At 70.1% G+C, this 54,158-nt stretch carries 25 protein-coding genes and 2 pseudogenes; 22 read left to right on the top strand and 5 right to left on the bottom strand.

Annotation, left to right across the window (positions count from 1 at the left end; translation table 11 throughout):
• Together EBH09_RS04705 and EBH09_RS04700 are read right to left on the bottom strand one after the other, a co-directional pair.
• Window positions 1–106: LacI family DNA-binding transcriptional regulator (locus EBH09_RS04705; protein WP_153182607.1), on the bottom strand; the 106-nt coding region annotated here is incomplete at its 3' end.
• A gap of 85 nt (window positions 107–191) precedes the next feature.
• Window positions 192–1,097: an endonuclease/exonuclease/phosphatase family protein gene (locus tag EBH09_RS04700; protein WP_121745707.1), complete on the bottom strand. Its 906-nt coding sequence runs from the start codon at window positions 1,095–1,097 to the stop codon at window positions 192–194.
• A 351-nt stretch (window positions 1,098–1,448) separates the two neighbouring features.
• Between EBH09_RS04700 and EBH09_RS04695 the strand changes: the two genes are divergently transcribed.
• A complete protein-coding gene (locus tag EBH09_RS04695; RefSeq protein ID WP_121745706.1) occupies window positions 1,449–3,170 on the top strand; it encodes a carbohydrate-binding module family 20 domain-containing protein in 1,722 nt (573 codons plus the stop codon).
• Window positions 3,171–3,360: 190 nt separating this feature from the next.
• Here EBH09_RS04695 and EBH09_RS04690 read toward each other — a convergent pair whose 3' ends face one another.
• The gene (locus EBH09_RS04690) at window positions 3,361–4,827 is read right to left on the bottom strand and encodes a non-reducing end alpha-L-arabinofuranosidase family hydrolase (RefSeq protein WP_121745705.1); all 1,467 of its coding nucleotides are present in this window, start codon (window positions 4,825–4,827) and stop codon (window positions 3,361–3,363) included.
• 740 nt (window positions 4,828–5,567) lie between these two features.
• Here EBH09_RS04690 and EBH09_RS04685 point away from each other — a divergent pair.
• The 3 genes from EBH09_RS04685 (at window position 5,568) to EBH09_RS04675 (ending at window position 11,510) form a co-directional block, all read left to right on the top strand.
• Window positions 5,568–6,998 carry an endo-1,4-beta-xylanase gene (locus EBH09_RS04685; protein WP_121745704.1) on the top strand — a complete coding sequence of 477 codons (1,431 nt, stop codon included), beginning with the start codon at window positions 5,568–5,570 and terminating at the stop codon, window positions 6,996–6,998.
• A gap of 309 nt (window positions 6,999–7,307) precedes the next feature.
• On the top strand, window positions 7,308–9,197 hold the full coding sequence (locus EBH09_RS04680) for a DUF2075 domain-containing protein (protein ID WP_121745703.1): 1,890 nt from the start codon (window positions 7,308–7,310) through the stop codon (window positions 9,195–9,197).
• A gap of 198 nt (window positions 9,198–9,395) precedes the next feature.
• Window positions 9,396–11,510 (top strand): DUF2075 domain-containing protein, encoded by a 2,115-nt coding sequence (locus tag EBH09_RS04675; protein WP_238697220.1) that lies wholly within the window; start codon window positions 9,396–9,398, stop codon window positions 11,508–11,510.
• Between the two features lie 53 nt (window positions 11,511–11,563).
• Here the strand turns inward: EBH09_RS04675 and EBH09_RS38580 are convergent, their stop codons facing one another.
• On the bottom strand, window positions 11,564–11,692 hold the full coding sequence (locus EBH09_RS38580) for a DUF6408 family protein (protein ID WP_237552294.1): 129 nt from the start codon (window positions 11,690–11,692) through the stop codon (window positions 11,564–11,566).
• Between the two features lie 472 nt (window positions 11,693–12,164).
• Between EBH09_RS38580 and drmC the strand changes: the two are divergent.
• From drmC to EBH09_RS04590, 15 genes and pseudogenes are all read left to right on the top strand, one after another.
• Window positions 12,165–12,737 (top strand): annotated as a pseudogene (gene drmC, locus EBH09_RS04670) (DISARM system phospholipase D-like protein DrmC); the annotation flags it as partial.
• Between the two features lie 632 nt (window positions 12,738–13,369).
• Complete coding sequence (locus EBH09_RS04665) at window positions 13,370–13,732, top strand: hypothetical protein (RefSeq protein ID WP_121745701.1); 363 nt, start codon at window positions 13,370–13,372, stop codon at window positions 13,730–13,732.
• Window positions 13,729–14,388 (top strand): nucleotidyl transferase AbiEii/AbiGii toxin family protein, encoded by a 660-nt coding sequence (locus tag EBH09_RS04660; RefSeq protein WP_121745700.1) that lies wholly within the window; start codon window positions 13,729–13,731, stop codon window positions 14,386–14,388. Before EBH09_RS04665 ends, EBH09_RS04660 begins: the two co-directional genes overlap by 4 nt.
• A 673-nt stretch (window positions 14,389–15,061) precedes the next feature.
• Window positions 15,062–21,046, top strand: a complete 5,985-nt coding sequence (locus EBH09_RS04655; RefSeq protein ID WP_153182585.1) for a DEAD/DEAH box helicase — start codon at window positions 15,062–15,064, stop codon at window positions 21,044–21,046.
• Window positions 21,047–21,051: 5 nt separating this feature from the next.
• Window positions 21,052–23,382, top strand: a complete 2,331-nt coding sequence (locus tag EBH09_RS04650; RefSeq protein ID WP_238697219.1) for a hypothetical protein — start codon at window positions 21,052–21,054, stop codon at window positions 23,380–23,382.
• A gap of 87 nt (window positions 23,383–23,469) precedes the next feature.
• On the top strand, window positions 23,470–25,257 hold the full coding sequence (locus EBH09_RS04645) for a hypothetical protein (RefSeq protein WP_121745698.1): 1,788 nt from the start codon (window positions 23,470–23,472) through the stop codon (window positions 25,255–25,257).
• On the top strand, window positions 25,211–29,458 hold the full coding sequence (locus EBH09_RS04640) for a hypothetical protein (protein WP_121745697.1): 4,248 nt from the start codon (window positions 25,211–25,213) through the stop codon (window positions 29,456–29,458). The genes EBH09_RS04645 and EBH09_RS04640 overlap by 47 nt, the downstream gene beginning before the upstream one ends.
• An 804-nt stretch (window positions 29,459–30,262) precedes the next feature.
• Window positions 30,263–30,700: pseudogene (locus EBH09_RS04635) on the top strand (nucleotidyltransferase family protein); the annotation flags it as partial.
• 761 nt (window positions 30,701–31,461) lie between these two features.
• Window positions 31,462–32,214 carry an alpha/beta fold hydrolase gene (locus EBH09_RS04620; protein ID WP_121745695.1) on the top strand — a complete coding sequence of 251 codons (753 nt, stop codon included), beginning with the start codon at window positions 31,462–31,464 and terminating at the stop codon, window positions 32,212–32,214.
• A gap of 205 nt (window positions 32,215–32,419) precedes the next feature.
• On the top strand, window positions 32,420–32,959 hold the full coding sequence (locus EBH09_RS04615; protein ID WP_121745694.1) for a nucleoside 2-deoxyribosyltransferase: 540 nt from the start codon (window positions 32,420–32,422) through the stop codon (window positions 32,957–32,959).
• A gap of 82 nt (window positions 32,960–33,041) precedes the next feature.
• A complete protein-coding gene (locus EBH09_RS04610; protein ID WP_121745693.1) occupies window positions 33,042–33,935 on the top strand; it encodes a dihydroorotate dehydrogenase in 894 nt (297 codons plus the stop codon).
• Entirely contained in the window at window positions 33,932–34,762 is an 831-nt protein-coding gene (locus tag EBH09_RS04605) for a creatininase family protein (RefSeq protein WP_121745692.1), read from the top strand. The genes EBH09_RS04610 and EBH09_RS04605 overlap by 4 nt, the downstream gene beginning before the upstream one ends.
• A 109-nt stretch (window positions 34,763–34,871) precedes the next feature.
• On the top strand, window positions 34,872–37,340 hold the full coding sequence (locus EBH09_RS04600) for a penicillin acylase family protein (RefSeq protein ID WP_121745691.1): 2,469 nt from the start codon (window positions 34,872–34,874) through the stop codon (window positions 37,338–37,340).
• A gap of 185 nt (window positions 37,341–37,525) precedes the next feature.
• Window positions 37,526–37,954 carry a VOC family protein gene (locus EBH09_RS04595; protein ID WP_238697183.1) on the top strand — a complete coding sequence of 143 codons (429 nt, stop codon included), beginning with the start codon at window positions 37,526–37,528 and terminating at the stop codon, window positions 37,952–37,954.
• Window positions 37,955–37,956: 2 nt separating this feature from the next.
• Entirely contained in the window at window positions 37,957–38,766 is an 810-nt protein-coding gene (locus tag EBH09_RS04590; RefSeq protein WP_238697182.1) for an alpha/beta fold hydrolase, read from the top strand.
• On the opposite strand, the gene EBH09_RS04585 is transcribed toward EBH09_RS04590, so the two are convergent.
• A complete protein-coding gene (locus EBH09_RS04585; protein WP_121745689.1) occupies window positions 38,717–39,967 on the bottom strand; it encodes a cytochrome P450 in 1,251 nt (416 codons plus the stop codon). The genes EBH09_RS04590 and EBH09_RS04585 overlap by 50 nt on opposite strands.
• Window positions 39,968–40,175: 208 nt before the next feature.
• Between EBH09_RS04585 and EBH09_RS04580 the strand changes: the two genes are divergently transcribed.
• The 3 genes from EBH09_RS04580 to EBH09_RS04570 form a co-directional block, all read left to right on the top strand.
• The gene (locus tag EBH09_RS04580) at window positions 40,176–46,589 is read left to right on the top strand and encodes a non-ribosomal peptide synthetase (protein WP_121745688.1); all 6,414 of its coding nucleotides are present in this window, start codon (window positions 40,176–40,178) and stop codon (window positions 46,587–46,589) included.
• Complete coding sequence (locus EBH09_RS04575) at window positions 46,586–49,903, top strand: non-ribosomal peptide synthetase (RefSeq protein WP_121745687.1); 3,318 nt, start codon at window positions 46,586–46,588, stop codon at window positions 49,901–49,903. Before EBH09_RS04580 ends, EBH09_RS04575 begins: the two co-directional genes overlap by 4 nt.
• Window positions 49,900–54,158 (top strand): beta-ketoacyl synthase N-terminal-like domain-containing protein (locus tag EBH09_RS04570; protein ID WP_121745686.1); only part of this gene is annotated, 4,259 nt, incomplete at its 3' end. The genes EBH09_RS04575 and EBH09_RS04570, both read left to right, overlap by 4 nt.

Raw genomic sequence — 54,158 nt, 5'->3', positions numbered from 1 at the left:
TCTGCCGGGTCGCCTCGGAAACACCCGGCTTGCCATTGAGCACCCGGCTGACCGTGGCCTCGCTGACCCCAACCTTTTTGGCCACCTGGGCAAGTCGTCGCGTCACAGCGAAAGGCTAACGCAAGCACCGTAAGCGGCTTGCTCTCCAGGCGTATTGGAGGACGTGCGTGGAATGTGAGGCATGTGCCTCTTCAGTCCATCCTGACCTGGGCGACGACCGGAAGGTGATCGCTTCCGGTGGCGGGGAGGGTGCGGATGTGGCCGACGGTCGCGGAGCGGGCCATGACCTGGTCGATCCGGGCCACCGGGAAGGCGGCGGGGAAGCTGAGGGCGACGCCCCGCTCGGCCACGTTCAGGTGCGTCGTCAGCGGATCCAGCGCTCGGTCGTCGACCGTGCCGTTGAGGTCGCCCAGCAGGAGGACCCGGCTCAGCCGCTCGGCCGCGACGGCGTCCCCCAGCAGGCCGGCGCTCTCGTCCCGCCAGGACGAGGCGAGGCCGCTCACCCCGACGCGGACCGAGGGCAGGTGCGCGACGTACACGGCGATCTCACCGTGCGGCGTGCGCACCGAGGACCGCAGTCCGCGGTTCCAGTCCTCCGTGATGCCCCGAGGCTTGATGTCGAGTGGCCGGGCACCGGTGAGCGGATGCTTCGACCAGAGTCCGACCGTGCCCTGGACCGTCCGGTACGGGTAGTCCGGGGCGAGGGTCCTCTCGTACACGTCGAGTGCCGGCGGCACCAGCTCCTGGAGCGCGATGAGGTCGGGCCCGGCGTCGGTCAGCGCACGCGCCGTGCCCGCGGGGTCGGTGTTCTCGTCGCTGACGTTGTGCTGCACCACGACCAGGTCGGCGGCGCCGGGCTCCGGCGCGGGCAGGAGCAGGCCGCCGAAGAGATACGTCCAGGCCGCCAGCGGCAGGAGCAGCGCCACCAGCGCGACGGCCGAACGGCGCAGCAGCGCGAGGAGGAGCAGCGCCACGATCACCAGGCCGAGCCACGGCAGGAACGATTCGAGCAGACTGCCCAGCCCGCCCACCGCGTTGGGAACCACCCCGTGGAGCATCAGCAGGGCAGCCGTCAGCACGGCCGCCCCGGCGGTCACTCGCCCCCGCGCCCAGGCGGACCTGGCCCGCGCTTCCGTTCGTTCGACCATCGTTCCCGTCCACTCGTCCTCGCTCGTCAGGACGCCGTACCAGGTGGATCGGGTTCCAGTGGGGTGAGGCGCGAATGCCCCCCTGCTGCAAGAGGATGCGGAAGATTGCGGAAATGACGCCACGTCACGTCCCGGAGTCGGCCTCGTCCGAAGGCTTGACCGGTACCGAACAGTGCCTTTACGGTCACGTCCGCAACACCTTGCAGTCATCTTGCAGCAACGTATTGCAAGAGTGTGCCGACTCCCCAGTCAGCCATTGATCGGCATCCAGGACACCCGCATCCTCACACGGGAGACTCCATGCACGGGAGCACCAGCAGAGCGCGAAGAGGCACCGCCGCAGCGCTCGCACTCACCGCCGGCCTGGCCGGTGGCCTCCTCACCACCGCGGTACCGGCGCAGGCTTCGCCGCCCGGCGACAAGGACGTCACCGCGGTGATGTTCGAATGGAAGTTCAGCTCGGTCGCCAAGGCGTGCACCGACACCCTCGGCCCGGCCGGCTACGGCTTCGTCCAGGTCTCCCCGCCGCAGGAGCACATCCAGGGCGGACAGTGGTGGACCTCCTACCAGCCGGTCAGCTACAGGATCGCGGGCCGCCTCGGCGACCGCGGACAGTTCAAGAGCATGGTTGACACGTGTCACGCGGCGGGTGTGAAGGTCGTCGCCGACTCGGTCATCAACCACATGTCGGCCGGTGACGGCACCGGAACCGGCGGCTCGTCCTACACCAAGTACAACTATCCGGGCAACTACTCGGCGCCCGACTTCGACAACTGCACCTCGCAGATCAACGACTACCGCGACCGCTTCAACGTCCAGGAGTGCGAACTGGTCGGGCTCGCGGACCTGGACACCGGCGAGGACTACGTCCGGGGCAGGATCGCCGGCTACCTCAACGACCTGCTGTCGCTCGGCGTCGACGGCTTCCGGATCGACGCGGCCAAGCACATGGCCGCCGCCGACCTGGCCGACATCAAGTCCCGCCTCAGCGACCCGAACGTGTACTGGAAGCACGAGGCCATCCACGGCGCCGGCGAGGCGGTGTCCCCGACCGAGTACCTCGGCAGCGGTGACGTCCAGGAGTTCCGCTACGGACGCGACCTCAAGCGCGTCTTCCGCAGCGAGAACCTCGCGTACCTGAAGAACTTCGGCGAAGCCTGGGGCCACCTGCCCTCGGACAAGTCCAACGTCTTCGTCGCCAACCACGACACCGAACGCAACGGCGAGACCCTCAGCTACCAGGACGGCGCCGACTACACCCTGGCCCACGTCTTCATGCTGGCCTGGCCGTACGGCAACCCCGACGTCCACTCCGGCTACGAGTTCACCGACCGCGACGCGGGCCCGCCGAACGGCGGCCAGGTGAACGCCTGCTACAGCGACGGCTGGAAGTGCCAGCACGCCTGGCGCGAGATCTCCTCCATGGTCGGTTTCCGCAACGCCGCCCGCGGCCAGTCGGTGACCGACTGGTGGGACAACGGCGGCGACCGGATCGCCTTCGGGCGCGGCTCCAGGGCGTACGTCGCCATCAACCACGAGGGCTCCTCGCTGACCCGCACGTTCCAGACGTCGCTGCCCGCCGGTGACTACTGCGACGTCCAGTCCGGCAAGGGCGTCACCGTCGACGGTTCCGGCCGGTTCACCGCCACCCTCGGCGCCCACACGGCCGTGGCCCTGCACGTCGACGCCCGGAACTGTGACGGTGGCACCGCTCCCGATCCCGACCCGGTGACCTCCGGCGTGTCCTTCGCCGCCAACGCCTCCACCGTCCCGGGCCAGAACATCTACGTGACCGGCGACAGGCCGGAACTGGGCGACTGGAACCCGGGCGGCTCCCTCAAGCTCGACCCGGCCGCCTATCCGGTGTGGAAGCTGGACGTGGCGCTCCCCGAGGGCACGTCCTTCGAGTACAAGTACATCCGCAAGGACGAGGCAGGAAACGTGACCTGGGAGAGCGGCGCCAACCGCACCGCGACCGTCACCTCCACCAGGGTCACTCTCAACGACACCTGGCGCGGCTGACGCCGCCTGCGCGCCGTGTGGCCGCCCCCGCCTCCTTCACCGGGGACGGCCACGTCCGCAGTACCCAGCCCTCGGCGCGCTGTCGGAACCGGTCGGGGCTCGCCCTGCGCCCTCCCCGTGGCGAGCGGGCCCGGCCTGCCACCGGGCCCGCCACGCCGGCTCCCCTCGGAGCCGGATGCGCGTCCTGCCGTCAGCGCCGCAGGGTCAGCAGACCCGGACGGTAGGGCAGGAGGCCGTAGTCACCGCCGGAGTTGGGGCTGCGGCCCTGGTAGAGCAACTGCAGATTGCAGGGATCGACGGTCATGGTCTGATCGGGGCTGGTGCGGATCAGTTCGCCGTGGCTGATGTCGTTCGTCCAGGTGGCGCCACTGTTGGCCTTGCCGGCGAAGGGGTTGCTCTCGGTCGCGGCCTGAGGTGTCCAGGAGCCGTTCAGGCTGGTGGCTGTGAACGAGCGGAAGTAGCGGCCCTGTGAGCCGATCGCCTCGACGATCATGAGGTAGCGGTTCTGGCCCTGCAGTTTGTAGACCTGCGGGGCTTCGAACAGGTTGTTCGTCGTATCGCTCATGATCACCGTCGAGGTCGAGCCGAAGCTGCCCGGGAAGTTCCCGATCGGCATGGTGGCCCGGTAGATCTTGCCGTTGTCGCCGGCGAAGAACAGGTACATGTTCGTGCCGTCACCGATGAGTGTCTGGTCGATGGGGCCCGTTCCGGAGCCGGAGATGCTTCCGGAGAAGAGCACCTGCTCGGACGACCAGCCGTTCGGGTTGGTGGGGTCGCTCGACGTCCGGTAGGAGAAGGCGGTCCCGCCCCACTGGTAGGCGAGCACCCAGATGTTCTTCGGCGCGAAGTAGAAGAGCGTGGGCGCGACTGTGGAGGCCGACATCGTGTTCTGGCTCGTCGAGGCCATCTCCGACCAGTTGGTGAACGGGCCGAAGTTCATCGAACCCCACCTCGTCCCCGTGTCGTGCGTGGTGGCGTAGACGAGTTGTCTGCCGTTGTAGGGGGCGACGGTGAAGTCCTTGAGCGAGACCCACCCCTGCTTGGGCTGCGCCAGCGCGCCCGACGACGTCCAGCGGTAGGCCGACGGGAGAGCACACGAGCCAGGGGTGTCGGCGCCGACCTTGACGAGCTGCCATTGCTGGTTGCTGCCGCCCCAGTCGTCGTACTGGACGATGTTCGCGTTGTCGGCGGTGGAGGCGCCCTGTACTTCGAGGGCCTTGTTGCTGTGGCGCGAGACGAGCCTCACGTAGCCGTCCGAGCTGTCGGCCAGCCGCCACTGCTGGTTGGTGCCGTTCAGGTCGGTCCACTGGACGATCGAGCCGCCGTTCGCGGTGGACCAGTTGTGGACGTCCAGTACCTTGCCCGAGTGGCGGGACTTGATGCGGTAGTAGCCGTCTCCGGAATCGACGAACTGCCACTGCTGCTGGCTCTGCTCGTTCCTGGTCCACTGGGTGATGCGGGCGCCGTCGCCGGTCGCCAAGTTGTAGACGTCCAGGGCCTTGCCGCTGTTGCGGTTGACCAGCACGTACGAGGCGTTGGGGTCTATGGTCGCGGCCTCGGCGGGCTGGGCACCGAGGAAGGCGGCCACCAGCAGAAGGGGCGTAAGGACGCCGAATAAGCGTCTTGGGCGGACCGGGGACAGGTGGCGAAGCCACATCGGAGGGCCTCCTTGGAAGGCGGGGTGGGGCGCCGCCGATGACCCGCGGAGCGGCAGCCAAGCCGGGCACAGAGTGATTCGAAAGTTTCGGGGCGATTTCGGGTCTGTGACGCCACAAGCTAGAAAGGTCGGGTCCTCCGGTCAAGGTCTGTCGCCGATCTGTCCGCAAACAGCTCCTCGTTCGGAGTGGGACAAGCGCTCGCGTCGACTGCAGACCGCCAGGTAGCTCGAAGGTGATTCGGGATGTGGCGCGCCGGCCGGGCATCCCGCCTGCCCTGGCAGGGCTCCTCGAAAGTTTCGGTACCCAGGCGGAAATTTTTCCGCCGCAAGAGGATTGACGAGTCACCGTCAACCCTCAATCATCTGTCTGGTAACCCGACCGGATGCCGAGATGTCGAACAATGCGGGTCCTGGGTGGACTGTGCCGTATGGAGAGCCGCGCACAGCCGCCCGACCGATCCGCGTGCCGAACCCCCTGCGCCAACCCCGCATTTCGTCCCGGTGAGGCTCGCACCGACACATCCTGACACTCCGTGCAGTCGGAGAGGGATGCGACGCCGCGTGACGGCCTCCCGGCTGAGCCGCGATGGAGTACACCCGTGCCTGTGTCGAAAGACCGCTGCCACCCGGCGTACGTCACTCGGCGGCCGGCCGGACCCGTCCGTGCCGATTGAGATCCTCCCGGATCCCATGACCGCGGTGTCCGGTGATCCCGTTATTCCTGCCTTGGAGGCACAGCCATGGGCTCATATGCCCTTCCCGGACCCGTTGTCCGGCGCAAAGTCCGCGTTCTGCTGCTGGCGTTGGTCGCCGGCGTCCTGGGTGTGGTCGCCGCACTGGTCGCGCCGCCGCCCGCTCAGGCCGCCGAGAGCACGCTCGGTGCCGCGGCGGCGCAGAGCGACCGCTACTTCGGCGTCGCCATCGCCGCGAACAGGCTGAGCGACTCGACGTACGCGACGATCGCGGACCGTGAGTTCAACTCGGTGACGGCTGAGAACGAGATGAAGATCGACGCCACCGAACCGCAGCGGGGCCAGTTCGACTTCACGGCCGCAGACCGCGTCTACAACTGGGCGGTGCAGAACGGCAAGGAGGTGCGCGGCCACACCCTGGCGTGGCACTCCCAGCAGCCCGGCTGGATGCAGAGCCTCAGCGGCGGCGCGCTGCGCCAGGCGATGATCGACCACATCAACGGCGTGATGAGCCACTACAAGGGCAAGATCACGCAGTGGGACGTCGTGAACGAGGCTTTCGCCGACGGAAGTTCGGGAGCCCGGCGAGACTCCAACCTGCAGCGCACCGGCAACGACTGGATCGAGGTCGCCTTCCGCGCCGCGCGCGCCGCCGACCCGTCCGCCAAGCTCTGCTACAACGACTACAACGTCGAGAACTGGACCTGGGCCAAGACTCAGGCCATGTATGCCATGGTCCGGGACTTCAAGCAGCGCGGTGTGCCGATCGACTGCGTCGGCTTCCAGTCGCACTTCAACAGTGGCAGCCCCTACAACAGCAACTTCCGTACCACCCTGCAGAACTTCGCCGCCCTCGGCGTCGACGTGGCCGTCACCGAACTCGACATCCAGGGTGCCTCCGCCTCGACCTACGCCAACGTGGTCAACGACTGCCTGGCCGTCTCGCGCTGCCTCGGCGTCACCGTCTGGGGTGTGCGCGACAGCGACTCCTGGCGATCGGAGCACACGCCGCTGCTGTTCAACAACGACGGCAGCAAGAAGCCCGCCTACACCGCCGTCCTCAACGCACTCAACGGCGGCTCCACCACACCGCCCGCGGACGGCGGAACGATCAAGGGCGTCGGTTCGGGCCGGTGCCTGGACATACCCGGCAGCAGCACCACCGACGGCACCCAGGTCCAGCTGTGGGACTGCCACGACGGCACCAACCAGCAGTGGACGTACACCGACGCCGGTGAGCTCAGGGCCTACGGCGACAAGTGCCTGGACGCCGCCGGCACCGGCAACGGCGCCAAGGTGCAGATCTACAGCTGTTGGGGCGGCGACAACCAGAAGTGGCGCCTGGACTCCGACGGATCGATCGTCGGCGTCCAGTCCGGCCTCTGCCTCGACGCCGTCGGGGGCGCCACCGCCAACGGCACCCTGCTCCAGCTCTACTCCTGCTCGAACGGCGACAACCAGCGCTGGACCCGGGCCTGACCAGTCCTGCGCGAACGCATCGCTGGTGATCGAGAGGGTCGCCGCCGTGGCGGCGACCCTCTCGCACGGCACGGCACGGCACGGCACGGGAACTCGGTGACGTGGACGGTCAAAGGGTGAGTCGTAGCGGTGAGCCGTCGAGGAGCGGTCGCACGGGTCCCTGCCGGGGAGTCCACCAGCGCCGGCAGGGCACAAGGTAATCTCGCAGGAATCGTCAAAGCGGCCCGACGGGCTTCCGTTCCACATTGGTGGAGTTAAAGGACACGCCCCCACCCGCACGAGTCACTTCGTGCTGCCTGGGGGAAGTTCTTGCTGTTCCGCGCGTCCGCGAAAACGGTCGCCGTCATGGCGCTCGACGGTTCGCTGTTCCTGCACCTCACCGACCAGTTCGTTCACATGCACGGCTACCAGCCCAGCACCTCGGAGGCCCGCTCCTGGGAGCGCAGCATTCCCGTCCTGGCCGCCGCGCTCAACGACGCGGGCCTGGGCGACGTGGAGGTGATGCTGGAGTACGCCCTCCCGCTGAACAGCAAGCGCGCCGACGTCGTCCTCGCAGGCGTGCATCCCTCCACAGGGGAACCCTCGTACGTCCTGGTGGAGCTGAAGCAGTGGAGCGAGGTGCTGCCCCACGAGGACGATCCCACGCTGTGCCACGTCGAGCCCTACGCCTACCCTGTCCTCAACCCCATCGAGCAGGTGCGTCGCTACTGCGACTACTTGGTCAACTTCAACGGAGCGGTGGCCGAGCACGGACACCGGGTCAGCGGAGTGGCGTTCCTGCACAACGCCACCGAGTTCGACGTGGCCGGTCTGCGGGAGATTGAGCGCCACGGTCGCGGACTGCTGTTCACAGGGCAGCGCCGAGGTGAGTTCCTCGACCATCTCCGTTCGAAGTTGAGCGACCGGCATACCGGTGCCCGGGCGGCGGACGAACTGCTCTCGGGTGCCACGGTGCCGTCGAAGCAGCTCATGTCGGTTGCGGCCGAGGAGGTCCGCGAACGCCAGCAGTTCGTGCTGCTCGACGAACAGCAGGTCGCCTACCGCATGGTGCTCAACGCGGTGCAGAAGGCCAAGCGGGCTGACCGCAAGGAGATCGTCGTCGTCACCGGCGGCCCGGGCACGGGCAAGAGCGTGATCGCACTCCAATTGCTCGGTGAGCTGTACCGGCGGGGAATTACGGCCCTGCACGCCACCGGTTCCCAGTCGTTCACCAAGACGATGAGGAAGGTCGCCGGATCCCGCAAGCGTGAGGTGCAGGACCTGTTCAAGTACTTCAACAGCTTCATGACCACCGAGAAGAACAGCCTGGACGTCCTGATCTGCGACGAGGCCCACCGCATCCGGGAGACCTCGGCGAACCGCTACACCCGTGCCGAGCATCGGACCGGCAAGGCCCAGATCGACGAACTCATCGACGTCGCCCACGTGCCCGTCTTCCTTCTCGACGAGCACCAGGTGGTGCGGCCGGGTGAGCTGGGCACTGTGGCCGACATCAAGGCGGCAGCGGCCAAGCGGGACATCCCCTGCCACGTCGTCCCCCTGGAGAGCCAGTTCCGCTGCGGTGGCAGCGACGCCTTCCTGCGCTGGGTCGTCAGGCTCCTCGGCCTCGAGCCCGGCGGTCCGGTCGTCTGGGAGCCCGATGACCGCATGCAACTGCTGGTCGCCGAAAGCCCGCAGGAGATGGAGGCGTTCCTCGAAGCCCGGCGGGCGGAGGGGTACGGCGCACGCGTGTCCGCCGGCTACTGCTGGCGCTGGTCCCCAGAGCCCAAGCCTGGCGCGCCGCTCGCGCTGGATGTAGTCATCGGCGACTGGGCACGCCCCTGGAATCTGCGGGGCGACCGCTCGGTCTCGGGCGCACCTCCGGCCGCGTTGTGGGCAACCGACCCGGCGGGCTTCGAACAGGTCGGCTGTGTCTACACCGCCCAGGGCTTCGAGTACGACTGGTCCGGCGTCATCATCGGCCCCGACCTGCTGTGGCGTGGAAGCCGCTGGATCACGGACCGCACCGCATCCAAGGACCCGGTGTTCAAGAAGTCCACCGCGGACGACGACGTGGACCGTCTGATCCGCAACACCTACAAGGTGCTGCTGACCCGGGGAATGGTTGGCACGATCGTTTACTCCACGGACCCGGAGACGCGGGAAAGGCTCAGGGAGCTGGCGGGCGGTCGGCTGGATCAGCGAGCTTCCTCGGTGTGAGGGGGTACGTCTTCGCCACGGGGCACAGGATCCGGCCATGATGGCTACGCTTCGCGTCGACCACGGCTTTGTCGCCGTGCGCAGAACGGCCGGCTCCCTAAGATCACGGGTACCGATTGCGGCCCGACGGGCTTCCTCACGAGGACATGCCCCCACCCGCACGAGCCACTCGTGCCCTGGGGGACCCACCTCGTGTCCATGCTCCTGCTGCGGCTCGCAGCACGGGATCTGCTGACCTTGAATTCACGGCGGCGTATGGTGCCGCACCTGGCCGCCAGATGGCGGCACTTCCGAGGCGCCGACGCCTCGCTGTCGGAACGATCCGCGTGGGCCGACAGCCTCGTGCACCTCGCGGAGGACTTGGTCGCCGCTGGGCGCGGAAACGTGGAGATGATCGTCGAGTGCGCCGCCACCCTCGACGAGGCCGACCGCCCCGGCGCCCCCAGGCTCATCGACGTGGTCCTCGTGGGCCAGCACCCCGCCGAGAGGCGGTTGTCCGTTCAACTGGTCGAGCTGAAGCGCTGGTCGATGGTGACCCGGGTGGAGCGTGCCACCGCGGAACTGGTCCACGTACCGGGGATGGGCAGGAAGAAGCACCCAGCCCTGCAGTTACGCGAGTACTACGAGGCGTTCACCGGCGGCAGGGGAGCACTGCATGGACTGGACTTCGAATGCGGAGGGTTCGCCTATCTGCACAACGCCACCGACGCCTCCGTCCGGCCACTGGTCGATGTGGATGCTCCGACCGGCGCCTACGCAGCTGTCTACACGAACGACCGGCGCGCGCAGCTGATCTCCGACCTCCGCAAGCACTTCGCCGAAGAAGGGGGCGCCTCCGAGGCCGAGATACTGCTGCAGAACATGGGCTTACGCAACACGCCCCTCCTCGACGCAATGATCCACTCCCACGGCGAGGACACGGTATTCAACCTGCGCGGCCGGCAGAAGAAGGTCGCCGACCAGATCCTGGACACCGCGGCCAAGGTTCTCCCGGACCCGCAGTGCCCCGCCCTCCTGCCCGACGAGCGACGTGTCATCTTCCTGGTGACCGGCGGTGCGGGTACCGGGAAGAGCGCCATCGGCCTCCAGATCAAGGCGGAGCTCGAGGCGGGCGGCCGCACGGTCAAGTACGCCAGCGGCAGCAGAGCCTTCAATGGCGCGATCCAGGAGCATGTCGGCTACGGCGACCGGGAGTTCAGGGAGAGCTTCACCTACTTCAGCAACTTCGTCACCCCTCCGGACCCGCCCCTTGACGTGCTGATCTGCGACGAGGCGCACCGCCTGCGGGACCGCTCGACCAACCGCTTCTGGAAACCCGAAAACCAGGGCACCAAGCCCCAGGTCGACGAGTTGCTCGACGCGTCCCGCCTGACCGTGTTCTTCCTCGACGAAGGACAGACCGTACGACCGCATGAGGTCGGCACCGTTGAATTGATCAGGGACGCGGCACAACGGCACAGTGCCACTCTTCTGGAGTACGAGCTCCGGGAACAGTTCCGCTGTGGCGGCAGTGACGCCTACATCCGCTGGGTGCGGGCCGTGCTCGGGGTGACGGACGAGGAGCCGGAACAGTGGACGCCGGACGGCCTGATGCACGTCGAGGTGGCGGACAGCCCGGAGGAACTCGAACGGATCATCCGTACCGAGGCGATCGCCGGAGCGTCCGCCCGTCTCGTCGCGGGCTATTGCTGGCCGTGGACGAAGCCCATCGGCAAGGAGAGGCGGCTGGAGGCCGACGTGCGGATCGGGGACTGGCACAGGCCCTGGAACGCGGACAGCGACGCCTTCTGTAAGAACGGGGCACCACCGTGCAGGATCTGGTCGGTGCACGAGAACGGGCTCGGCCAGATCGGCTGCGTGTACACCGCCCAGGGCCTTGAGTGGGACTGGTGCGGCGTGATCATGGGTGACGACATGGTCCGGCGGGGCGACCGGTGGGTGTACCGCCGTGGCAAGGAGCGAAAGGACCCGGACTCGGGCCTCAGGCGCGTCGCCGTTCCGGGCTCGTTCGACCCCAAGGTGAAGGCCGGCAGCGTCGACGACGAGGAGTTCGCGCGGCTGGTCCGCCACGCCTACCACGTGCTGATGACCCGGGCGAGCCGGGCGACGGTGCTGTACTCCACGGACGAGGAGACCCGCACCTACCTGAAGGGCATGGTCGGCGAGGTCCAGATCCACGGTCTTCGCCCCACGTGGGAGAACCTGCCGGAGGAAGCACGCGTACCGCACCCGCCCCGGCCGCGCCGGGGGCGGAACTCCCGCAGGAGGCGGCAGAGCACGGGCCCACACTCGCCCGACCTCTATCTGTTCTGACGCGCACCGCCTGTGTGGGAGTGGCGGGCTCTCCGGGCCCGCCACAAGCCCGCTCAGAAGAGCAGACGCGCTGCCGCCACCAGGGCCGTCACCACGACCTGGGTGACGACACCCGCGGCGACGTCGACCAGGATCTCGCGAAGCCGGTGACGACGTGCAGGCTTGTACTCAACGGGGTTCATGGATGTCCACTCCTTGACGTGACCTGGAATGGCGGGACCGCCCTTCCGGGCATCCGCAGTCACGCCGCGTGCTACACGCAGCGGAAACCACTCGTCAGTCACGGCCGGGAACCGACCTCCGAAACACCGCCGACGTACCCTCCGGGAAGGTGCGCAGCAGGGGCAACGGTAGTGGATCACTGATCCGCACTCACGCTTTTCAGCCACCGCTGGGATGCGGTTGGCGAGCGGTCCCCGGCTGTGTCACGACTCCTTGTCGTCGTCCCCCGCGTCGCTGATGAGCGGAACGAGGAGCGGGTGGACCCTGAAGCCGGAGGCAGGGCCCGGACCGTTCCTGTACTCAGCGGTGAGGACGGGCACTGCCGAGTCCCGAATCAACCCCTGCTCCTGGAGGTTGCGACTGATCCGCGTGATCGGCTTGGTGAAGCCCTTCAGAGTGCGGCCGTCGTCGTAGCCGCAGTCGGTACCTCCCTCCGAGGCGGCTGCCTACGTGCGAGGCTATGTCGCCGCCCGGCGGAAAGCCCGGGACATCGTCCAGGTCCGCACCGTGTGGAGCGGCCCCTCGACACCGGCGGTGCCGGTGCGGGCCACCGCTCAGGTACTGGTCGAGGTCATCAATGAGGCGCAGCGCGAGCTGCTGGCGATGACGTACGCGGCTCGTCCGTATCCGGCCCTGACCAGGGCCCTCACCGAGGCTGCGGGCAGGGGAGTCCAGACGCATGTCGTGGTCGAGACCCTGGCCGGCGCAGGCGGCCTGCTCTCGGGGAGGGAACCGGCTGAAGCGTTCGCCTCCGTACCCGGACTGCTGCTGTGGGTCTGGGCACGGGACTCGGCCGAACGGGGCCGCTCACGCCAGCACGCCAAGCTTGCGGTCGCAGACCGCCGCACTCTTCTGCTCGGCAGCGCCAACCTGACCGAGTCCGCCGCGCGGCGCAACATCGAGGCGGGTGTCCTGGTGACCGGCGGTGAAGCACCGCGACGCACGGCAGAACACATCGTCGAGATGCAGCGTCTCGGCATACTCAAGGCCTTTCCCGCCACATGAAGCAGTCGGCTGACCACGCGGCCGTGCACGCCGACGATGCCGCAACAGCCCGCTTCGCACGGAAGCCCAGGTTGGGAGCCTGCTCGTCGGCATGGAGCGATGTTCCTCACAATCTTCGAGTCGGGCGCGTGCCAGTTGTAGAGTGAGGACCGCCCTTGACCTGCACAAAGCAGGCAGGGAGCCGTCTTCCAGGAGTCCAACATGCTGCGCACCATGTTCAAGTCCAAGATCTAGCGTTTGGGTGTTTTCGCAGGTCAGAGACTTGATGGCCCCGCTGAGGTCAGCAAACGGTCAGCATCGGGCGCGGGAGCGTCCCAGCTTGCTGACGGTTGGCCGCCATGACGGTTGACCTCAACAGGTCTCTGGCTCCCACCAGGCCGCAACCGGACCCACCGCGGCGGCCCTCCGCGTGACCTGCTGGCCCATGATCACCCGCGCCCGCGAGTGGGGCGGGTCCCGGGCCTGCAGGACAGCCGGTTGCCGCGCCACCTGGGGGCCTGCACGGGTAGGCGATGATGCGCCAAGCGCCCACTGGGTGAGATGTCCGAGGGCGGGCGCCCGCCCGACGTACGTACGACAGGGGGACCCCCGTATCCGCCATGCCGCCGCCTCCGAGCAGCGATACTGGATGCATGGACGCGACGATCACCGCCCCCCGCGCCGAGGTGCTGCGGGACCGCTACCGCAGCCGACTGCCCGAGCGCTTGCAGGAGCTGGCCGGCCCCATCGAGGGCAACGTGGACCTGCCGCTCCATATTGTCTGGTCCGGGCGGACGAGCTACAGCCTGGACCGTCCGAAGTCCCGCATGACGCTCTACCGGACCGTCCTCGCCGAAGGACTGAGTGAGGACCTGATGGTCCTCCTGCACCACAGGCTGCTCGCCGAGCAGTGGCCCGTGCTGCGGCGCTTGATCAGTCCCTACATCCGCGAGGTCTGGGAGGACGCCTTCCCCGAGCTGCTCCGCACCGCTCCGGCCGACACGACCGCCGCGTGAAGCTCACTCCGCTCCACGAGCGTCTCCTCGCCGACATCCTCGACCTCGGCTCCCCCTACCCTCTGGTCCTCACCGGCGGATACGCCGTGCAGGCCCACGGCCTGGTCGAACGCTTCAGCCGTGACCTCGACGTCGCCACCGAGAACCCCGCTCCGATGCAGGAGATCGTCGCCTCACTCACAGCAGGGCTCAGTACGCGCGGATGGCGGACCACGCACGTCCAGACAGATCCGCTCAGCGGCCGGTTCCTCGTCACCGATCCGGACACCGGCGAGGAGTGCGAGGTCGACGTCCTCAAGGAGGCGTTCTGGGCTCCGCCCGCCCAGACCCCCTACGGCCCCGTTCTTTCCCTCGACGACGTGATCGGCACCAAGGTCCGTGCCCTCGCCGACCGCGGCACCGTCCGCGACCTCATCGACGTCCAGGCTGCCTCCCGCCACCGCTCCACCGCCGACCTCGAATCCCTGGGCCGCCGTCGCGCCCACGACGAGTTCAGCCTCGAAGACCTCCGGGACCGGCTCGTCGGCGCGGACTGGTACGAGGATGAGGACTACACCGCTTACGGGCTCACCTCCCGGCAGATCGAAGAACTCAAGGCGTGGGCGCTGGGGTGGGCGGAGGATCTGGGTGCGCGGATCCATGACGAGAACGCCTGAGAGGCGGTCATCGCGTCCATCCCCTCTACCGCCGTTGTAACGAGAGGATGCGGTGTAGCCAGCAGGTCTCAAACCGGAGCCGTCCACGGTGAGTGGCTGCCCTGCATGGCGGATGTGCAGGGCAGCCGAGCGATACCCCGCAGTAGACTCACGGCAAAACCGGGCTGCGGTAACGGTCAAACACCGCATCCCTCTCCCATGTCCAGTCCGGGTCCCGACGGTGGAACTCGGCAACTGCCAGCTCGAAGAATTGGCCGGAAGGCTTCCGGATGGATCCGGAAAGTCTCGCCGAATCCCTCGGCGTCACCAAAGTCGTGTGTGGAGGAGGGGCACGGACCCGTCCGTAGTGAAGGCACGCCGAGAGCGGGGTCAGTAGACGGCGGGGGAATGCGCGAAGGGGTGGTGGTCGCGGCAGCGGAAGAGGCCGCGTCCTGGACGGGCGAGCACGCCGATCTTCCATCACGTGCGCCTTGTGTGCCAGTTCGGCTCGTGGAAGCTGAACACCGTCACGCCTGGCAGTATCCGTCTGACGCCCACGAATATTTCTGCTGAAGGTACGTAACCTTCCGAATGAAAATATGATGTAGGCCACGTCTCGGATCTCCAGGGGAGGGAGAGCCGAGGGAGCGGCGCGGTCGAGCATGGGCCGGGGCCGTGTGCAAGGGGGGTGTACATGTCTGAAGGGCAGACGGTTTCTGCGGCGTCGCGGAAGGTTGCAGAGCTGGTCCGCGCCTTCTCGTCCGGAATTTCTGAGCGGGAACTGGTCGTCGAGGCCAAGAGGCAGTTCGGCACACTGCCGGAGCAGCGGTTAGTGAAGCTGGTCGCCGAGGCGGTCCGCGGAGGTCTGCTGATCGCTTCGGGGGACCTTCTCCTGCCTGTTGCTCCGCAGGAACTGGTGCGCCCGGCACAGGTGGCGTCCGAACGGCGCCAGCCAGGCGCTGAGTCCGCTGTTGTTGCACGGTTGGACGAGACGTCCGTGCTGCGGACCGTCGCGCTCGACGTCGAAAGCGTCGTACGGACGACGGCGACCGCTCCCTACTTGGAGCGGCACGTCTACGAGGTGGCAGCGGTCAGGTTCGGCGCCGATTGTGAATGGGTCGCTGCGGCGCCCCGCTGGCGGCGGTACCTCAGGTTCCCTGGTGACACTGAGGAGTTGCGTGACGGCAGCGTGCGGAACGCGGTGCTTGACCAGGGTTTATCCCAGCAACAGGCGTGGACGGAGCTGAGTGACTTCCTGTCGGACGCCGATGTCGTGGTCGCCTATAACGGCACGACACTGGACTTTCCCGTCGTAAGTGAAGCGGCGGAGGAGGCCGGTACCAGCGATCCGCTCTCCGCCGTGCGCCCCGTCGACGCCCTGTACCTCGCGCACGCCGTTTGGCCGACAGCCCCATCCCACCGACTTCAGGACCTCGCGCTTCAGCTCAACGTCTCCCGTTCGGATCTGCGCGCCCATACGGCGGACGGCGACGCGGTCTTGCTGGTGCGCCTCCTAGAGCGGGCCGCCGCCGAGTTCGCATGCAGGACGGCCGAATTGCGCGATCTCATCGCCGACGTCTGCCCCGACTCCGACGCGTGGCGGCTGCTGCGGGAACTGGCCGAGGGTGAGGCCGCCAACGATCGAGAGCCGCGGGTGTGGGAGCAGGCGCACGTGGCCCGCCTGTTGGGTGACGAGTTTGGGCAGCACACGCCGCGTCGAACCCCTGGCGGAAGGGCACCGGGCAAGGGCGCCGTGGACGTGCCGGACGTCTTACGGGGCGCCGACGGAAGGGTCGAGCCGACCGCTCTCGCCCGGGTCGTGCACGGCTCCCGCGTTGAACCTCGGCCTGCTCAGCAGACGATGACGACGACATTGCATGACTGGACTGACCGTGGCGTCAGCGGTCTGCTGGAAGCACCCACCGGCACCGGAAAGAGCTATGTAGTGCTCGCCGCCGCGCTGGACTGGCTCGCCGGTGGCGATGACAGCCGTACCGCTGTCATCGCCACATACACCAAACAGTTGCAGAGCCAGATGGCGAAGGACATCCAGGACCTGGAGCGGGCCCTGCCGGGCATCCTCGGGGTCGCCGACCTAGTCAAGGGCAAGTCCAACCGGCTCTCCCTCGCAGCCCTGACGAAGACCCTCGCCGAGGCCCCGCGTCGGCGCCGCTCCGCGGGCACCGCCCGCGCCCGCTTCTCCCAACGGAGCCGGTTCCGCGAACTCGCCGTCTTCCTCGCACTGCGCCTGCTCGCGGCCAAGGAGCCCCCGCAGACCTGGACGGCCAGATCGGTCGACCCGGTGGACCTGCCCGCCTTCTTCACCGACTACATCGGGCGCGGCCTGCCGCTCTGGCTGGAGTCGCTGTCCCAGCGCGACGGCGACTACGGCCCCGCCGCAGGCAACCCGCTCACCGTGCACACCGACACCGTCCGGGAGTCGATCGACAGCCACCGCCTCATCCTCGCCAACCATGCACTCGTCCTCTCCCACCTGGACGACCTGCGTGCCGTCGGACCCGAGGTGCTCCTCGTGATCGACGAGGCGCATGAGTTGGAGAACGCCGCCACGTCCGCGCTGACCGTGACCGTCGACCACCAGGACTTGGAAGCTTTGCTGCCGGAGTACCAGGCATGGGTCGCGGACGCGCACCCGGGCACCGCTAAGGAGCAGGCCGCCGCAGCGATTGCCGACCTCGAACGGCTGCTGGATGATGAACGCCTTCCCCGGCTGGCGGCGCAAGCCTTCGACGCCCAGGCCAAGGGCGTGGGCGTACGCATCGGCAGCCGGGCGACCACGCTCGCCAGCCCCTACGCCGGCACTTCCGGCACCCGGCACACCCGGCGGCTGTCGCTGGTGCTGGAAAGCATCGCCAAGGCGCTCGTGTCCTGTCGCATCACGCTGGAGCGGTACGTGTTCCAGCACTCTGCCGGAATCGATCCCCTGGTGCGCGAGCGCCTGACCGCGCTCGCGGAGCACACCGACTCCCTCACCACGGCCCTCGACCGGATTACGGCCGACATCCGCGCCTTTCTCGACCCTGCCCTCACCTTGGACGAGGCTCCCCCTTCCCGCGTCATATATCTGGAGGAAGTGGATGAACCCAGGGCGGAGCTGCGGTCCTACCGCTTCCGTGTCGCCACCAGTCCCGTCGATCTGCCCGCAGACCCGGAGTGGCGGCGCTACCTGGAGACCTTCGACCGTGTCCACTACGTCTCCGCGACACTGCGTGTCGCCGGGGAATGGGATTTCATGCGGACCCGACTCGGGTTGCCTGACGATCTGCCGACGCTGGCCCTGCCTTCCCCGTTCGCCCTGCGCAGCCAGGCCGAGGTCGTGTGCTTCTCCGACTTCCCCTCCTGGGCGGAGCAGGAGGAGGGCGCCCTGCGGACCGTCGCCCACCAGGTCGCTGGATTCGCCACCGAAATGACCCGTGTACGCGCCGACGGCAACGGCTTCGACGGCGGCGGCGTGATCCTCACGACCGCCCGCTCGACCGCCGCGGGCATCGGCTTCCACCTCGTGCGGGAGCTGCGCTCCCGCGCCCTCGACACCCCGGTCGTCGAGGCGCTCACTCTCGGCAACGGCCGGGCCTATCAGGCGTTCACCGACCGGCGGGACGGTGGAGGGTTCCTCGTCGGCACCAAGGGACTCTGGCAGGGGGTCGACGTCTCCGATGCCGAGCGGCTGCGTCTGGTGTGGATCAACAAACTGCCCTTCGCACCGTTCGCCGCTCCGATCGTGGAGGCTCGGCGCGCGGCAGTCGCCGAACGCGCCGAGCAGGCCGGCCACCCCGATCCGGAAGGTGCCGGCACCGAGCACTATTACCTGCCGCTCGCCGCGCTCCAGCTGCGTCAGGCGGTGGGCCGGCTCATCCGCTCCGACCGCCACCGCGGCGTCGTCGTCATCAGTGACCGCAAACTCGCGGGAGCCAGCAGCCTGCGCCGCTCCTACCGGCGTGCCTTCCTCGGCAGCCTCGATGACGGACTGCAGTGCCCCGACCCGGAAACCGGCGACATCGGCGGCGGCAACGTCGCCACCATGGCCGAAGGATGGCGTCGCATCTGGGAGTTCATGGCGGCCCACAACCTCCTGGACCCCGCCCGGTCCGCGGAGCTGTGTACCGACGAAGCCCTCGAACGGCAGACCCTCCTACCGCACACCAGGCGCATCCGCGAACTGGCGCTGACCACCGAGGAGACTCGGAAGCTGCGGGAACAGGGCCTGCTCGTGGAGGAGATCAAGGATCGCTGCGCCCGCATCGGAGGATTGCTGCGGCTCGTCGACAAACCCGTAGCCCTCAAGCCGGCCCAGCAGGCCGTCATCGCCGCCGTGGCCGAGGGACGCAACGTACTCGGACTGCTTCCCACAGGCTTCGGCAAGAGCTTCACCTTCCAGTTGCCCGCGCTGGTCCTGCCCGGCATCACCGTGGTCGTCAGCCCGCTCGTCGCTCTCATGCACGACCAGGCCCTCGAACTGAACCGGTCCATCGGTGGCGCGGTCCGCGCGCTCATCTCCCCGCTGCGCGAGTCCAGCAGCAGGGCAGGCAAGACAGAAGTGACGGACCAGCTCCTCGGGCGGGCCGACCACGGTATCCGCCTGGTCTACGTCAGCCCGGAACGCCTGTGCCAGCGGCGCTTCCGGGAGACCGTCCGCGCGGCCGCGGCGGCGGGCCGGGTGACCCGGATCGCCGTGGACGAGGCACATACCCTCCCGCAATGGGAGGACTTCCGGCCCAGCATGCGCCGGGTCAGCAGGTTCCTGGACGAGCTGCGCCGGGACCACGGGGTGGCGGTCACCGCGGTGACCGCCACCGCCAACAGGGCCGTCCACGAGGCGCTGCGCGAAGGACTGTTCGGTCTGCCCGCCGAGGTCCCGGAGCCCGCTTCGGCCGAGGCGGCCGCCGAAGCAGAGCATCCCGGAGTCGTCGGCGGGCTCCTGACGGTGCGCCAGAACCCGATCAGGCCCGAACTCGCCGTCTTCCGCCGCTCCCTCGACCGGCTCGGACAGGGAGGTGTGGCGGGGCTGGTCGAGCGCGTCGTCGACGCGCTCGACGGTCACTCCATCCTCTACTGCCTCACCGTCAAGGAGGTCAATACCCTCTACACCCACCTGCGCGAGTACGTGGGTGACGCCGGCGTCCGCGTGCTGCGGTTTCACGGCCGTCTGACGGAGGCGGAGAAGGCGGCCGTCATGACGGAGTTCCGGGAGGCGCCCCGGGAAGGCGACGACGGCTTCGTCCCGGTCGTGGTGGTGGCCACCTCCGCGTTCGGGCTCGGTGTCAACCGGCCCGACGTACGCACCGTGATGTGCGTGTCGCCGCCTACCGACCTGGCCGCGCTCTACCAGCAGTTGGGTCGGGCGGGGCGGGACGGCGCGGGCCGGGGGACGGTCGGCGACGGCCCCGTCAACAGCGGTCTCGCCCTCGCGACGAGCCGGGGGCTGCGCATGGTCCGTTTCATGACGGGCCAGGAACTGCCCGCGTCGCTGCTTCGGCGCATGGGCAGCCTTGTCCTCGCCCAGCGGGACGGCACGCTCGATCCGGTACGGCTGGCCGACCTGCTCATGGCCGAGGACGCCGCGAGCGGTGCGCTGAGCGAGGCCGAGCTGGACGACAGGCACACCCAGGAGCGCTACCAGGGCGGCATCATGCGGGCGTTCAGCGCGCTCGCCGACCTCGGCGCCGTCGCCGACCTCGGCGACCACCCGCCGTTCTGCGCGGTCAAACCCGGCGACCTCCGACCGGCCGGACACGGCGCAGGACAGACGCCTATCACTGCAGCGAAGCGCGGCGAGGAAGCGGACGGGTCCATGCGGCTGGAGCAGACCGTCATTGACACCGCCCTGTCCTGGGACACCCCACGACAGGTCGACGTCCGAGCTCTCGACCGGGAACTCGCCGCCCGGTGCCCCGACTACCGCTCGGTCGCCGATGGACCGTCGGCGACCTGGGAACTGCTCGCCGACCTCCACGACCGTGGGCTCCTGGACGTCTCCGCGGTGCCCAGCCGCCGCCTGGTCACCGGTCTGACCACCCGCACCGGCACCCTGCCCGACGGGTTCCTCCCGCTGCTCGGCCGACGCGGCCGCCGAGCCGCCGAGGAACTGGCCAGGCTCCGGAACTTCTTCGACGCGAGCACGGTCTGCGCCCAACGGGTCTTCGCCGATTACTTCGGCGTCAGCGACCTGCCCGAGGGGTGCTGCACCACGGCCCGCTGCCGCTGCTCGGCCTGCTGGGACACAGGCCGCTGGCCCGTGGAGGAGCGGCGCCCTGCCGTCGCCCAGGTCTTCGACAGCCCGCGCCCCCGCGAGGGAGGCGGTGCCGACACCTCACTGCGCGACCAGCGCGTCGACCTCCAGGTCCACCGGCTGCTGCAGCTCCAGCCGCAGGGCGCACACCCGCGCCGGCTCTGGCACGCACTGCGCGGCGACGAATCCTCCTACAACCCGAGGAATCGAAAGATGATCCCCCTGCCGAAGGCGATCCGGGAAAGCCGCCACTTCGGCGGTCGTGCCGATCTGCCTTATGCGGCAGTAAACGCGAGCCTCACACGGCTGGCCGCAGCCGGAGCCGCAGTCGAGGGCCCGGACAGCCTCTGGCGAGCCGTCCGCCCGGTCCGACACACGAGATCCCGCCGGGCGGGAAGCGGATCCGAACGGAAGGACGGCTGGGCGTGACCACGATGATCAGCACTGGACCGGACATCTGGCGGCCGTTCGACGGCGAGCCTGTGCTCACTCCCGCCATGACCGGCGGACACCGCAGCACACCTGCCGAGGAACTGGAACGGTTGGGTCGCTACCTGGAGGCGGTCGTGGCCGACCGCGTGTGTCCGGTGCACACCGCGGTCGCCTTCAACGCGGCCTATTTCGGCTACGAACTCGGTGGTGAAGGCCACGGCAACGGTCCCTTTGACCTGGACGCGTTCCCCTCCCTGACGCTGGGCGACGAAGTACCGGCCCTGCCCGTCGGGGCACTCGTGCGCATCGAAACCGGATCCGACCCGCTGTACGCGGAGATCGTCTACAAGGAGGGCCGCTACCCCGGCGTCGAAGAGGGTGCCGACGTACCCGCGTGGGTGTCCGGGGCACCGGCCGGTGTCCGAGGACCGAGCGAGCTGTCGGAGGCACCGCACCCAGTGCGCCGGGAGCTGCTGGTCCCTGATCTCACGGCCTTCGGCCCCGCGCTGCAGCTCAGCGAGGCGAAGTTGCAGCGGTTCCGGGCCCGCCAGAAGTGGCTCAACAAGGACGGCCACGTCGTCGTCGACGCCCGCTACGGCTCGGCGCCGCAGGCCGGGCTCGACGACTGCACCGCCTTTGTGCAGCACCTGCTGACCCACCAGCGCGAAGCACTGCTGAGCCCCCTCGTTCCCGTGTCCGTCGCCCACCTGGTCGGGGACGGCACGGAGGAGCGGCTGAAGAACGCCCTCAGAGGGCTGCTGGACACCGTCGATCACGCCTTGCGCAGCAGCGACAGCCTGCGCAGCTGGGGCCACTACGCACTGCCCCGTACCCGCATCGGCGCCGCCCTGGGTCACAACGGGCCGCTGGGCGGCGACGACCTGAGAGCCCTCGCCGGCTCCCTGGAACGCAGTGCGGCTCCTGCCACCCGCCGACGGCATGGCCTGAGCGGTTCCCGCACCGTGTACACGGCGATCGGCCCTTGGCTGCGCGGCGTCGACGGTGCCGAACCACTGCTGAGCGGAGTGGAATACGCGGTCTCGGTGTGCCGCGCCAACCTGGCGGTCGCGGACTTCGTCCGGGGAGACACGAACAACGGCATACGCGCCGGGAGCAACGTACGGATCACCCTCGACGACGACTTCCAGAACGGTGGCATCTGGCGGTCCCACCACCCGGGCTCGGAGGAGGCGGACGACAGTGATCCGCTGCGCCCAGCGGGACGCGGCTGGCATGACACGGTGCATCCACCCGCGCCGCCCCGGCCTGTCGCGGTGCCGCGCGCACAGAGCGTCCCCCGAGAGGAAGAGCCGGAGGACGAACAGTACGTCGATGCCGAACCCGCGGACACACCGCTCGTGGACGGTGACCGGATCGGTCCGCCGAACTACCTGAGGATCAACGACAGCGAGGTCTGCTGGCAGACCCCACTGCGTCTCGCCCACCTCATGGAGGACCGACTGCCGTTGAGCCCCAGGGCCCGGGATGGGTTGGCATATCTCGGCACGGATACCGTCTCCGTACGCGTACGCCTGGAACTCAGTCATCCCGGCGGCGAGCTCGACGCGTCCGAGGAGGTCCAGGAGGTGCTCCTGGACCTCACCGAAGAGACCGGCATGCTCCGGAACGTCCAGTGGCCCATCGATTTCTTCCCCGGGCTGTGCCTGTACATCCAGTGGCCGCGCGGCGGTACCGTCTTACGGGTCCACACCGTAGAACTGGAACACCCCGTCGACATCGACGGGCAGCTCGTCGCGCACCGCTACGACCCGGGAGTGCTCACCCGGGAAGGGGCGCCGGGTAGTGACAGGGCCGGTGACTCGTCCGCCGGCCTCGACACCCGGCGTCTCATCCTGCGTACCGTACGACGCTTCGGCCGCCTCATGCCCGACGGACATGCCCTCCTCGACCGGGCCGCTCTCCCTCGAGGCGTCTACGACACAACTCCCGCCCCCCAGCAAGTCACCGCACTGGAGCAGGCCGTTGACGAGCTCCTCGCCGAACACCGCCTGTACCCGGCCATCGGCAGCCGCGGTGCGGACGGCGAGCCCCACCACCCTGCCCGCGACGGTGAGCCGCCCATCGCCCTGATCGGTTACGTGCCGAACCCCGTGGTGGTGCCACGACCGGGCTCGGGTGCCGGCGCGCCGCCGCAGGTCCACGGCGTGGCGCACTTCGTCCACGGCTTTCTGCGGAGGCTGCCCGCGGGCTCGAATCCGACCGATGCGCAGCGCGCTGCCTACCGCGAGCACTGCCGCCACGTCGGGAAGGCGGACGGCTGGGAACTGCCACCCGGCTACACCTTCGTCACGGAACACTCTCGCCGGCGCTGACCCGCCCTGGCCGGACCGGCCCGACATGCGCGCGCCGCACGCCACACCCCCCGCATCCACATCACAGGAACAAGAGATCGGGACTGAATGACCGCCAGCTACGCCGTGGTCGCCAAACCACCGTCCTCCCCGCACGGCACACCGGTTGGACTGCTCAAGGAACTCGCCGTAACGCTCGACGGGCTCGGCCAGGTCCTGGACGCTGCCCTCGACGACCTCACGGTCGGCGAGACGGAACTCGCGCTGAACTCCCTCGGGCCCAAGGACCGTCAGGCCATCATGAGGGGTCTCGGCTTCCGCAAGGTCGAGCCGCGGCGATTCGGGCGCGTGCTCAGCGAGCAGGTGCTCAAGCGGTTGCAACGGGTGGAGCCGACCCATCACAGACATGCCGTGTCCCACCTCACCGCCCGGATCATGAACGACATCGATCACGAGGTCGCTGAGCACGGGGCCGCCGACACGAGCCCCGGTCTCCTGGACCGCTGGGGCGCGTGCCTGCTCCGCCTGGCGCTCTTCTCCCACCTCCAGGCTTCGGCACACGACGCCCGACTGCTCGTATGGGCCGCGGAACACGACTGGTTCGGCATGGAGGCGGACGAGGCGGCACTGGCCGCGGTACTCAAGGCCGCTCAGCAGGTAATCGACGCGACTCCCCGGTTCGACCACCTCACCGCGCTGGACGAGGACGCGGCGGCTCAGGAACCACAGCCGACCGCTGCAGTCCCGGCTCCCCGGTTGCCCGATCACATCTCGGCTCGGGAACTGGCCCAGTCCTCAGCACAGCAGGGGGAGCAGCCCCCTGGTGAGGGATGCTCCCTAGACGATCTCGCCTCGGCCGAGGAGGGGCTCAAGCACGTCGTCGAGGAGGCACGAGGCGCCGCCGACCGCGTGCGCGCCGCCCTGCTGGACGGGTGCCCGCCCACCGAAACAGATTTGGTGCGGCTCGCCACCGTCGCCCCGGCGTTCTCCCACGTGCGGGGCGTGCTCTCCGCACTCGGCGTCACCGGCGTCTCCGATCGCCTCACCGATGTCCTGAGGTCGATCGACGAGGTTCGTGCCCGCGTCGAACGGAAGGAGAGGAACGCCGAGGCCCGTCACGTGGTGGAGACGGTGACGGTCCTAGGCTGCCCTCCGGGCAGTGCGGTGGCCGCGGTGATCGCGGACGCCAGGCAGAGCGCGGAGGCACTGCTCGCGAAGCAGGAGTGGGACGAACAGGACGACGCGTGCGCACACATTCTCACGCTGCTGGTGCGCCTCGCTGGCATGAAGGATCGGTCCGACGCACAGCAGGAGATCATCGAGCTCCAACAGCAGTTGTCCGTCGCACATCCGCCGTACGCTGTGGCCGCCGTCCTGTACCAGCAGATCACGTTGACCGAGCACAGGCCCCCCCACCCCGACACGGCCGCCGCCCCGCAGGGCGAGGAATCCGTCGAAGTTCCCGAGGCGCCGGAACGGGCGCTATCCCCGGAGGTGGCCACCGCCGCGCAGGCTGACACGGGCGTACCTGAAGCGCAGGACCACAGCACCGCCGATTCCGTCCCGGCCGAGCGACCTCCCCGGTCCACCGGCACCGCCGAGCAGCAACCCGCGCCGGAACGGGGGGGTCTTCGCCGCCCCCGCAGCGACCGCGGCCGTCGACACCACCACGGAAGCAGCCGACGGCACGGGAACGAAGGGCATCGAACCCGTCCTCGCCCGGCTCATCGCCGAGAAGCGCTTCGGGCTCGCCGCCCACCTGTCGCAGGCCGTCGACCGTCCGGACACCGAGTCCGCAGTCCTGCGCCTGGCCGCCGCGGCGACACTGCTGCACTCCAGGACCGGCCGAGTGGCTCAGGTCATCGAGGAGGCGCTGCACGAGTGGGAGACCCGTAAGGAGAGTGACAGCGACGCGCTGTCCCTGCTCCTGCTGCCCACGCTGGTTCGCGCAGCCCTCGTGACGGGTGCGCCCGTGGTCGGTGCGCAGCTGAGGGCGCTCAGTCCCCAGCTGCCCGATGCCCTGCACGAGGTGGCCACCATGGTGGCAGAACGCGCACTGCAGGGTGCATTGCTCATCGCGCCGCCCCATGCCGTTGTCGCCGATGTCTCTCATACCGAGGGCGAACTGCGCGCGGCCGTGGACGCCTGCCAGGCCCTGCTCACTGTGCCTCGGTTGCGTTTCCAACGTGCCAGCGCCATGGTGCAGCGCTGGTTGGCGCCGACTGGTCTGCTCGGCAGCGTGCTGACCGCCATCGTGGCAGGGGCCCCCGACGCCGGGCACCTAGCCGACGAGCTGCTGGAGAACCTCACTCGCCGGGCCCAGGTCGAGGCGGCGATTGACGCGATGGACGCTGAGCTGCGCGGGCCGGGCGGCCGTGGCATCCAGGGGTCTGGCCGCAACAACGTCCGTCACTGCCTCGAGCGCGTCCGGGACGCCGTACGGCAGTGGCGTGCGGTCAAGCGTGACCTGGAAGCAGGACGTGCCGAGGAGAACTTGTGGGCGTTCCAGTCCGTCGCATCCCTGCGCCTCTCCCTCCTCGGCCTGCGCGAACGGGTCGCCGACGACCTCGCCGCGGCCGAACGCAGCTCCGTCGTCCTAGCGAAAGCCACCGCCTACGTGGCGCGGGACCTGTTCGCGGAGGTCTTCGATGCGCTGGACGCGAACAGTCGACCGGTCGAGACGGGATCTGAACCGGACGTTCAGACGGTTCTGGACGCCGAGCTCCACAAGGCCGAGTCGGCCGTGCCGGGAGAGAAGCCGACCGTGGACGGCTTGCTGAAGGCAGTAGACCGTACCTGGGACGACGCGATCGAACGGCATCTCGCCCGTGACGAATTCGGCGTGATTCGCACCATCACGGACCTCGCGGATTTCGACGTCCTTCCTGCAACCCACACTTTGTCGCTCTCGGAGGAGCGTCGCGCACACCTCAGCGCGATCGAGAAGGAGCGCCGCGCCGCGCTCGCCGAGAAACACCGGCAACTGGCCGCCCGGCTTCGCCGATCCCAGGCGGACGAGGCACTCACCGTCGAACAGGACGTCAGCCTCCAGGAGCTGCTCGCGGACGCCCGAGCACACCTGGAACACGACCGGCCGGGCGAGCTGGCCGTGGTCCGCCGCAACCTCGACCGAGTCGAGGGTCTGTTGCCCCGCTATCGCGAGGAAGCCGCCGACCGGCTGCGCGCCCGCCTGGCCGCGCTGACGGACGTGAGCGGGGAGAACCGCGAACGAGTCCTGCGCAATCTGGACACCGACAGCCTGGCCACCGCGGCCGAACTCGTCTACTTCCTCGAACTGGGCGAACCAGTACCGGAGATCAGGTCCGAGGACTCGCACCTGGAGGCGTTCTTCCCCGCCGTGCCGGACTCGTTGCCGGGCGGCATCGACGCTGAGCTGATCGCGGCCGTCCGCGCCCGTGGCCGGTACGGCGACCGCGCCGTGCTGGACTATGCAGGACTCTCGGAGGAAGAGGCCGAACGGGCCGCCGCGGCCGTGAAGTTGTGGAGCACGCTCGCCGCGACGAAGGACCGTATCAATATCAATCCGCGCGAGAGCCTCAATCCGGCTCTGGCGCTCCTCGGATACGAGGCCCGGCGCGCACGGCCCCTGGACGATCTGCCGCGCGGCAAGGACTACCGGTTCTTCGAACTCGCGCCCGTGCACGTCACTGGCCGTGCCTGGGCGCCCGCCTTCGGATCGCAGATCAAGGACCGCGGCGGCAAGCTCCGCGCCCTGCTGATCTGGGGCCGGCCCGCGGCCAAACTGCTCATCACCCGCGCTCTGCAGGACCCCGACGAGAGCAGTCTGCTCGTCGTCCACTTTGGGACGCTGGACAGCAGAACCCGTAATGAGCTGGCTGCCGCCTCCCAGGACACCAAGCCGATCATGGTGGTGGACGACGCCGCGCTGGCCTACCTCATCGCGCACGGCAACCGGCGGGTGGACGCCACGACCGAGACGCTGCTTCCGTTCTCCGCGGTGAACCCATATATCAAGGAGAAGCGGGGCCAAATCGGCCGGGAGATGTTCTACGGACGGGACCGCGAACGCAAGAGCATCCACGACCCGGCGGGGACCCAGATCCTCTACGGCGGCCGGGGTCTCGGCAAGTCGGCCCTGCTCGCCGACGCGGGGGACCGCTTCGAGGAACAGCGGCCGGGGGCCTACCGCAAGCTCTACCTCAACCTGGACAAGATCGGCATCGGCCGGGGCACCGCACTCGGTGCCGAGGCCATCTGGCCCACGCTCGACCAGGAGCTGATCAGGCAGGGCGTTCTGGAGGAGCCCCGACGCCGGGGCCCACAACAGGAATCTTGGCAGCGGGTCACCGACGGGATCGCCCGGTGGCTCGCTCAGGATCCCGACCGGCGGCTGCTCATCCTCCTCGACGAGTGCGACCGCTTCTTCGAGGCAGACGTCCCCGAGTGCACGGAGACCCGCCGGCTGCGCGGTCTGGGTGAGGACTCGCGCGGCCGGGCCAAGGTCGTGTTCGCCGGTCTGCACTCGGTGCAGCGCTTCACCCGGCTCGCCAGGAACGGCCCGTTCAGCCACCTGGCGCAGACCCCGACGGTCGTGGGACCGCTCGCCCCACAGTTCGCCGCCGACCTGATCGTGAACCCGATGCGTGCGCTCGGCTTCGAGTTCGCCGACGTCGACCTCGTCAACCGCGTGCTCGGTTTCTGCTCGTACCAGCCCTTCCTGCTGCAAATCTTCGGCAGCCGGATGGTGCAGGTCATGCAGGACAAGCGGGCGCGCGCACCACTCGCGCCGCCTCCATACACGATCGAGGATTCCGATGTCGACGCGGTAGAACAGGACACCTCGCTGCGTTCGGACATCACTGCGGCTTTCAAGGACACCCTCGCCCTAGACGACCGCTACCACGTCATCGCCAATGTGCTTGCCCAGCACGCCCGGGACAATGGTCTGGAAACCCGCCTCAGTGACAGGGAGTTGCGGGAGGAATGTGCCGGTTGGTGGCCCCGGGGCTTCGAGCACCTGGACAGCGAGGGTTTCCGTGCCTATCTGCAGGAGATGGTCGGCCTCGGTGTCCTGGCGCCGAACAACGACGGTCAGGGCTGGCATCTGCGAGGGCCCAACGCGCTGCGCATGATCGGTACCGCCCAGGAGATCGAGGCGCGGTTGCTGCGGGCGGAGACGGAGTCCCGGCTGGAGGAGACCGTTGTCCTGGAGAGCCGTCCGGACCTCTACGACGGCAGGTCCGCCCCGCTCACCGTCAACCAGATCGACTACCTGCTGGGCGAATACGTGAATCAAGTCCGCGTCGTTCTCGGTACACAGGCGACCGGCGTTGCCGATGTGGAACGGACCCTGCGTGAGGTGACGGGCAGGGTGGCGGGCTGGTCCGTGCCTGCCATCGGAAGCGCCAAGACGTTCCGCAAGGAGCTCGCCGCCGGCCGCGCGGGCGAGCGGCGACTGCTTATCAGCGATCTCTCGCTGGGCAGCGAGAAGTCCTGCCGGGAGTCCTTCGACCTTGCCAGGGCAGTGCTGCCCGAGGCCGCCGAGGCGACCCGCTCCGTGGTCCTCGTGTCGGGTGTGGAACAGCTCGGCTTCTGGTCCGGCCTCCTCACCGGTCCCGACGCCGACCACGACACCATCGTGGTGCTGCGCCGGCATGACCTGCGCAGTCTGAAGGACTGGACGCAGCGCCACAGCCTGTGCGAGACGGAGGAACGGCTGACGCGCCTGGCGGAGGCGACTGGTGGCTGGCCGTACCTGCTGGACAAGACACTGCAGCTGCGTGATCGCCGACCGGACCAGGACCGGGTACTGGCGGACCTGACGTCGTGGCTGGGGCAGAGCAGCGGCGCCGAACAGTTCGTCGACGCCGTGGGGCTGCTGGGGAACGACACCCTCAAGGCCGCCTACGACGGGGTCGTCGAGCAGCTCGGTACCGATTGGCATGACGACGCCTACCTCGTCACCGCGGCCGAGATGGCCGGTCTCTCGTCCGGGGAGGCACGCGGGGCCGTCGTCTGCCTGGAAGCCCTCCAGGTGTTCGACCGGGACGGGACGCGCCTGCGCGTGGAGCCGGTTCTCTATACGGCGCTGGGCGTACTTGAGGCCAAGGTCTGACCAACCGGGTGGGGCCGGGGTTGCGCCTGGCCCCACCGAGACTCGACCAGCACACCCGCGTCCTGTCGGTGGCCACAATCGGAGTACCGACGGGGCGATCGACTGTTGACCTTTTCCAGCTCGCTGCCGAGCTTGCTTTGCTATGGGAGACCCTTGGTGCTGATAGTGATGACCGGGGAGAGGGTAAGCATTCGGTCGGCCCCGTCGTGGCAACGGAACGAGACGGCTCACTGGTCGCGAGAGCGTCGGTGGCTTTGCGGTCGTGAACTGGAGATTCCGGAAATCTACTGGGACGACGCGAAGGCCGTGCGCCTGACGCCGGCTGTGTGAGCTCCTCGCGAATCTTCCGGGCTGCAGTGCGTGCTCCCGGGCAGCGAGTCATCCTGTGATCCGCGTGCACCTGATAAGGCGTCAGGTAGGTCAGCATCTGGTCAGCATCAGTTCCCGAACATCCTGAAAGACTGTCCGAACAGGCACCCGGTCGGTGGGCGTCACAGCAGCCTGGTTGGCGCGGAAGCCCAGGCAGGGAGCCCTATCCCAACGAGAAGCGATGTTCCTCACAATCGTCGACTTCGACACGTGCCCGTGTAAAGTGAAGACCGCCCTTGACCTGCACAAAGCAGGCAGGGAGCCGTCTTCCAGGAGTCCAACATGCTGCGCACCATGTTCAAGTCCAAGATCTAGCGTTTGGGTGTTTACGCAGGTCAGAGGTATGATCACGTCGCTCAGGTCAGCAAATGGTCAGCATTGGGCGCGGAGGTGTCCTGGCTTGCTGACCAGGTGACCGCCGCGGCGGAGGCCTGGGCAGGATGCCTGTTCCAGTGTGGAACGTGGTCACGGGCAGGCCACCGACCAGCGGTATCAGAGACTATGACGTCTTCTACTTCGACGGCGGCGATCTGTCCTGGGAGGCGGAGGCCGCGGTGATCAAGGCCGGTTGGGAGGTCACTGCGGGCCTGCCGGCAGAGGTTGAGATTCGGAACGAAGCGCGCGTTCACCTCTGACAGTTTCGCCGGGACGACGTGCTGTCTGGGAGTACGTGTGGAGACGGGCGGCCGGTGGCGTGTGTATGCGCCGCATGGACTTTCGGACGTGTTCAACCTTGTCGTCCGGCCGAACCCGGTACTCGCCCCGCGGTCGGTCTATGAGGCCAAGGCCGTGCGGTGGCAGGAAGAATGGCTCGAGCTGACCGTGCTCGACTGGCCGTCCACCTGCATCACGACGATCTTGGCCGACGACTGATCTCGGCTGCGTAAGCGGCCCGGTCTCCGGCGGCGGCTCGCTGTCATTGACGGCGAAGGTGATGTCGATGCCGAGGATGCGGGCGAGGACCGCGGCGGGCAGCTCGGTGGCGAGCTGGAACAGCACGGTTGAGCGGGTCTCGGCGAGGCGGATGCCGAGTTTCTGGAGCCGTTCGCCCATGGCCCAGGCACTGATTGGGACGGCCGGGCGGCTACGAACCCAGAACTCCACGCCTCGCTTGACGAAAGACATAGAGGCACCCCGCCGGCGGTTAGCGCGATGGATTTTGTCGAGCGATATGCCGATGCCGACCGCCGCCGGAGTTTCCGCAGTGGCCCCATGCTTCCGAAGTCACCGTCATGCCATCCTGATCTTGAAGTCGGGCTCGCGCCCCAGGCGGCTCGAAGGGAGTCGGTTCGGCGCTCAGAGTGCCGAAGAGGGCGGTGGCCAGAACTTCTCACATTGTGCGATCGACGGCCCCCGCGAGTGCACGCCCAGCACTTCACCCCACCCGAGGCTGTTACGGCGCCCGGCTCGGCGCCGGTGCCTGCACCCATTACGGCACGGCTCTCCGCGCCGGTTGGCCACACCCACTGGGCCGAGCCTTCCTGACAGCCAACCCCGACCCGGGCATCTGGCAGTCGCTTCCCGTGGGGTGCCCCTCGACGGGCGGCGTGCGGGCACCGTACGGTCAGCGGTGATCACTCCGGGCCGGCCGGGCGGGCAACCCCGGCCGCTGGGAAGAAGGGCGGAGAACACCGATGGAGGGCAAGGACCCGTGGATCAGGCCACTGCACGGTGCCGGGCCGCCTTACGCGCGCGTACTCTTCTTTCCGCACGCCGGTGGCGCCGCCTCGTTCTACGCGCCGTTCGCGTGGCGGTTCCCCGAGGGGTACCATGTCGCGGCTGTTCAGTACCCGGGACGGCAGGAGCGCTTCGGCGAACCGTTCGTGGCGACCATCGAAGGGCTCGCCGACCGGCTGGTGCCGTCCCTGCGGCGATGGGCGGTGGAGCCCGTGCCGCTGGTCCTCGTCGGTCACAGCATGGGGGCGTCCGTCGCCTTCGAGTCAGTACTCCGGCTCGGGCGCGACCGGTTGACGGCGCACTGCCGTCTCGTCGTTTCTGGCCGGCCCGCCCCGTCGGCACCGAGCGAGACCCCCGCCTTCGACTCCGACCAGGAGATCCTCGACGACCTTGCCGGTCTCGGCGGCACCGCCCCGGAGATCGTCCGCAACCCGGAGCTCATGGACCTGTTCCTGCCCGTCATACGCAACGACTACCGGGCCGTCGCCCGGTACCGGCCGGTCCCCGATGCAGTGGTGGACACGCCCGTCCTCTGCCTGACCGGGGACCGGGACCCGCGGGTCTCGCCGGAGGTGGCCGCAGCCTGGAAGAGTCACACCACGGCCGGTTTCCGGCTGAGAATCCTTCCCGGGGGACACTTCTTCCTGACGGACCATCCGGACATCGTCGTGCGGCTCGTCGTCGAGTGCGCCAACGCCGACGGACGATGACGGAAGACGCGAAGAATGGCGCCGGTTCTACAACCGCACATGCGCAGAGGGCAAGCGTCACGTCAAGGCCGGGACAGTCGATGTCGTAAGACTGTCGCTTCATCAACGACCAGTGTGTCGGGAGATGCCGTGGGGGGTATTCAGCGGACCGGCGGCGCGGATGTCCTCGGCTCGTCTCGCACCTTTTACGAAGGAGGACACAGTCATGGACCCCAGCCCGTCCGTGGACGAATCGTCCACGCACAAGACCGGTCTCCTGGCGGGACTCGATGTCTTCGTGGGTGGGCCGATCCAGCACGCCATCCTGGAGAGTGGCTTCGTCGGCCACGTGCAGGACGCGATCACCGCAGCGATTCACACGGCCACGGAGAACGGCGCGAACGTCTTCTCAGCCCACGTCGCCGAGAAGTTCGGAGCCGAGACGGCGTTCTTCACACCGGAGCAGGTGGCCGTCCGCGACTTCCACTGGATGAAGAAGTGCGACGTCTTCGTGGCCATTCTGCCGGTCCTGGAGGACCAGACCTTGCGGCGCACGGACGGCACCCACGTTGAACTCGGTTGGGCCACGGCCCTTGAGCGCCCCGTCGTACTCGTCACCAGGCAGCCCTTCGTCGAGTCAGCGGGCCACCTTCTCAAGGGCCTGCACCGCGTCGGACTCGTCCGGGCCGTCGACTTCGACGAGTTCACCGAGAAGCCGAGCCTGCTCGTCGACGCCGTGCTCGCCGCCACCGAGCACCCGGCGTGAGGAGGTCGGCGCCAGGCATGATCGCCCCGGCACTCGTCCCACAACACAGAACATCCGCGCAACCGCTGGACGGAGTCAACCAATGCTCGATGTGCGCATCCTGGGCCTGCCGCTGGCCAACCCCGTGATCGTCGGATCCGGGCTGCTGACGGACCAGGAACGCAACATCCGCCGGCTTCTGGGAAAGGGAGCCGGAGCCGTCGTCACCAAGACCATCCACCCGAGACCCCCTCAAGGCCTCGACGAGCGGATCCTACGCCTGCCGGTCGGGATGCTGAATAGCACGACGTACTCCAAGCGGTCGGTCAACCACTGGCTGAAGACGCTGCGTTCGTTCGCCGACGACCGTCTGCCCGTCATTGCTTCCCTGCACGCCGACACGCCGGGCGAACTGGCCCTGCTGGCCAAGGACGTCGAGGCGACCGGCTGCCGGGCCCTGGAACTCGGCATCTCGTGCCTCAACGAGGAGGACGGCCTGGAGGACGACACCCCTGACCGGGTCTACGCCTACACCTCCGAAGTCCGCAGCCGGACGGCGCTGCCCATGTCCGTCAAGCTCGCCGTCGGCGAGGGACTGCGGGACCGGGTGCGCGCCGCCATCGCCGGAGGGGCCGACGCCATCACCCTCAGCGACACCATCGCTGGCGCAGCCGTGTCCCCCACGACCGGCCGGCTGGAGTTGAACGGCGTCTTCGGTTACTCGGGACCGGGTCTCAAGCCGCTGGTCCTCGCCGCCATCTGGCAGTTGCGGAAGAGCGGCATCGACCTGCCGGTCATGGGCTGTGGCGGGGTGAGCAGCGGCCGCGACGTGGCCGACTACCTCAACGTGGGCGCGAGTGTCGCACAGGTCTACACAGCTCTGCACACCGATATGTACCGGACGCTCGAACGCATCCTGGCGGAAACCCTGGACCTGGTCGGTCCGCAAGCCGTCGCCCCGCGTTCCGCCGAAGCGCCCCAGGAGGCGGCGATATGACCCACCGTGATGCAAACCCATCGCGTCTCACCGACCTGACCAGTGACCAGGTGGCCGACGCGGTGCGTGGGCGGACCGTCGTATGGCCCATCGGGGCGATCGAGCAGCACGGCCCGCATCTGCCGCTTTCCGTCGACCTGATCCTGGCAGAGGCCTTCGCCACCGAGATCGCGAGGGAACTCGACGCGTTCACCCTGCCGGCGCAGGCGATCGGTGCCCGGTCCCTGCCACAGAGCGGCGGCGGGCTGTTCTTCCCCGGTACGGTGTACGTGGCCGGCGACACGCTCGTGCGCTTCCTGCGGGACACGCTCTCCGCGCTGACGGCCCTCCCCATGGCTCGCCTCGTCGTGGTCAACGGGCACTACGAGAACGAGCCGTTCCTGTTCGAGGCACTGGACCAGGTGCGCGAGCAGGGCCTGCTGGACGGCATGGAGGTCTTCGCGTTCAGTTGGTGGAGCCTGGTCCGGGACACCTGGACCGACGCGGAGATTCCCCGGTTCCCCGGCTGGCACGCCGAGCACGCGGGAGTCACCGAGACGAGCCTCATGCTCCACCTGCGTCCCGATCTCGTCACCGACGAGCGTCCCGACCACGACAGCCCGCCCCGGGCGGGTGTCTACCTGCACCCCGTCGACGTCGGACAGACCACCCACCGAGGTGTCCTGTCCTCGACCTCGGGATCGAGCTCCGGCCTCGGGGAGAAGCTGCTGCGCCACGTCGTCGACGAGGCGACGGCCATGGTGCGCGACGGCACGGGGCTGCTTCCGGACCGGACCCGTCCGGCCCGCGGCCTTTCCGGCCGCTCGCGTGATCGCAAAGACCTGTAGCGTGCCCTTGGTTGACCGACCATCAACAACGGCTCCCGTGCGGGGCTGATACAGCAAGGGGGAATCGTTGGGCACCTTGTCCACAAGACTGCGGCGGACCGTGCCGACCATGGTGATCGTCGTCTCGACTCTGCTCTCCACCGGAGCCGCGTCCGCCGACGCGACCGCGGCGAACGCGCGGAGCGCAGGGGCCGACGACGTGGCGACGGTCCAGCACGACGGATACCGCGCGGTCATACGCCGGACGCAGCACGGTGTGCCACATGTGCTCGCGGCCGACATCAAGAGCGCAGGATTCGGTCAGGGCTGGGCCTACGCGGCGGACCGGGGCTGTGACCTGGCGGATCAGGTCGTCAAGCTCCGCAGCGAGCGTTCCCGTTGGTTCGGGCCCGGCCCGGACAACGCGCATCTGGCGTCCGACTTCGGCTACCGCGCCCTGGGAATCAGGACCAAGGCCAAGCGCGAGCTGACGAAACTCTCTCCCGACGTGCGCGCCATGGTCAGCGGTTACGCGGCGGGATTCAACGCCTATCTGGAACGCACCGGCAAGCTGCCCGGATGGTGCGCCGGCGCTCCCTGGGTGGGGAAGATCGACGAGGTCGACGTACTGTCCCGGGAAAGGGACGTGGCGATCACCATGGGAAGCGCGACCCTGCTGGGCGCGATCACCCTGGCCCAGCCGCCCACCCGACAGGAGAGGGCGAAGGGCACGGCCACAGGTGTCGACGCGGAGCCCGGCCGCAAGCTGGTCGCCGAGCAGGCGCGAACGGTGCTGCGTGGGGATCGGAACACCGCGGCGCTCGGCAGCAACGGCTGGGCGGTGGGGGAGGAGCGGACCGCCGACCGCAGTGGATTGCTGGTCGCCAACCCGCACTTTCCCTGGGAGGGGGAGAACCGCTTCTGGGAATCGCAACTGACCGTTCCCGGACGGCTTCAGGTCTACGGAGTGAGTCTCGGCGGCCTGCCCGGTGTGCAGATCGGCTTCAACCGTGACGTGGCGTGGACCCACACGGTGTCGAGCGGCTGGCACACGACGGTGTACACGGTGAAGCTGACGGAGTCGGACCCCACGCGCTACCTCGTCGACGGCACGCCGGAAGGCATGACCTCGCGCACGTACTCCGTACGGGTCAAGGGAACGGACGGCAGCCTGCAGACCGTACGGCGGACTCTGTGGCAGACCCGGTACGGGCCGGTGATCGACCTGTCCCCGGTGGATCCCTCCTACGGCTGGTCCCGCACGCAGGCCGTCACGTTCCAGGACGCCAACATCGGCAACGACGGCATCCTGGAGCAGTACGCGGACATGGCGAAGGCCCGTTCCGTCGGCGAGCTCAAGGCCGCGCACCGCCGGCACCAGGCCGTTCCCTGGATGAACACCATCGCGGCGGACAAGAGCGGCGCGACGTGGTACGCGGACACCTCCGCCACGCCGAACCTGTCGGCCGACGGCATCGCCGCATGGCTGTCCCACCCCTTCGGCGTGCTGGACGGCAGCGACTCACGCAATGCCTGGCAGAAGGAACCGGGGGCGCGGCAGCCGGGGCTCGTACCGTTCGTCCGGCAACCGCAACTGGGCCGCCGGGACTACGTGTTCAACGCCAACGACAGTTACTGGCTGGCCAACCCGGAGCGGCCGTTGACCGGCTTCTCGCCGCTCTTCGGCTTCGAAGGGGTGCCGCAGAGCGCACGCACCCGGCAGAACGCGCTCATGCTGCGCGAGAGCGGTCCGGCCTCCGTCTCCGGCGAAGACGGCCGCATCAGCCTGGCGGAAGCGGAGAAGGGGCTGATGTCGCCCCGGGCGCTCACGTCGGACCACCTGCTCGCACCGGTCGTGCGGGCCTGCCGTGCCCAGGCCGGCACACCCGTCGTCGTGGACGGCAGGTCTGTCGACGTCACGAAGCCCTGTGACGTGCTGGCCGATTGGGACGGCCGCTTCACCGTCGACAGCCGTGGGGCCGTGTTGTGGCGGGAGACCCTCGCCGCCGTCGAACGAGCCCACCCCGGGTCCGTGACGAGCGCGGGCGCCCTGTTCGGCGAAGCGTTCGATCCGGCCCGGCCCGTGGACACGCCTGCCGGTCCCGCCGCGGACGCCGCTCCGGTCCTGGAGGGTCTGGCCAAGGCGGTGCTGACCCTGGAAGCGGCCGGACTGCCCGCGGACGTACCGCTGGGCCGGGTCCAGTACGCGGTCAAGGACGGGAACAGGCTGCCCGTACCCGGCACGGCGGGATTCATCGGCGCCACCAATGTCGTCGAGTACCTGGCCCGGCCGGGCAGCTCCCTGGAGCCGGCCACTCCGGGCGGTACGCCCCTGCCGTACGGAGACCTGACGGACCAGGGGTACCCCGTGAACACCGGGTCCAGCTTCATGCTGGTGGTGAACTTCACCCGAAACGGTCCGGTGGCCAAGGGGCTTCTGACCATGGGGCAGTCCCTCGACCCCCGCTCCCCGCACTTCACCGATCAGACCAGGGCGTTCGCCCGGCTGGAACTGGGCAGGCGGCCCTTCACGGAGAAGGAGATCCTTGCGGACCGGCATCTGGTCACGGAGGTCGTGACGGGGCGCGTAGCACGCTGACCGGGTGATCCCTTCCCGACATATCACAGCCGGGGTGGCCGCCCGCCGGGGTGGCCGCCCACGTGCCCTGGTCCCAGCGGAATTCTTTTCGCCAGGTGCCTCGGTAATCCTGAGCGGTTCTTCTTCCTTGTATTTCCCGGAAGTTCTTTCCCGGGGATGCCGGGTTATTCGTGTGCTAACATCCGGTGGACTCTTCCGACCGCCGGGAAAGGTTGGTCATGGCCGTATTGGTTTCGGGCGTTCCCGTTCTCACCGCCCTCGACGTCCCCGCCACGCAGAAGTTCTGGATCGAAGTCCTCGGCTTTACCGAGGAATTCCTCACCGAGGATTTCGGCTGCGTCAGCCGCGACGGCGTCGAGTTGTTCATCTGCTCCGTCGAGGATCAGGTGGTTCCCGACAACACCCAGGCGTGGTTGCGGGTCCGCGACATCGACTCCCTGCACGCCGAGTGGTCGGCGCGTGTCTCCTTGGACTACGCCGACGCCAGTCACCCTGCCATGACCGCCATCAAGGAGGTGCCCTGGGGGCGGGAGTTCGGGCTGCGTGACCCCGCGGGCAACCTGGTGCATTTCAGTGAGCTGAGCGAGGCCAAACCGGCCCGGACGGTTCGTTGAGCGTGGCAGGGCGATGGCTGACGCCCGCCCCGGCGGACGACGAGGGCATCGGCGCACGGCTGCTGTGCATCCCGTACTCCGGGACCGGCGCGTCGTCGTTCGCCGCGTGGCCGGCACGCCTGGGGCCCGTGGAGGTGCTGCGTGTCCAGGCGCCGGGGCGGGAGACCCGGCTCGCTGAGCCGCACTACGGCACCTACGAGCGGTTCGCCGACGGGCTGATCGAAGATCTCCGTCCCTTGCTGGACCGGCCGTTCGCCCTTCTCGGGCACTGCAGCGGGGCGCTCGCCGCTTACGAGACGGCGGTCGAGCTGCACAGGCGCGGCCTGCCCGCACCGGCCCTGCTCGTTGTCTCCTCCCAGGTCGCGCCGCAGGACGGCCCGTACGGCCGCCACCTCGCCATGGACGACGAGGAACTGCGGGCCGACGTGGTGGAGTCGACGGTGCGCCGAGGTGTGCGTCCGAACCCCGGAATGGTCGACCTCAGTGTGGAGATCCTGCGCGCGGACGTGGAGGCCAACCGGCACTACTGCCGCCCCGGCCCCGAGCGGCTGACCGGCACGCGCCTCATCTCTCTGGGCTGGGAGGGAGACAGCGAGATCGAGCCTTTTCGCATGGCGGGCTGGAAGGCGTGCGCCGATGACGTACGGCAGGTCGTCCTGAGCGGCGATCACCGTACCGTCTTCGAGGCCCCCGACGTGTTGACGACGCTGCTGCGTGCGGAGCTCGGCGGCGTGAGGGAACACGCCGACCCGGACGGGCGGCTCAGTGTGCCGCTCGTCGACGAGGTGTCAGACGGACCGGCAACCGGTTGATCCCCGCAATGAAGTGCGAGTTCAGGTGTTCGACCGGACCGCACACCTCCACGGCCTCCACCGCGTCGACCAGCTCGGCGAGAACGGCCGTCAAGGACGCGCGGGCCAGGGCGGCGCCGAGGCAGTAGTGGGGGCCGTAACCGAACGCCAGATGGCGGTTGGGTGTTCGTCCGGGATCGAAGCGGTACGGGTCGGGGAAAACCGCCTCGTCCCGGTTGGCCGACCCCAGCCAGGCCACCACGGCCTCACCACGGGACAACCGGACGCCGGCCAGCTCCACCGGCCGTGTCGTGTGCCGCAGGACGTGAGCCGCGGGCGAGGACCAGCGCAGCGCCTCCTCGACGCCGGTGGCGAGCGCCTGGGGTCCCTGCCGCATCACCTCGATGACACGGCTGCTCTCGGCCATGGCCAGGGCCGTCGCCGACATCGTGTGCGGCAGGGTGGTGACGGCCCCCAGCAGCAGGCTGTAACAGTGGTACACGGCCAACTCGGCCGCTGCCCGGGTGTCCTCACCGGGTGGTGGCAGCAGCCGGGTGAGCAGATCGTCCGCCGGGGTGCGATGCCGCGACCGAAGGGCGGCGCGGAAGTAGGCGAAGAGCTCGTGGTGTGCCGTCGCGAGCGTCGTACGGGTGCCTTCGGCGGCGTACACCGGATCGTCCGGTGCCACTGCGGCGAACGCCAGCCGGCCCAGCGCGGGCCAGTCCGCCGCCGGCAGTCCCATCACCGGCCCCAGGGCCATCAAGGGGAGACGGGCGGCCGCCTGCGCCAGGTCCCACGGGGCCCCGTCGAGCGCGGGACGCAGAAGCGCCCGTACCGCCTCGCGCATCCGTGTGCCTCCGGTGCCACGCACCCCTGCCGTGAGGGCGTCCACCTGGGGCGCGCGCAAACGGGAGTGGTGCGGTGGATCAGTGACCGTCACCATGCGCCCGCCGGCCACGTCGTCCGTTCCCAGTGTGGTGAGGAGGTTTCCCCGCGCGGAGGTGAAGACCTCGTGATCGCGTAACACGCGCATGACGTCCTGGTGGCGGGTCACCGACCAGAAGGACCTGCCGTCCGCGGTGACATTGCGGTGTACGGGCGAGTGCCTGCGCAGATGGCGCCATACGGAATGCGGTTCACCCTGGCCGTACAGCACCGGGTCGTGCAGGTCGACCTCGTCGAACCCGCACGACGCGGACGCGCTGGAGACGGTCATGCGCATGGAAGTCGTCCCTCATGAGCGCCCCGAAGCCGTCCGAAGATCATGTGATCGGAGTCTGCCCCGCGTCCTCGGCCGGGTCAAGGCGCGGTCCGACGGGCCGAACGGCGGTGTCTCGAAGGTCCCTTGACGGGCTCCTGCGATCATGAACTAATGAGTTCGAGTCACATGCCCGTGCCGGTGGGATTCTGACCAAGTCCCCGCGAGCAGCATGGGTTTGCCCATCAGGCGTGGATTCTCACTGGGGGAGTGTCACACATTGCCGGCAGCGTTTCCTGCGTACTCAGCCTCCCCTGTTCAGTCCGCTCTGTGGACCCGTGTCACCCGTTCCCGTCCCGACGGCACCGCCGCGCGGCGTGAGTCGTCGTGGGTCCTGCGTGGCGCCTGGGACGTGGAACGCCTGCGCCGGGCTCTGACCTCCGTCGTCGAACGGCACGAGGCGCTGCGTACCACCGTGCGCGCCGCGGCTGCGCGCACCGAACCCGTCCAGAGTGTCGACGGCGTACCGGCGGATCTTCTCGACGTCGTGGATCTGTCCGACCGAGGTGACGACGACGCTGCCGAAGCGGCGGCGCGAACCATCCGCGGCACCTGGTCCGCGGCTCTCGCCCGGCCGCAGGCCCCCGCCCTGCGCGCACTGCTGGTCGTGCGCCCGGGCCGCGCCGAACTGGTCCTCAACGCGAGTGTCCTCGCGGCCGATCGGCGGACGCTGCGGATCGCCGCACGGGAGGCCGCCCTCTGCCTCGCGGGGACGAAGCCCGAGGGGGAGGTCACGCAGTATCCGGAAGTGGCGGCCTGGAACCTGGAGTTGCTCGCCGACGAGGAGTCGGCCGAGGACCGCGACCACTGGAACACGCTTCTGGCGACCGCCACCGCCTGGGCCGCGGCGCACCGGCCCGTCCGCACACGCACCGTCCCGGCGGCAGCGCCCGAGCACACCATGCTCCTCGACAGCGACCGCGTACACCGCATCACCGCACTCGCGGCAGCCGGTGGCACCTCCGCCCGAGCCGTGCTCGCCGCGGCCTGGACCGTGACCGTCGCACGACTCGCCGGGGCGGTGATACCCCTGGCCGTCACCGACGACGGGCGTGCCTTCGAGACGGTGCAGGAGGCGGCGGGTCCGTACGAGCGCGCCTTCCCCACCGTTGTCGATGCCCTGGAGGCATCCACCTTCCACTCCGTGGTCGACGAGGTCGCCGCGCAACTGGCGCGTGGCGGGGAACTCGTCGACCACCTCGACCCGCGTCGATTCGACGCGCTGACGGACGAAGGGCTGTGGGCCGGCTTCGCCGCCGTTCCCGCCGCGCCGGTCCTCGACCACGCGGGAGTGCGCTGGCACGCCCTCGAAGAGCGCGCCCCGCGCCCGCTCCGCACGCTGACCTGCACCCAGACCGCCGACACCACGGCATGGGAACTGTCCTACTCCGGAGGGGACATGGCGGCAGTGCCCGCCGAAGCCGTCCTCCCCGCCTTCGTCACAGCCCTCGACGCCCTGCTCGCCGCGCCCGGCGAGCCGCCCGCGGACTGCCCGCTCACCAGCGCCGGCGACCCCGGCAGCGACCTCGTCGGCGCCGTCTCCGAGACCCTCGCGCCCGACCTCACCGAGGCCGTGGCCCTGGTCGCCCTCCGTGCACCCGACGCCGAGGCCGTGCGCTGCGGCGACGACCATCTCACCTACCGCGCCCTGGACGCCCTCGCCAACCGCTGGGCACGGCGCCTGATCGATGCCGGGGTCCGCCCGGGCGACCGCGTGGTCCTGGATCTCGACCGGGGCGTCACCGTCCCCGCCGTCATGATCGGTGTGCTGCGCGCCGGCGCGGTCTTCGTACCGCACGACACTTCATACCCGGACGCGCGCTTCCGGTTCGTACTGACCGACACGGCCGCCGCGGCGGTGATCACCTGCCGGGGCCTTCAACCCGATGCCCACCCCGTCGTCCTGGCACCGGACGACGCGACCGTCGCCGGCCTCCCGGACACGGCCCCCGAAACACGGTCCGCATCCACCGATCCGGCGTACGTGCTGTACACCTCCGGCACCACCGGCCGGCCCAAGGGAGTGGTCGTCCCACGACGCGCCCTGAACAACTACCTGACGTGGGCCGCCGAGACCTACCGCCTCGCCGAGGGCACGGGCAGCCTCGTCCATTCCCCGCTCGCCTTCGACTTCACCCTCACGGCGCTGCTGGCCCCGCTCACGGTCGGCGGACGGGTGCTGCTCCTGCCTCCCGGCATCGGACCGTCCGGACTGGCCGCCGCGCTGCGTACCCACACCGACCTCTCCCTGCTCAAGCTGACGCCGACCCACCTGGACGCCCTCCAGCGGTTCACCGGCGGCACGCAATGGGCGGGCCGGGTGCGCACCCTGGTCCTCGGCGGCGAGCAGCTGCACGCCGAGGACCTGGGCGCCCTGCGCGACCTGCCCGGCCTCAGGGTCTTCAACGAGTACGGCCCCACCGAAACCGTGGTCGGGTCCACCGCATACGAGGTGAGCAGCGCCACGCCCACCCGCGGCCGGGTGCCCGTCGGCCGCCCCGTCGCGGGCACCGTCGTCACCGTCCGCGACCGCCGGGGCCGCCCTGTTCCCGCCGGTGTGCCCGGCGAGATACGCATCGGCGGCACAGGACTGGCCGACGGATACCTCGGCGGCGCGACCACCACGCGTGAGCGGTTCGTCACCGACGCGCACGGCCCCCGCCCCGGGGAGATCCATTACCGTACGGGTGACCTGGGGCGCCTGCTGCCCGACGGCGAGCTGGAGTTCCTGGGCCGCCTGGACGCCCAGCTCAAGATCCGCGGCGTGCGGGTCGAACCGGACGAGGTGCGCACGGTCCTCCTGGAGCATCCCGGAACCGAGCGGGTCGCTGTCGTCGCCAGCGCCTCACGCGAATCCGCCGAGGGATCGCGCCTGGTCGCCTATGTGGTGCCCGCCGTTGCCGACCACACGGCTCCGGTGCGCCCCCGCGACCTGGTCGAGCACGCACGGCAGATCCTGCCCGCCGCGATGGTGCCGGTCGTCATGCTCGTGGACGGGCTGCCCCCGACGCCCAACGGCAAGCTCGACCTGGACGCCCTGCCCCATCCCGACCGCGATCTGCTCACCGAGCGTCCCTACACGGCACCGCGCGACCTCACCGAAGAGGTCCTCACCTCCGTCATCGCCGATGTGCTCGGCCTGGAGCGCGTCGGCATCGACGACGACTATCTGGCCCTGGGCGGCGACTCCATCCGCAGCGTCATGGTCGCGGCACGCGCCGCGCACCGGGGTGTGGCCGTCGGCGTCGCCCAGCTCCACGAGCACCCCACGGTCCGTCAGATCGCCGCCGCGCTCTCCCAGGAAGCCGGCACAGCACCGGGCCGCACCCGGCCGACCGAGTCGTTCTCCCTGGTCAGCGCGGAGGACCGGGCCCTGATGCCGGAGGACGTCGAGGACGCCTTCCCGCTGAGCCTGCTCCAGGAAGGCATGATCTTCCACCGGGACTTCGCGGCGAAGTCGGCCGTCTACCACGCCATTGCCTCCGTGCGCCTCGAAGCCCCCTTCGACCTGGCACTGTTCGACACGGTCATCCGCAGTCTCGTTGAACGCCATCCCATGCTGCGGGCCTCGTTCGACATGTCCACCTTCAGCCGCCCGCTGCAGCTGGTCCACCGGACGTTCGCCACACCCCTGTTCCACGAAGATCTCCGTGGCCTCGACCCCGAGGAGCAGCAAGCCCGTGTCCTGCGCTGGGTCGAAGGGGAGCAGGAGCGCGGCTTCGAACTCCACGACTACCCCCTGATCCGCTTCATGGTGCAGCGGCTCAGCGACGACGAGTTCCAGTTCACCTACGGCTTCCACCACGAGATCGTCGACGGGTGGAGCGAAGCCCTGATGATCACTGAGATCTTCGACCACTACTTCTCGCTGGTGTACGACGAACCCATCGAGCTGCGGGCCCCCGCCGCGTCGATGCGCGACGCCGTGGCGCTCGAACTCGAGGCGCTGGAGGACCGCGGCAAGTACGACTTCTGGGACGCGTATCTGGCCGACGCCTCCCTGATGCGGCTGCCCCGCATCGAGGTGGGACAGACCGCGGACAAGGGCGCGCGGGACATCGTCCGGCTCGCCGTGCCGGTCACCGCCGAGCTCTCCGACGCGCTCAAGCACTTCGCGCGGGACGAGGGCGTCCCGCTGAAGACCGTGCTGATGGCCGCTCATATGCGGGTGATGTCGCTGTTCGGCGGACACACCGACACCCTCAGCTACACCGTCACCAACGGCCGCCCCGAGGACACCGACGGCAGTACCGCCATCGGCCTGTTCGTCAACAGCCTCGCCCACCGCGTCGCGATGCCCGGCGGAACCTGGCGCGACCTGGTCGCCGCGAGCCTCGCATCGGAGCGCGCCACCATGCCGCACCGCCGGCTTCCCATGGCGGAACTCAAGCGCCACCAGGGCAACGAGCCCTTGGCCGAGACACTGTTCTTCTTCACCGACTACCACGTCTTCCGCGTGCTGGACCGCTGGCGCGCCCGGGGCGTCCGGCATGTCGCCGACGAGCTGTACGGCGAGTCGACGTTCCCGTTCTGCGGGATCTTCCGCCTCAACCGCGACAACGGGGACCTGGAGGTGAGGATCGAGTACGACAGCCTCCAGTTCACCGACGAACTGATGCGCGGCATATCCGACGCCTATGTCGGGGTCCTCACCGCCATGGCCGGTGACCCGGACGGCCGCTACGACGCCCGGGACTTCCTGTCCGCCGGCGACCGGCGCACCCTGAAGTCCCTGCAGGGACCCGACCTGCCCGCGGCCGAGGACCGCTGCCTGCACCATCTCTTCGAGGAGAGGGCCCGCACGCAGCCCGACGCCACGGCCGTGCAGTGGTCCGGCGGCTCGATCTCCTACGCGGCCCTGGACCGGCGCGCCAGTGAACTGGCCCGCACCCTGCGGGCCCACGGCGTCGGCGCCGAGGTGCCCGTCGGCGTCCTCGCCGACCGCTCCGCCGAACAGATCATCGCCATCCTCGGCGTCCTCAAGGCCGGCGGCGCCTACGTGCCGCTCGACCCCGCCCTGCCCGAGGCCCGGCTGGCGTCGATCGTGGCCGCGTCCGGCGTCGGCCTCGTCATCGCGCAGCACGCCCGGAAGGACCGCGTGCCCGCCGGCACCACCGCACTGACCCTGGACCCGCTGGGTCGCACAGCCTCCGTGCCCGAGCCGGGCGGAGCGCGCCCCGCTCCGCAGGCCGGCCCGGGCAACGCCGCCTACGTCCTGTTCACCTCCGGGTCGACCGGCGAGCCCAAGGGCGTCGTCGTCGAGCACCGCAACGTCGTGGCCTCGCTGCGCGCGCGCAGCGCGACCTACCCCGACCCGGTGGACCGCTTCCTCCTCCTGTCGTCGTTCGCCTTCGACAGCTCCGTGGCCGGCATCTTCTGGACTCTCACCGAGGGCGGCGCGCTCGTCCTGCCGCCCGAGGGAGCCCAGCTGGAACCGCTCGACGTGCTCGACCGGCTCGTTCGCGAACGCGTCACGCACACGCTCGCCATCCCCTCCCTGCTGGTGCCCGTGCTGGAAGAGGCCGGCGACGGCGAGCTGGACGCCCTGCGCGTGGTCACGGCCGCCGGCGAACCCTGCCCCTCGGCGCTCGGCGAACTGGCCCTCGACCGGGTCCCCCGCGCCTCGCTCCACAACGAGTACGGGCCGACCGAGGCGACCGTGTGGAGCACCGTGTGGACGGGCGGTCCGGGAACCGGCCGGCCCCATCTGCCCATCGGCCGGCCCATCGCGGGCAGCCGCGCCCGTGTGGTCAATCCGTACGGCCACGACGTGCCGGTGGGCGTCTCCGGCGCCCTCCTCGTCGCCGGTCCCGGCGTGGCCCGCGGCTACCTCGGACGCCCCCGGGCCACCGCCGCCGCCTTCCGGCCCGCCGCGCGCGCCGCCGCCCCCGGCGAGCGGCACTACGTCACCGGTGACGTGGTCCGCTGTCTGAGCGGCGGCGACCTGGAGTTCGTCGGACGCGACGACCAGCAGGTCAAGATCCGCGGTTTCCGCGTGGAACTCAGCGAGATCGAGGCCGTTCTCGACGCCCATCCCGATGTCCACAAGTCCGTGGTGGCCGTCCACCAAGGCCCCTCCGGCAGCAAGGAACTGACCGCCCACGTCGTCCTGCAGCCGGGGGCGGCCCTCGATGCCCTGCGCGTGCAGCAGTTCGTCCGCGACCGGCTGCCCCGCTACATGGTCCCCGCCCACGTCACGGTCCTCGACGCCGTGCCCCTGACCGCGACCGGCAAGGTCGACCGCTCCGCTCTGCCCGCACCTGCCGTCACCCAGCGGTCCGGCGTCCCGCACGTCGAACCCGCCACCGAGAGCGAACGGATGATCGCCGCCGTGTGGTGCCGGGTGCTCGGCCTGGAACGGGTCAGCGCACGTTCCGGCTTCTTCGACCTCGGCGGTGAATCGCTCCGCGCGATGCAGGTCACCACGGCCGTCAACAAGGCCTTCGGCACCCGCATCACCGTGCGCGCCCTGTTCGACGCGGCCACCCTGGCGGAGTTCGCCGCCGTCATCGACGCGGCACGGCGCGGCGAGGGGCCGGTGGAACGGGGCATCGCCGCGGCGTCGGCCGAAGCGGCAGACCGATGATCCCCACTTACGGCGACACCCGGCTCCATCCCCTGACCCCGGGGCAGCAGCGCCTGTGGTTCCTCCACCGGTTGTCCCCGGACAACCCCGCCTACAACGTCGTGATCGCGCTCCGGCTGCGCGGCCCGCTCCGTGTCGCCGCCCTGCGCGCCGCCCTGGCCGACGTGACCCGCCGTCACGCGGCTCTGCGCACCGTCTTCCCCGTGGAACCCGGCGGGCACGAGCCGGTGGCCCGCGTCCTCCCCGACGGGCCGCCGCTGCGGCTGGTGGATCTCTCCGGCCTGCCCCCGGAGCAGTTCCACGCCGAGGCGCGCCGGTTCCTGGACGCCGCCTCCGCCCGCTCCGTCGACCTCACGCACGGACCCGTCACCCACTGGATCCTGCTGCGTGCCGCTCCCGACGACCATCTGCTGGTCCTGCTCACCCACCACATCGTCTTCGACGGCGGATCGCTGCCCGTCGTGTGCGCGGAACTGGAGCACGCCTACCGCGAACCGGCCCACGGCCGGCCCGGGCCGGCCGCACCGCACGACGGGCTCCCGGTACCCGAGGCAGGGCAGGTCCCGGCGGACAGCCTGGCGTACTGGCGCGACACCCTGGCCGACGTACCGGCACAACCCCTGGTGCTTCCTGTCCTCGCCGGGCGCCGGAGGGCCGCCGGTCCCGCCACGGATTCGGCCGCCCTCGTCAGCGGCAGGTGCACACTGTCGGGCACGGGACTGAGCCGCCTGCGGACCCTGGCCGCCGAGGAGGGGTGCACCACGCAGCTCGTGCTGCTGACGGCCTTGATCTGCCTGCTGCACCGGTACGGTGGACAGGAGGACGTCGTCGTCGGTGTCCCGGTGGCCCTGCGCGACGCAGCCGAGGACGCCGGACGCGTCGGCCTGTACGTCAACCTGCTCCCCGTCGGGGTCCGTCTCGGCACGGGTGGCCTGCCCTTCCGGGCGGCGCTGCGCCGCACCCGCCGGGCCTGGCTGGACGCCCACGAACACCGGGGTGTGCCCTTCGAACGCCTCGTCGAGGACTTCCACACCGACGCCACCCCCACCGTCCACCCCTTCTTCTCCGCGCTCTTCGCCTACCAGCAGGCACCGCCGCTGCCCCGGCTGGACGGCGTGGAGACCACGCTGGCGCCGGTCGCGCCCGCCGCGGCCAAGTACGAACTCACCGTCACCGCGACCGAGGACGAGCGGCAGATCTCCTTCGACCTGGACGTCGACAGCCGCTCGGCGAACCGCGCCGAGGCCGACGCCGCCGCCCGCCACCTGCGCGCGCTGCTGACCGCCGCGGTGAGCGCCCCCGAACGCGCCGTCGCCGACCTGCCCCTGCTGGACGGCACGGAACGGCGCGCCCTCGGCCCGTATTGGCCCGCCACCCAGCACGCCGCACACACCGTCGCCAACGCACCCGACCGGTGGACGCCTGCCCACCGGCGCTTCGAGGAACAGGTCCGCCGCCGTCCCGACACCGTGGCCGTCGTCCACGGCGCCCACAGCCTCACCTACGCCGCGCTCAACCACCGGGCCAACAGGCTCGCCCGGGAACTCGTGGCCCGTGGGGCCGGCCCGGAGACCGTCGTCGGCGTGTGCCTGCGCCGGACCACCCACCTGCCCGTCACGCTGCTCGCCGTTCTCAAGGCCGGCGCCGCCTACCTGCCCCTCGACCCCGCCTACCCCACCCAGCGGCTGAGCGGCATGATCGAAGACGCGTCCATGGGCCTGCTCGTCACCGAGCGGGACCTTCTGCACTCCACCGGTCTCGACGACCTGACCGATCCCGCCGACGTGATCGTCATGGACGACGACACGGACCCGGTCGTACGGCATCCCGGCCACGACCTCCTCGGCCCGGACACGGACGTCCACCCGAACAGCCTCGCCTACGTGCTGTTCACCTCCGGCTCCACCGGACGGCCCAAGGGCATCGCCCTCCAGCACGGAAACCTCGACACCTTCCTGCGCTGGGCGGGCCGCACCTTCTCCGCCGAGGAACTGACGGCCGTCCTCGCCACCACCTCGGTGTCCTTCGACGTCTCCGTCTTCGAACTCTTCGCACCCCTCACCCACGGCGGCACCGTCCTGCTGGGCGACAACGCCCTGCACGTGCCCCACATGCCCGCGGCCGCCACGGCAACCCTGCTCAGTACGGTGCCCACGGCCGTGGACACCCTCGCCGAGGCCGACGCGATCCCCCGCTCGGTACGCACCGTCAACATCGGCGGCGAGACCCTGCAGCGCGGCGTCGTCGACCGACTGGCCCGCCGGGTGCCGGGCGTGCGCGTGCACAACCTGTACGGGCCCTCCGAGACCACCACACACTCCGCGAACATCCGCGTCCCCCTCGACTCCGACGAGCCTCCCACCATCGGGCGCCCCCTCCTCACGGTGCTCATGTGGGTGGCCGACCGCGGCAGCCGCCCGGTTCCCGTCGGAGTCGCCGGCGAGATCGTCATCGGGGGCGTGGGTCTCGCCCGGGGCTACGTCGGCCGCCCCCGGCTGACGGCCGAACGCTTCGCGCCCGACCCCGCGAGCGGCACCGGCGGTGGACGCCTCTACCTCACCGGCGACCAGGCACGGGTGGACGGCCGAGGCGAACTGGTCTTCCTCGGCCGCCGCGACTCGCAGATCAAACTGCGCGGCGTACGGATCGAACCCGAGGAGATCGAGACCGTCACCCGCGCCCACCCGGCGGTGCTCGACGCGGCGGTCGTGGTGGAGCGTCACGACGGCACGCCCACCCGCCTCGTCGCCTTCGTCAAGGTGCGCCCCGAGGACGTGGCCGGCGAACAGGCCCTCACCTCCGACCTCCTCGCCCATCTGCGCACCCGGCTGCCCCGGGCGATGATCCCCGCCGAGCTGCGGATCCGGGCCGAGCTGCCGCTCAACTCCAACGGCAAGCTCGACCGCGGCGAACTGACCCGCCGGCTCGCGCTGGAACCCGTCCGGACGGAGGCGACCGCCCCGCTCGCGGCACCACCGCGCACCGAGCTGGAGAAGGCCGTAGCGACGATCTGGTGCGAGGTCCTCGACCTGCCGCGCGTCGGACTGCACGACAACTTCCTCGAACTGGGCGGCAACTCCCTCCTCCTGCTCAAGCTGCATCGCAGACTGTGCGAAGCCGTCCATCCCGACCTCACGCTCGTCGACCTGTTCACCTGGCCGACCGTGGCCGCCATCGCCGAGCGCTTCGCCGGCGTCATGGCACGCGGTGACGAGCCCGGCGCCGCCGAGGACACGGCCGGTGCGGCCGACCGCGGACGCAGGCGGCGCCGCTCCGCGGCCGCCGGCCGCCGTGCGCCGGAGGCCGGACGGTGAGCGTTCCCGCGTACACACCCGCGACCGGCGACGAGGACATCGAGACCATCGCTGTGGTCGGCATGGCGTGCCGGCTGCCCGGTGCGGACACCCCGGAGCAGCTGTGGGCGAACCTCCGCGACGGGCTTTCGGCGGTGCGCCACTTCAGCGCGGAGGAGGCGGCCGACATCCCGGGCCGTCCCCGCGTCGTCGGCCACCCCGCCTTCGTCGGTGCCGAGGGCCTGCTCGACGGAGTGGACCTCTTCGACGCGGACCTCTTCGGGTACGCGCCCCGCGAGGCGCAGATCATGGACCCCCAGCACCGCATCGGCCTGGAAGTCGCCTGGGACGCCTTCGAGTCGGCCGGTTACGACCCCGCCGAGACCGAAGGCCCCGTCGGTGTGTTCCTTTCGGCGAGCTTCAGCTCCTACCTGGTGCGCAACCTGCTGACCGGCTCAGAGGCCGCACGGGCCCTCGGCGGACTGTCCCTGCTCGTCCACAACGACAAGGACTTCCTCGCCACCGGCGTCTCCCACCGGCTCGGACTGCGCGGACCGAGCATCGCCGTCGGCTCGGCCTGCTCGTCCTCCCTCGCCGCCGTCCACCTCGCCGCGCGCAGCCTGCAGTCCTACGAGTGCGACCTGGCGCTCGCCGGCGGGATCTCCCTCCAAGTGCCCCAGCGACAGGGCTATCTCCACGCCCCCGACGGCATCTATTCCCCGAGCGGTGCCTGCCGCCCCTTCGACCGCGCCGCCGACGGCACCGTGGGGGGCAGCGGCGCCGGCATGGTCCTCCTCAAGCGCCTGTCCGACGCCGTCCGCGACGGCGACCACATCCACGCGGTGGTCCTGGGCTCGGCCCTCAACAACGACGGCCGCGACAAGATCGGCTTCACCGCGCCCAGCGTGCGCGGCCAGAGCGAGGTGATCGCCGAGGCCCACGCGGACTCCGGTGTGTCGGCCGACACCGTCGGCTACGTCGAAGCCCACGGCACGGGCACCGCACTCGGCGATCCGGTCGAGATCGAGGCCCTCACCAAGGCGTTCCGCCACACCACCGACCGGCGCGGGTACTGCGCCGTCGGCTCCCTCAAGGCGGCCATCGGCCACCTGGACGCCGCGGCCGGCATCGCCGGGTTCATCGCCGGCGTCCTCGTCGCCCGGGAGGGCACCGTACCCCCCAGTCCCTACTTCCGTGCCCCGAACCCCGCCATCGACTTCGCCGGCAGCCCGTTCTACGTCACGACCGAGGCGCGGCCGCTGCCCGGCCCGCGCGGCAATCGCCGTGTCGGTGTCAGCTCCTTCGGCGTGGGCGGCACCAACGCCCATGTCGTCCTGCAGGAACCCCCGGCCCCAAGTCCCCGGCCGGAGCCGGGCGGTGAGACCCCGCTGCTACTGTCCGGCCGTGACCGGGACACCCTGCGTCGCACGGCCGCCCGGCTCAGGCGCCACCTGATCGAGGCCCCCGGCACGCCCCTCGCCGACGTCGCGCGCAGCCTCTCGGGCAAGCGCGCCTTCCCCCACCGCAGGGCGGTGCTCGCCACGGACACCGCCACCGCCGTACGGGCCTTGGCGGCGGCACCGGAGGAATCCGCCGTCGCCCGCCGTGTGGTGTTCACCCTGCCCGATCCGACGGCTCTGAGCCGGGCCGACCTCGCCGCGCTCGCCGCGGAGCCCGCCGTGGCCCGGGCCCTGGACGCCCTGATCGACCGGGCCGCCCGCGCGGACGTCATCGTGCGGCGCCCCGACGACGCTCGCCCACCCCATCCCGCGACCGGGGCGCCGGTCACCGCCTTCGCCGTCCAGTACGCCCTGGCGGAGGCCCTGGCTGGGTGGGGTGTGCGCCCCGCCGCCGTGAGTGGCGCGGGCACCGGCGAGCTCACCGCGGCCGTGGTCGCCGGGATGCTCACCCCGGTACAGGCGCTGCGTCTGCTGACGGCCGCCACACCCGGCGAGCGCGCCGCCGTCCTCGCCGACCCGGCGCCGTCGGCGTCGTCCCTGCCCTGCCTCGGCGCCCGTGGCGACGGTCCCTTCACCGGACGGCACCTCCGGCGTCCCGACTTCGGGACCCCGGCGACCGGCGACGCGGCCGAGCCGGTCCCCCACCCGGACCCTGGTCCGGGCGAGCCCCTGCTCGACGTCCGCCTCGGCCCCCCTGGCGGTCCCGTCTCGACACCGGCGCTCCGCCGCACCGCCTGGTCGCCTCCCGGCCCCACCGGCAAGGGCCCGGCACCGGTGCTCGCCGCCCTGTGGGAAGCCGGCGTCGACCTGAAACTCGACACCTTCCACCGTGACCGGGGAGCCCGGCGTGCCACGGTGCCCGGGCACGTCTTCCGGCGCACCCGCCACTGGGTCGGACCTCCCGCCGTCCCGGCCGGCGCGCTCGCCCCGGTCCTGGAGGAGCTGCGCCACGCGGTCGGCCGGGAACGCCCGTCCACCCTCGCGGACCGGCCCGCGGCACAGGCGGCCCTGGACGGACTGTGCGCCGAGCTCGCCCTGGCCCACCTCACCGACGACCCGCACGGTGATTTCCTGCGCGCGGGCCGGACCGTCGACGAACTCGCCACCCGCCTCGGCACGCTGCCCGCCTACCGGCCGTTCCTGGAGTACCAGCTGTCCCTGCTGGTCGAGGACGGGCTCGTCGTACGCGACGGGGCGCGCCACACCCTGAACACCACGAGGCCCGCCGACCCGGAAGGGCACGCCGCCCGGATCCGCGCACGCCACCCCGACGTCGCCGGGATCGCGGAGCTGCTGCTGAACTGCGGACGCGGCTACCGCGACGGCCTGCGCCGGCCGGGAGCGGGACTCGCCGTGCTCCACCCGCACGGCGAGGGCGACCTGGCGGCCCGGCTCCTCACCGAGCGGACCACGCCGTACTCCTGGGTCGACCCGCTCGCCTCGACGGTGGCGCGGTTCGCCCGGCGGCTGGCCGACGGACGGGACCGGCCCTTGCGGGTGCTGGAGGTGGGCGCGGGAGGCGGACGGCTGACGCAGCACCTCGTCGCCGCACTGGAGGGGACCTCCGCCCGTTGCACCGTCACCGACGTCAGCGCTCACTTCGTGGCACAGTTGCGTGCCCAGAGCGTGCTGCGCGGGCACCGCACGGTCGAGACCGCGGTTCTCGACATCACGGCCGACCCCGCCGCCCAGGGTTTCTCCCCGGCCTCGTACGACCTGGTCGTCGGCCTCGACGTGGTGCACGCGACACCGGACGTCGACGACACCCTGCGCCGGCTGCGCGCCCTGCTCGCACCCGCCGGCACGCTCGCGCTGACCGAGACGACCGCCCGGGACCGCTGGATCCCGATGGTGTGGGGCCTCACCGAAGGGTGGTGGAACGCCCGCGACGGCCGGTGCGGCGGACCGCTGCTGTCCGCCGAGGAGTGGTGCGCCGCGCTGCGGGCCGCCGGCCTCGCCGTCGACGGGGCCGTGCCGGGCCCGGCCGAACCGACCGCGGACGCCACCCTCCTGCTCGCCCGCCGGGCCGGGGACCCGGCGTCGCCGGATGCCGGTACGGCCGGCGGCCCCCCGGCCGGCCGGGAGACGCCCGCCCGCGTCCCGGACCCCGCACGGTGGACGTACCGCACCGGCTGGCACAGCGCGGTCAGCCCGGTTCCCGGCCCCGACCCGGCCGGCCGTACCTGCCTGGTCTTCGGGGACGGCGACCTCGGGGACCGCGTGTGCCGACTGCTGCGGGAGCGGGGTGTGCGGGCGGTGCGCGTACGGCCCGCCGGGCACCCGGCCGACGGCGCCGCGGACGACCACGGCGTGGACCCGGCCGACCCGGACGCCCATCAGAGGCTCGTCGACACCCTCACCGAGCGGGGCGTGACCGTCGACCTCGTCGCACACCTGTGGAACGCGGAGCGCCCGGTGACCGGTCTCGAAGCGGTCGAGGAGGCCAAGGCGCGCGGCCTGCACAGCGTGCTGGACACCGTCCGGGCACTGGCCCGCACCGACCGGGGAACCCCCCGACGACTGCTGATCGCGACGGCCGGTGGCCAGGACGTGCTCGGCGGCGACCTGCGCCATCCCGAACAGTCCCTGCTCACCGCCGCCGCCAAGGTGCTGCCGCGGGAGTATCCCGGCCTCGCCTGCACCGTCGTCGACCTGGCGCCCGACGCGCCCGACGGCCCGAAGCGACAGGCCGAGCAGGTGGTCGCCGAACTGCTCGCAGCCGAGGCCCCGCCCGTCGTCGCCCACCGGGGCCGGCGCCGCTGGCTGCCGCATGTGCGGCCGCACCCGCTTCCCGCCCCCGACCCCGCCCGTCCCCT

Origin of the sequence: Streptomyces sp. E2N166 (assembly GCF_003671715.1) — a bacterium.
Classification (GTDB): domain Bacteria; phylum Actinomycetota; class Actinomycetes; order Streptomycetales; family Streptomycetaceae; genus Streptomyces; species Streptomyces thinghirensis.
Note: the sequence above shows the minus strand (reverse complement) of the source record. Positions and strands in the feature narration are given on the sequence as shown.

Coding starts and splice junctions, on each gene's coding strand:
- EBH09_RS04620 (WP_121745695.1), top strand. CDS start 31,462: ATGGAGGGCAAGGACCCGTGGATCAGGCCACTGCACGGTGCCGGGCCG.
- EBH09_RS04615 (WP_121745694.1), top strand. CDS start 32,420: ATGGACCCCAGCCCGTCCGTGGACGAATCGTCCACGCACAAGACCGGT.
- EBH09_RS04650 (WP_238697219.1), top strand. CDS start 21,052: ATGATCAGCACTGGACCGGACATCTGGCGGCCGTTCGACGGCGAGCCT.
- EBH09_RS04665 (WP_121745701.1), top strand. CDS start 13,370: ATGGACGCGACGATCACCGCCCCCCGCGCCGAGGTGCTGCGGGACCGC.
- EBH09_RS04585 (WP_121745689.1), bottom strand. CDS start 39,967: ATGCGCATGACCGTCTCCAGCGCGTCCGCGTCGTGCGGGTTCGACGAG.
- EBH09_RS04685 (WP_121745704.1), top strand. CDS start 5,568: ATGGGCTCATATGCCCTTCCCGGACCCGTTGTCCGGCGCAAAGTCCGC.
- EBH09_RS04580 (WP_121745688.1), top strand. CDS start 40,176: ATGGGTTTGCCCATCAGGCGTGGATTCTCACTGGGGGAGTGTCACACA.
- EBH09_RS04655 (WP_153182585.1), top strand. CDS start 15,062: ATGTCTGAAGGGCAGACGGTTTCTGCGGCGTCGCGGAAGGTTGCAGAG.
- EBH09_RS04690 (WP_121745705.1), bottom strand. CDS start 4,827: ATGTGGCTTCGCCACCTGTCCCCGGTCCGCCCAAGACGCTTATTCGGC.
- EBH09_RS04675 (WP_238697220.1), top strand. CDS start 9,396: ATGCTCCTGCTGCGGCTCGCAGCACGGGATCTGCTGACCTTGAATTCA.
- EBH09_RS04600 (WP_121745691.1), top strand. CDS start 34,872: ATGGTGATCGTCGTCTCGACTCTGCTCTCCACCGGAGCCGCGTCCGCC.
- EBH09_RS04695 (WP_121745706.1), top strand. CDS start 1,449: ATGCACGGGAGCACCAGCAGAGCGCGAAGAGGCACCGCCGCAGCGCTC.
- EBH09_RS04610 (WP_121745693.1), top strand. CDS start 33,042: ATGCTCGATGTGCGCATCCTGGGCCTGCCGCTGGCCAACCCCGTGATC.
- EBH09_RS04645 (WP_121745698.1), top strand. CDS start 23,470: ATGACCGCCAGCTACGCCGTGGTCGCCAAACCACCGTCCTCCCCGCAC.
- EBH09_RS38580 (WP_237552294.1), bottom strand. CDS start 11,692: ATGAACCCCGTTGAGTACAAGCCTGCACGTCGTCACCGGCTTCGCGAG.
- EBH09_RS04575 (WP_121745687.1), top strand. CDS start 46,586: ATGATCCCCACTTACGGCGACACCCGGCTCCATCCCCTGACCCCGGGG.
- EBH09_RS04605 (WP_121745692.1), top strand. CDS start 33,932: ATGACCCACCGTGATGCAAACCCATCGCGTCTCACCGACCTGACCAGT.